We start from the raw sequence: 55,099 nt of genomic DNA on the forward strand, positions 1-55,099 counted from the left end.
TCCGGCATGACGATGGTCGTCGTCACCCACGAGATGGGCTTCGCCCGCGAGGTGGGCGACAGCCTGGTCTTCATGGACGAGGGCGTCGTGGTCGAATCGGGTCACCCCAAGGACGTCCTGACGAACCCGCAGCACGAGCGGACGCAGTCGTTCCTGTCCAAGGTGCTGTGACGCCGGTGCTGTGACGCCGGTGCTGTGGAGCGGCAAGGTGACGCGGGCGCGGTGACATCACCGTGTCCGCGTCACCGCCACCGCCGCGACCCCGCGTGCCAGATCACCGCCCGAGTGGTGGCCGACGGCCAGCAGTTCCCGCAGCGCGGGTTCCAGCGGGGCGTCGCCGTTCAGCGCCCGCACGAGGGCCGCCGCCTGCCCGACGCACTCGCCGCGCGCGGCATGACACAACAGAGCCGCCGAGAGCAGGGGGGTGCGGCAGGGGGCGTCGGCGAGCGCGTCCGTGAGCGGTGCCAGCGGGCCGCCCCAGGCCCGGCTCGCCAGCAACGCCCCGCACAGGACGTCGTCGCCGGACGGGGTGAGCCCGGGGCCGAGGCCCAGCAGGGCGCGCGCGGCACGGCGGATGCGAACCGCGCCGCCGGCGCGCAGAGCCCGCCGCAGCTCCGCAAGACCGGGGACGAGCGCGGGCGGCGGAGGCTGGGCCTCCGCGCCGAGCAGGGTGAGCAGGCGACGGAGGAGCGCGGGGCGTGGCGGGGGCGAGACGCCCTGGACACGGGGCGGTGTCCAGGACACCTCGGTCTGGAAGCGGTACGGCCCGAGAGTGACGCCGCCGGCACCGAAACCGGCTGGTGAGGCAACGTCTCGTAGTGCGTTCAAGGGCCGCTCCGCGGCGGAGCACGGCAGGACCAGTGCGTTCGGCAGCCGGATCGCGTCCCGGGTCACGACGGCCAGCGCCGGGAGGTCCGGGTCACCGGTGGCGAGGTGGAGGGCGTAACGGGTGGCGGCGGCCGGACGTGCCGGACGGCACGGGCCGTTCAGCAGCCCGGCGACGGCCGTGCTGGTCGCGCAGCCGATCCGCTGGACCGGCCCGTGAAAGGGGGCGGGCGCCGGCGCGGCGAGGGCACCGGCCGCCCCGATCCCGTCGGGCGGGCCGCCGCCCGTCACCCGTCGGCCTCCGGGCTCTTTGTGACCCGGCTCTCCTCGAAGGGGATCTCCTCGAACGCCTCCAGCGCGCCCGTGAAGCAGCGCATCGGCGCGTGGGTGAGCCCGGCGCCGATCTGGCCGATACCCGGTTCCCGGTGGGCGATGCCCGTGGTGACGACCGGTTCGAGCCCCGTGTCGACGACCTTGCGGACGTCGATGCCGAGCGGGCTGCCGACGAAGTCCAGCCCGGGGAGCCGGTAGTCGCGGTGCCGGCCGACGGTGAGCGTGGCCATCTCCTGGCTGACGCGCCGGGCCTGCTCCGGCGTACCACCGACGAAGCCGACGATCGCCGGGGCGGCGGCCAGCGCGAACCCGCCCAGGCCGTGCACCTCGGTGATGGCGCTGTCACCGATGTCGGGGTTGGCGTCCTCGGGCCCGTATCCGGCGAAGTAGAGGCCGTCGACGGGCGCGGCGGGTGCCGTGAACCAGGCGTCGCCGAGCCCGCTGACCCGTATGCCGACGTCGACGCCGTTGCGTGCGAAGGCGGTGACGACCGTCGAGTGGGGAACGTCGTGCCCGGCCATGAGGGCCAGCTTGCTGGCGGCCATGGAGAAGTTGAGGAACCAGTAGTTGTTGTCGCGCAGGAAGTCCAGGGCCTCGATGCCGCCGAGGTCCGCGTGCCGGGACAGGGCGGCGGCCAGCTCACGGGTGAGCAGGGCGCTCGCCGCGGTGTTGCGGCTGTGGCACTCGTCGCCCATCTGCAGGGCCTGCGCGGTGACGGAGCGCAGGTTGACCGGTTCCGCGAGGGAGCCGATCGCCGCCCGCAGGGCCGGTCCGAGGCGCTCTGACATCCAGCGCAGCCGGTCCATGACGTCGTCGCCGAGCGCGCCGTATCGCAGGCAACGGCCTTGTCCCTCGTTGAGGTTGGAGTACGCCCGCAAGCCGGTGGCCTGGTCCTCGACCACGATCAGGGGCATGGAGGCGGAGACGATGCCGGCCATCGGGCCGACCGCGTCGTGGTGATGGCAGGGTTCGAAACGGATGGCACCGGAGTCGGCGAGGCGCTCCGCGGCCTGCGGGGTGTCGGCCCAGCCCTCCAGGAGGGCGGCGCCGACGACGGCGGCGCGCATCGGGCCGCACATGCGCTCCCAGGCGATGGGTGGTCCGGCGTGCAACAGCAGCCGTTCCTCGGCCAGTTCGGGAAGGAGTTCGCCCGCGGGCCGGACATCGGTCCACAGGGGTACGACGTTCAGGACCCGCTCCAGGACCTGGGCGTTGGCGGCCTCGACGGCCGGGTGCGCGACCAGGCGGGCGAGTTTCGCGCCGAGTTCGGCGTCGCCGCCCGCCGGGGGACGCCAGTCGACGGTGGTCACCCGCGCTCCGGCGGCGCGCGGCGGCCCGGCGAACGCGTCGACACCGATGTTCACCACGTGCGGCATCGCCGACAGCAGGCCGTGGGCGGGCGCGGCGGCATCAGCGGGAGAAGCGGCATCTGCGGGGACGGCGGCATCGGCGGGGGCAGAGGCATCGGCGGGGGCAGCGGCGGGAGCGGTCATGGGGGTCATGTGGACTCTCCGATCCGGGAGGCGGCGGGTCGGGCCAGCACCCGGTCAAAGCCGCCCCCGCCGGCGAGCAGCTCCGCACACACCTGGGCGGCGGTCGTGCTGCTGTCCACGACGTACGCCCCCGCGTCCCGCAGGATCCGCTGCTGGACGGAGAGCCGTTGCGGATCGTCGTCGGTGCCGACCACGAAGGCGATCACGGGCGGGGCGTCCGGGGGAGCCTCCGCGAGGGTGTCGGCGACGGCCGACGCCGGGTTCTCGGCGGCGCCGTGACCGATGACGACGTCGAGGACGATCGCGGCCGACCGCGGATCGGTGAGCGCGGCGCGCAGATACGCGGTACGGACCGTGGGGTCGATCATCGGGTGCGGGCGCCCGGCGGTGAACGCGTCGTCGCCGAGGTCGAGGACGAGGTGCTGTTCCGGCAGGCGCGGGGGCGTGCCCGGAGTGGGCGGGGGAGCGGTGCGCGTGACGTCCTCCAGCACCGGGCCGAGCAGCCAGGCGGCCTCGTGGGCGAAGGTGCCGCCCGCGTACAGGGCCCGCAGGAGCCGGCGTGGCGCGGCCGGGGCGGGCACCTCCGGCGGCCTCGCGGGGGGCACCGGCCGGCCGAGGGCCAGGGACGCGGCGGACCTCGCCGCCTCGGACAGGGTGGGTGCGAGCACGACGGGGGGCGAGGCGGGGGAGGGCGCCGCCGCGGAGGAGGGGGCGGTTCCGCGGCGGCCCAGGAAGCACGCCACGACGGGCTTGCCCAGTTCTCCGGCGTGCCGCAGCAGCTGCTCGGCGACCTGCGGGGCGGGCGGCTTGGACACCAGGACGATCACCTCGGTGGCGGGGTCCGCGGCCAGGGCGTCGAGCCCGGCCCGCATGGTCACGCCCCCGACCTCCGCGCCCACGTCACGGCTGCCGGTACCGATGAGATGGCTGACGCCCGCGCCCATGGCGTGCAGCAGGCTCGACACCTGCTGAAGTCCTGTGCCGGAGGCGCCCACCAGGCCGACACCGCCGCGCCGCACCTCGTTGGCGAAGCCCAGCGGAACGCCTCCGATGACGGCGGTGCCGCAGTCCGGCCCCATGACGAGCAGCCCGCGGCGGTCGGCCTCCCGCTTCAGGAACACCTCCTGTGCGAGGGGGACGTGATCGCTGAAGACGAAGGCGTGCATCCCCCGGCGCAGGGCCTTGAGGACCTCGGCGGCGGCGTACGGGCCGGGCGTGGAGATGAGGGCGAGGGTCGCGTCGGCCGGCGCGCCCGCCAGGGAGCGCACCGGTGGCCCGGCGTCCGGACCGGTGTCCTGCGCGGACGTCGGCCCCTCGCCCGGCGCGGACAGTGTGTCGACCGCCGCGGCGAGGGCGGCGTCCACGGCGTCGGGGGCGCCGCGGACGGCGACGATCAGGTCGTTGGGACCGGCTTCCCGTCCCTCGACGGTCAGCAGCCCCGTCCGTTCGAGGACGTCGAGGTTGGCGGGTGTGCCCATGACGAGGCTGGCGGTCTCGACACCCGGCGGCTCGGCCAGGCGGGCGGCCACCCTCATCAGAGCGACGGAGTCGGAGTACAGATCCTTGTGCACGGCGTTTCGCAGCACCATGACCGTGACTGTAGGCACCGGCATGGTGCGCGGAGCATGGCTCGAAGTGCCCAACCGGCGGGCGATTTACCGGCACCGGCTGACAATGACGCCCGGCGGCCCGGGCGCCGCCGGGACGGGGCGGGTGCCGGCCGGGGGTTCAGCGGCGGTCGTGGGCGGACAGCAACCGCAGGGCGTGGACGGCCAGTTCGGTCTGGAGGCGAGCCGTCGGCCGGCGTTCCAGGCCGCCGGTGAGACGGTCGATCTGGCGCAGCCGGTAGCGCAAGGTGTTGTAGTGGATGTGCAGCCGGGAGGCGGTGGCCACGCCGTTGCGGTCCTGGAGCAGATAGACGCTCAGGGTCTCGACGAGATTGCCCTCGTGCCGCGCGTCGTGCGCGATCAGGGGGCCGAGCGCGTCGTCCACCAGGCACCGCAACTCCGCGGCGGGCAGCTGTCCGAGCAGCCGGTACACACCCAGGTCGGTGTAGCCGCGCACGAAGTCGGCGCCGTGCAGTTCGCGTCCGAGCGTGAGGGTCTGTACGGCTTCCTCGTAGCTGTGGTGGTAGTCCGTGAAGTCCGCCCGGACGGTGCCGGCCGCGACCGCCACGTCCCAGTCGGGGTGTGCGGCGGTGACGGCGGCGTGCAGCGCCTGGCAGCGAGCGGTGAGGGAGGTGCCGGGCTCCATCAGCAGGACGAGCCCGCTCTGGCTGCCCCAGGCGATCGCGCCGGGTCCGGCCGTCGGCCGCACCAGAGGCAACAGTCGCTCCTCCAGGGCGAGTTCGGTGAAGCCCGCGCTGCGGCCCGGTGCGGTCACCTCGACGAGGACGGCGGCGCGCGGCAGCGTCAGGTTCCAGCCCATCGCCGACGCCCTGCGCACGGTCTCGGCGCGGTCGCGCGGCGGCCGGGACACCAGCTCCATCAGCAGCAGGGTGCGATAGCGCTGCTGACGGCTGGCCAGGGCGCGTTCCTGGGCGGCGATGGTGGCGGCGACGGTCGTGGCATGCTCCAGCGCCATGCGCTGATGCGCGTCGAGCCCGAGCGCTCCAGGCCCGAGCGCTCCAGGCCCGTGCGCTCCCGGGGCGAGGTCCCCGAACCCGCCCGGCGGAAACTCCCCGGGCCCTCCCGATCCGGTCTCCTCGCCCCTGCCCGGCGCGACGCCCTCACCGCCTCCCGGCGTGATCTCGTCGACCGGGTCCGTGTCGCCCCGCCACAGGGCGACGGAGCCGCCGGCGCCCGTGCCGGTCTCGATGGCGCGGCTCGCGGTGGGCGGGCGGTCGGCGGGCGGGGCGCCGGCGGAGGCGAGGATCCAGCCGTGCTCGTCGAGTACGGCGGCCGCGCAGCCGGACAGCTCCAGCAGGACGTTCATGAGCTCCTGGTAGGAGCCCCCGTCCACGGCGACCGCGGTGAGCCGCTCGTGGATGACCCGGGACCGCTCCAGCTCCAGGGCCTGCCGGTTCAGCACCGTGCCGAGCACTTCGGACAGGATGTCGTTGAACATGACCGAACCTGGCAACTCCAGGACGGGGAAACCGAGTTCGTCGGCGGCCGCCAGCATCCGCGGCGGCAGCGCGGGCAGATACGGGCCGACCTTCACACCGAGGGCGGCCAGACCGCGTTCGGCGAGGCCCGGGACCAGGGCGCTCAGCGCCTCGGAGTCGTCACGGACCGCGTAGGCCGTGGTCAGCAGCAGTTCGCCGCCGCGCATCCAGCGGACGATGTCGGGGACTTCCATCACGTTGACGACGCGGATACGGCGGCCGCGGCCGCTCGCCCCGGCGACCAGGCGTGCGCCGCTCAAGCAGGGCAGGGCCAGTGCCTCGGCCACGGTCAGACCAGGGGAGAGGCCGGAGGGGACGGTCTGGGCGGAACCAATACCGATGCCAGTCATGCGAGTTCACTATGCGTCAGCGGAAGGTGACCCGTAATACCCTGTGCGTAACTTCTGTGTTTCCCGCCGGGGCCGCGGCGTCCCTTGTCAGCGGGTGTCAACCGCGGGCCGTCCACGCTGGCGTCCGGTGCCCATGACCGTCTCTCGGCACCGCCCCTACCGTGACCGCATGATTCCCCGAACCGTGTTGCGGACAGCGGTGGTCGCCATCGGCGGCAACGCGCTGCTGCGAGGTGGCGGCCGCGCCACCATCGCCGAACAGGTCGAGGCCGCACGAGCACTGGCGCAGCCGGTCGTCGAGCTGGCCGATGCGGGGTGGCGGGTCGTGGTCACCCACGGCAACGGACCCCAGGTCGGATTCATCAAGCGCCGCGCGGACCTCGCGGCATCTCTGGCCCCCGAACTCCCCACGCCGGACCTCGACATGTGCGTCGCCGACTCGCAAGGCGGCCTCGGCTCCATCCTGGCCACCGCGATCGCGGGCCGGCTGCGCCGCCTCGGCGGGGCGCCGGACCGCATCGCGGCGCTGGTCACCCACACCGTGGTCGACGCGGACGACGAGGCCTTCGCCCGGCCGACCAAGCCCATCGGCGCCTTCTACCCGGCCGCGCGAGCACAGGAGTTGGCCTCCGCGCACGACTGGACGGTGGCGGAGGAGGACGAGCGGGGCTGGCGGCGCGTGGTCCCGTCGCCCCGGCCGCGCCGCGTCCTGGAGACCGACGCGGTACGGGCGCTGTCCACGGCCGGATTCACCGTGATCGCGGGCGGTGGCGGCGGCATCCCGCTGGTGGAGTCCGTGGACGGCGGCTACCGGGGCGTGGAGGCGGTCATCGACAAGGACCTCACCTCGGCACACCTGGCCGCGGCGCTCGACGCGGACCTGCTGGTCATCACCACCGGCGTCGAACGGGTCGCCGTCGACTACGGGCGGCCCACCCAGCGCTTCCTGGACCGGCTGGACCGCGAGGAGGCCGAACGGCTCATGGCCCAGGGCCAGTTCCCCGCGGGCAGCATGGGCCCCAAGATCAGGGCGGCACTGGACTTCCTGGACGGCGCCCCCGGCCGCGCGGTGCTGATCACCTCCCCCGAACGGCTCGGCGCCGCGCTCGACGGACACACCGGCACCTGGTTCGGGCGCGATCCGGTGACCGCCGCCCAAACACCCCTCGACGCCACCGTCACGGCAGGGAGGCAGTGATGATCCTCGAATCGGGACACGGTCCGGTCGACGGCACGCACTATCTGCGGGCCACACCGGAATCCGTCGGCTGGGGACGGCTTCCCTGCCGCACCACGGAGCCGGGAGCGACGATCGAGTCCGGCGACACCGTCACCTTCGACACCATCTCCCACGAGGGCATCCTGGAGGACCAGGGCCGCGACCCGGTGGCCTTCTTCGGGCGGTACGGGATCGCCGCGACCGAGGTGCTGTCCGACGCGCGCCTGCTGGCGAAGACGCCGCCACCGCGGGACCCCGAGGCGGACGGCCCCCACGTCGTCACCGCACCCGTCCGGATCCGGGGCGCCGAACCCGGCGACCTCCTCAAGGCCGAGGTGCTGTCCCTGCACCTGCGGGCCGACTACGGGGTGATCTCCAGCCGGCACGGACGCGGCGCCCTGCCGGACGAGTTCGCCTGCGAGGGACCCGAGTTCACCTTCTGCACCGTGGAGCGCGAGGGAGGCCGCGACGTCGGCGTGATCCCGTACGGCGACGGCCGCTCGGCGCGGTTCCCGCTGCACCCCTTCATGGGCGTCATGGGCGTGGCCACCGACACCGACCACGGCGAGCACACGGTGCCGCCCGGACGGCACGGCGGCAACATCGACATCAAGGACCTCGCGACCGGCTCCGCCCTGTACCTGCCCGTGCAGACGGAGGGCGCCGGGTTCTACACGGGCGATCCGCACTACGCGCAGGGCAACGGCGAAGTCGCCCTCACCGCGATGGAGGCGCCGCTGCGCGCCACCTTCCGGCTCACCGTCCTCAAGGGCTCACGCGCCCGGTCCGCCGCCGCGGTCCTGAAGCAGCCCTTCGGCGAGACCGACCGGTACTGGATCCCCGTCGGGCTGCACGAGGACCTGAACCTCGCGATGCGCGCCGCGGTGCGTGCCGCCGTCGACTTCCTTTTCGACCGCTTCGGCATGGCCCGCACCACGGCCTACGCCTATCTCAGCGCCGCCGCCGACTTCGAGATCTCGCAGGTCGTCGACCAGGTCCAGGGCGTGCACTGCCTCATCCGCAAGGCCGACTTTTGCGCGTGACCGCGCGGTCCGTACCACCCGAACACGCGACCACCCGACCACCCACCATCGGGGAGGCCCTGTGCCACAGCTGATACTGCGTCAGGCCCGTGTCGAGGACGACCGGTCACCCCGCGACGTGGTGATCGACGACGGCAGGGTGAGCGCCGTCGGGGACGCCACCGGCAGGGAGGCGGACGAAGTGATCGAGTGCGACGGCCGGGTCGTCCTGCCCGGCTTCGTCGAACCCCATCTGCACCTCGACAAGGCCCTCCTGGACGGCGTACGCCCCAACCCCGACGGAACCCTGGCCGGCGCGATCGCCGTGACCGGGCAGCTCAAACGCGAGTTCACGCACGCCGGGGTACGGCAGCGGGCGCGCCGCGTCCTGGAGGCGGCCGTGCTCAACGGCACGACCGTGATCCGCGCGCACCCGGACGTCGACCCGATCGGGGGACTGCTCGGCGTCGAGGTGCTGCTGGAACTGCGCGAGGAGTACCGGGACCTGGTCGACCTGCAGATCGTGGCCTTTCCGCAGGAGGGCGTCCTGCGCTCACCCGGGACCGAGAAGCTCCTCGTCGACGCGCTGGCGGCGGGAGCCGACGTGATCGGCGGCTGCACGTACAACGAGGAGACCCTGGAGAACTGCCACCGGCACGTCGAACTCGTCCTCGACCTCGCGGCACAGCACGGCGTACCGGCCGATCTGCACGCCGACTTCGCCGACGACGCCTCCGATCCCCGGTACGCGCTCGCCGAGTTCATCGCCGAGCAGACGGCCCGGCGGGACCTGGGCGGGCGCGTGACACTCGGCCACATGACCTCGCTCGGCGGCAGGGCACCCGCCGACCGGGCGCGGGCGATGGCCGCCCTCGCCGACGCGGGCGTCGCGGTCGTGCCCCTGCCGGCGACCGATCTGCACCTGGGCGGCCGGCGCGACACCCAGGCGGTGCGGCGGGGCGTCGCCCCGGTGCGCGAGCTGTGGAGCAGCGGCGTCCTCGCCGCCTGCTCCTCGAACAACATCCGCAACGCCTTCACCCCGTACGGGCGCGCGGACCCCCTGGACACGGCACAGCTGCTGGCGCAGACCGGCCATCTGTCCGGGCCCGCCGACCTGAGCCGGGTGCTGCGCATGGTCACCCACGACGCGGCCCGGGTCGTGGGTGTCGCCGACGGCTACGGCGTACGGCCCGGCGCCCGCGCCGACCTGGTCGTGCTGGACACCCAGGTCTACGACGACATCGTCCTCGACCGGCCCGAGCGCGCGTACGTCGTCAAGGCCGGGAAGGTCGTGGCCCGCACCCGCAGAACGAGCGAACTCCTCACCCACTGAGGCCCGTTCGGCACCACCCGTCCCCTGACGTCCCCTGTCCGTCCGCCGTCCATCCACCGACCCCGCACCCCCCACCGCCCGCACGGCACCGCGCACCCGTCCCCAGACCTCCAGCCGAGGAGTCCCCATGCGCGAACGCCTCCCTCACGAAATCGTCGCCTCCGTCCTCGCCGGCCTGACGGCGTTCATCGGCGGCAACGCCCTGCACCTGCCTCCCTGGGCGATCTTCATCTCCTGGGCCGGCACCTTCATGCTCGGCGGTCCCAGCTGGGCCAACGCCCGCAGGCTGTGGCTCGCCATGCCCGCGGGCTCCACCTTCGCCCTCCTCATCGTGCTGGTGGAACAGCACGCGGGCGCGGCGCTCGGCGACGGCCAACTGGCCCGCAACGCCATGCAGGCCCTGGTCATCCTGGTCGTGAACAGCGCCCTGATGTACGCGGGACGGCTCAAGGCGCTGGCCCTGATCCCCGGCATGTTCTTCGGCTTCGCGAGCTTCTTCGCCACCTTCTTCGGCGGTTTCGGCTACGACGCCGGCAACCCCTGGGCGGCGTGGATCAGCGTCATCGCGATGAACGCCCTCGGACCCGTCTTCGCCTATCTCTCCAACCGGCTGACGTTCCCGGTCCGCACGACGGAACAGACGTCCGCCCGACCCTCGCCCGCCAAGCCCCCGGCGGCCGACCCGGGCCCCGCGTGAACCGGGACCTCCTACCGCAGTCGACGCCCCGGGGAGGGCACGTGACGAACGACTCGACCAACACGACCGACGCGACCAACGCGACTGACACAGACACGACCGGCGGCGCGAGAGACACCGGCCGGTACGGGCCGGGCGACGGCGACCACGCGGCGCTGGGCCACGAGTACGAACACGAACCGGTGCCCGCCTCGGCACGCCGCGGACTGCTGTCCGTGTCCGCGGTCTGGTTCGGCTTCCCGATGAACCTCGGCAACGCCGTCTTCGGCGGTGTCATCGTCTACAGCGTCTCTGATCAGCTAAGCGAACCTGTGCGAACCGTAAGGTCCAGCGTGCGTTCTGCCCACCTGGGTGGGGAAGCATGGGCGTGGAGATGGAATCCCGCGCCCAGTGCTGCTCCTCGTGGCCGGTGTCGGCGGGTGGTGGGTGTGCTGATCGTCGTCACGCCCTGGTGCCGGTGGGCTGCGCGGGGCAGTTTCGTCCGGCCCGTTGGTGCGTGTCCCTCCGGACGCTTTCCCGCCGGGCCCGAGGGGTCGGCGGGGGAGGGCGCCCTGCGTCGCCTGGGCGCGGGGCGTGGGGTTCTGCGCCGAGTGGCTCCGGTCTTGGACCGGTCTCTCCAGCGGGACTCGGTGCTGGCAGGTTCGACCGCCGCGGTGGCTTCGAGCTGGTCCACCACACTGCGGATGACCATGGCGCCGCTCGTACGGTCCACTACGGTCTTGGTCTGGTGGGCGAGGCCGCGTGCGGCGATGCGCTGCCACGCTCCCGTGTCGCGGTCGCCCTGCCAGCCGCAGTTCGGGTTCGGGCAGATGGCCCATTTCCAGCCGGGTGCGGTGGGCCGGTCGGGGGCTTTGCGGTGCCGCAGCGGGACGAGACAGCGGGGGCAGTGCCGGGAAGTATCTCGGGCTGGGACGGTGACGACTGCGATACCGGCTTCGGTGGCCAGATGCCGCATCCGGTCCACGATCTGTCCGCGGACCTGTTGGGACAGGCGGGTGTTGAGGGTGCGGCCCATGCCCCGAGCCTCCATCGAGCGGAGGTCCTCGACGTAGATCACGCTCGCCGAGGCAGCGATGGCCTGGTCGACGGTCCAGCGAGCGGCAGCCCAGGCCAGGGCGCGGTTGAGGTTTGACCGGCGGGTGCAGACGTGCCGGATCTCCTCGGCCAGGACTTCGAGTTTGCCCGTCAGATGATGTCCGTCGGTGTCACCGATGAGCCGGTCGTAGTGGTCGGTCTTGGCGTGCAGGTACTCGCTCTCGCGGCGCAGCCGGTGCCCTTTCGCGAGCACTCCGGCGGCTCTGAACTGGGCACCGGCTCCGACAGCTGTGAGGGAACCGTTGCCGTGGAGTCGGACGGCACCGGCGCTGAGCAGGGTGTTCAGGCCCCAGTCCACGCCCAGCGCATTGGTGTGCCCACTGCGTCGGGCCGCGGGAACCGCGTGGGTGTAGGCGAGGTCGGCGCGTGCCCGGCCCCGGTGGATGCGCAGGGTGGGCAGGTGTAGCACTGCACCGGGCGGGACGGTCGGCGGGAGTGTGATGGGGCAGGACACCCACGTCCAGTCCTGGTAGGAGCGTGGGTCGGGGCGGGTGGGTAATTGCAGCCGCAGAAGGGCCCGGCCTGGATCGTCGGCGCGCGCGATGGTGGCCTGCTGACTGTCGCACGCGGACAGCGGCAGGATCCGCGCTGTGCGGGGTGCGACTTCCAGTTCGAACACGTCGGTCGGTAGCCTGTCGTGCTTGCGTGCGAAGGCGGCGATCTGCCGGGTTCGGGAGGTGATGACGGTAGCGGGCAGGTATCCGCCCTCGGGGATGGCCTTGCGCACCGCATCCCACTCGTCCGGTGTTCGCTTCGTGGGTTCCGCGGGCCATGTCCCGATGACGCCCGTGGTCACATCCGCCCGCCATATTGTCGACCGCAGCATGCGTCCGGCCTGTTCCTGGGCCATGCGCACGATCCGGTCGTTGACACGGACGTCTTCTGGCGGCCTGATCGTCCAGCCCAGCCGCCTCAGAGCCATCCAGGCGTTCGACGGCAGCCCGCGGCCTGATGCATCCACGCCGGAGGCGAGCGTGTTCACGTCGGCGGCGTTCCAGTGCGCGGCCATTAGCCCGGCGACCATGCAGGACACCAGATCCGCAGCCCAACCCACCCGCTGGGACAGCACCGCGGCCGTCAACACCTCGCCCGTCTTCTCCGTCACACCCGTGCGCAGCAGGCCACGGGCAGAAGCCGTGCGGGCCGTCTCACCCTCACTGAGTGCCAGTCTCCGGCTCACCGGTCCCCCTTCCCGTCCGCGATGCTGTCATCCGATCAACGACACGACGATAGAAAGGTCACGCATTCGGTCCACGCGCGTACGTACGACTCCAGCAGGCGACCCATCGCTACAGGTCCCAAAGGGAAAACGTGAACCTCGGGCTGCTGCGCGGGGCTGCCGCCATCCTGTTCGGCAGCCTCGTCCTTCGCCTACGTCGATGCACTCGGTTGGCTTGCGGGCCGCACCGGAGAGAACTTCTCCCCATCCAGGGCCCCGAACGCATCGACGGCCGCATGGTCTCCCACACCGCCTGGACGGGCTTCACCCTGGCCGCCAACCTCACCGGCCAGCCCTCCGTCAGCGTCCCCGCGGGCTGGACCTCAGACGGCCTGCCCGTCGGCCTGCAGATCACCGGGCGCCATCTCGCCGACGCCGAGGTGCTGCGTGCCGCGGCGGCGTTCGAGCGGGCGGCACCCTGGGCCCACCGGTGGCCCGCCGACCCGCGGCAACCACCGCAACCGCCCACGACCGCGCCCTCGGGACTCTGACGGGACGGCACTCCGGCCGCCCGGCGCCGGGAGATCGCCCCGGGCGGAGCGGGGCGCGCACTCGGCTCCGTAGACTGCGCGTGTGGCTGAGCAGAGGAAGAGTGGCGCGAAGACCGGCGACGACGCGGAGCGGCCGGCACTCCCGGCGACCGGCTGGGCGGTGCTCGGACTGCTCTCCTTCGGTGAGGAGCTGTCCGGTTACGACCTGAAGAAGTGGGCGGACTGGTCGCTGGGCTTCTTCTACTGGAGCCCGTCGTTCAGCCAGATCTACAGCGAGCTCAAGCGCCTGGAGCAGGCCGGGTACGCCACGTCGCGGATGGTCGCGCAGGAGACCGGCAACCGCGACAAGAAGGTCTACCGGATCACCGACGAGGGACTGGAGGCGGTCCGCGCCTGGGCGCGCGAGTCGCCGGTGGAGCCGCCGGTGCTCAAGCACGGCGTCATGCTGCGCCTGTGGCTCGGGCATCTGCTGGAGCCCGAGCAGATGCGCGACGTGCTCGGCCGGCACCGGGAGTACGCCGAGACCATGCGCCGGCGCGCCGCCGCCGACGCGGAGGGCGGTCGCGCCGACGAGGCGTGGGCGTACCCCGTGCTGACACTGAAGTGGGCGGAGCGGTACTACGCCTCGGAGCGGGACCTGGCCGACGCCATGCTGGCCGACCTGGACGAACTGGAGAGCAGGCGCCCGTAGGTCCTGCGGAAGTACAGCAGCGGACCGCTGTCCCAGGTGTGGTCCGCCGTGGTCAGGGCGGTGACCCTGCCCAGCGCGATGGTGTGGTCGCCGCCGGGGAACGTCCCCGCCAGATCGCACTCGATCGTCGCGAGCGCCCCGTCCAGCAGCGGCGCGCCGTTGCGGCCCGGCGTCCAGCCGACCCCGGTGAACTTGTCCCCGCCGGTCACGGCGAACTGCCGGCACAACTCCTGCTGATCGGCCGCGAGGACGTTGACGGCGAACCGTCCGGCCGCGCGGAGCCTCGGCCACGTCGACGAGGTGTTCGCCGGGCAGAAGCACACCAGGGGCGGGTCCAGCGACACGGACGAGAAGGACTGGACGGCCATTCCGGCCGGCCGCCCGTCGGGCTGCGTCGCGGTGATCACCGCGACGCCGGTGCAGAAACTGCTCATCGCCTCCCGGAAGGTGGCGTCGTCGAGCGTGGCGGTCGCCGTGCGGGTGTGCGGAGCGAGGGCGGTCATGCGTCCTCCTGCATTCCTACTGGATGTCTATGCCTACTAGGTATATGCCTAACCGAAACACCTGTGATTGGATACCTCTCGCACCCGCACGTCAAGTGGGCGGAGCCCAGAGGAGCACCACGGAGGCAGCGGCAGATGAGATTCACGGAGGAACAGCGCGAACTGCGGTCGGCCGTAAGGGCGGTGCTCGCCCGCCACCCCGACGCGTCGGCCTGGCGACCCCTCACGGAGCAGATCGGCGTGGCGGCGCTCGCCGTACCCGAGGAGTTCGGCGGAGCGGGCGGTGGAGCGCTCGAAGTCCACGTGGTGATGGAGGAGTTGGGGCGCACCCTCGCCCCGGTCCCGTACCTCGGCTCCGCGGTGCTCGCCACCCAGGCCCTCCTGGCCTCGGGCGGCGACGGCGAGCTGCTGTCCGCGCTGGCGGAGGGCGCCGCGACCGGAGCCCTGGCCTGGGCCGAGGGCGGCTCCTGGGACCCGGCGGACACCCGGACGCGGGCCCGCCGGGGCGCGGACGGAACCTGGCGGCTGACCGGCACCAAGGACCACGTCCTGGACGGGGCCGACGCCGACGTGCTGCTCGTGGCCGCCCGCACGGACGCCGGCGTCTCCCTCTTCCAGGTCGCCGTGGACGGTGACGGCGTACGGCGCGAACGGCTGACGGCCATGGACACGTCCCGGCCCCAGGCCCGCGTGGTTCTGAACGGAGCCGGAGCGCGGCTGATCGGGACGGACGGCGACGGCGTGCGCGTGCTGCGGCACGTGCTCGACCTCGCGTGCACGGCGCTCGCGGCCGAGCAGGTGGGGGCGGCGGAGCGCTGCCTCGAGGTCACGGTGGCGTACGCGAGGGAGCGCGTCCAGTTCGGCCGCCCCATCGGCTCCTTCCAGGCCGTCAAACACCGGCTCGCGGACGCCTACGTGCTGGTGGAGTCGGCCCGCTCGGCGGCCCTCGGGGCGGCGACCGCGGCGGCGCAGGGGGCACCGGAGCTGTCCCGGTACGCCGCGGCGGCCAAGTCCGCCTGTTCGGAAGCCTTCTCGGCGGTGGCCGGGGAGATGATCCAGTTGCACGGCGGGATCGGCATCACCTGGGAACACGACGCCCACCGCTACTTCAAGCGGGCCCACGGCTCGGCCCAGCTCCTCGGCTCCCCGGCGTGGCACCGGGCCCGCCTGGCGGCGGAACTGGGACTGACGGACGACGGCCGCGGAGACGAGGACGCGGCGGCCTGAGCGCGGGTCTCCGAGACGCGCACAGTGGCACGACGGCTCGCCCTCCCGGGCAGGATCTCCGGGAGGGCGAGCCGTCGTGTGTGGGGTCAGACACCCCATGTCGTTTGAGGTCAAGCGGCGAGGACGCGGGCGCGGCACGCCGAGGGTGTGCCCCAGGCGGACCGCAGCGCGCGGGCCTTGCGGATCCACAGGGACAGGTCGAGTTCCTCGGTGTAGCCGAGGGCACCGTGCACCTGAAGGGCCGTGCGGGCGGCGGTGTAGGCGGCCTCGCAGGAGGTGACCTTGGCCGCGGCGATCTCCCGGCCGGCGTCCGTGGCGCCCGCGGTGAGCGCCAGGGCCGCGGCGTGGACCAGGGGCTGGGCGAACTCCAGGGCGATGAGGGTGTCGGCCAGGCGGTGCTTGATCGCCTGGAAGGAGCCGATGGCCACCCCGAACTGGGTGCGCTGGCGCGCGTACTCGACGGTCCGGTCCAGCAGGGCGCGGCCGAGGCCGAGGGCCTGGGCCGCGGTGACCAGCGCGGCGACGTCGGCGGCGTACGCGGCCGCGGCGGACACCGCGGGCCCCTGCGCGAGGACCGTTCCGCCGCCGGGCCGGGCCAGGCGGCGGGCCGGGTCCAGCGAGGACTGGAGGGCGCCGTGCTCCCCGGCCAGGCGTACGGTGTCGCCCTCGACGACGAACACCGCGTCGGCGGCGTCCGCGTCCAGGGCGTACGGGCTCTCGGAGGAGAGCAGGCACAGGGAGGCGACCGTCTTGCCGGAGGCGATGCCGGGCAGCCGGTCGGTGGCCGCGCTCTCGCCGCCCAGGCGGTCGAGAAGAGCCGCCGCGGCCACCGTCTCCACCAGCGGGCCCGGCACCGCGTGACGGCCCAACTCGGTGAAGGCGACGGCCAGTTCGACCGGAAGCATGCCCAGGCCGCCCTGCTCCTCCGGCACCGCGAGGCCGAAGATCCCGGCCTCCGCCAGCCGGCCCCACAGAGCGCGTCCGGGGCCGTGGTCCCCCTTCGCCCAGGCCCGGACGGCCGCGGGAGTCCCGGCCGCCGCGAGCATGCCGTCCAGTGAGCGGGCGAACTCCCGCTGTTCGTCGTCGAGGAGGAACCGCATCACCGGCGTCCCTTCGGCAGGCCGAGCAGCCGCTCGGCGATGATGTCGCGCTGGATCTCGTTGGTGCCCGCGTAGACGGGACCCGCGAGCGAGAACGTGTATCCCTCGGCCCAGCCGCCGTGTGCGGGCGCCTCCCCGGCCTCGTCGGAGAGTTCGCCGTACGGGCCGAGCAGATCGAGCGCCGTCTCGTGCAGGGCGATGTCCAGCTCGGACCAGTAGACCTTGTTGAGGCTCGACTCCGCGCCGATCGACCCTCCGGCCGCGAGGCGCGAGGCGCCCGCGTAGGTGAACAGCTGGTAGGCGCGGGCGCCGATCACCGCGTCGGCGACCCGGTCGCGCAGCGCGGTGTCGGACGGGTCGGCCTGCTCGTGCCACAGCCGGGTCAGCCGGTCGGCGGCCGCGGTGAAACGGCCGGGGGAGCGCAGGGTGAGCCCGCGCTCGTTGCCCGCCGTGCTCATCGCCACCCGCCAGCCCTGGCCCACCTCGCCGATCACGTCCTCGTCGGGTACGAAGACCTCGTCGAGGAACAGCTCGGCGAAGGCCGGCTTGCCGTCGAGGCGCCCGATGGGCCGTACCGTCACGCCCTCGGCGTCCAGCGGGAACATCAGGTAGGTCAGGCCCCGGTGGGGCTTGTCCGCGACGGGGTCGCTGCGGAACAGGCCGAAGGCGCGGTCGGCGAACGCGGCCCGTGACGACCAGGTCTTCTGGCCGCTCAGCAGCCAGCCGCCGTCGGTGCGCCGGGCCGTGGAGCGCAGCGAGGCGAGGTCCGAGCCGGCCTCCGGTTCCGACCAGGCCTGGGCCCAGATCACCTCGCCGCTCGCCATGGACGGCAGGACGCGCGCGCGCTGCTCCGGCGTCCCGTGCTCGAACAGGGTGGGGGCCAGCAGGTTGATGCCGTTCTGGCTGACCCGGCCGGGCGCGCCGGCCGCGAAGTACTCCTCCTCGAAGACGAGCCACTCAAGGACCGAGGCGCCCCGGCCGCCGTACTCCTTCGGCCAGGAGACGACCGACCAGCGGTCGGCGGACAGCGCCCGCTCCCACTCCCGGTGGGCCGCGAAACCCTCCGCCGTCTCCAGCGAGGGCAGCGGGCGATCGGGTACATGGGCGGCGAGCCAGGCGCGGGCCTCGGCCCGGAAGGCGTCCTCGGCGGCGGTGAAGTCGAGATCCATCAGGCTCCCGCCTCCGCCTCGCCGGCCGCCTTCATCGCGCGGACGTCCAGGCCGCCGAGCGAGTCCTTCGCGGTCTCGGCGTTGTGCGCGTGCGCGACATGGTGCAGCCCGAAGACCGAGTCCATGCCGGCGTGCATCCCCTGAAGATCCTCGGCCTGGTTGACGGCGCGCTTGGTCAGGGCCAGGCCCAGGCGCGGCATCTCGGCGACACGGTTCGCCAACTCCATGGTGCGGTCGGTGAGTTCGGCACGCGGGACGACACGGTTGACCATGCCGACCTCGTACGCGCGCTGGGCGCTCATCCGGTCGCCGGTGTAGAGGAACTCCTTGGCGATCCGCGGCGGCATCACCCACGGGTGGGCGAAGTACTCGACGCCGGGGATGCCCATGCGGACCACCGGGTCGGCGAAGAACGCGTCGTCGGAGGCGACGATCAGGTCGCACACCCAGGCGAGCATCAGGCCGCCCGCCACGCACGCGCCCTGCACCGACGCGATCACCGGCTTGGGCAGCTCGCGCCAGCGGCGGCACATGCCCAGGTAGACCTCCGACTCGCGGGCGAAGCGGCTCTCCGCCCCCTGCTTGTCGGAGTGGTCCCACCACAGGCCGGCCCGGCGGTCGAACGGCAGATGCGCGTCGCGTTCCGGAGTGCCGATGTCGTGCCCGGCGGAGAAGTGCTTCCCCGCCCCGGCGAGCACGACGACCTTGACCTCGTCGTCGTCGGCCGCGCGGTAGAAGGCCTGGTCCAGGGCGTAGGTCATCGCGGAGTTCTGGGCGTTGCGGTACTCGGGCCGGTCCATCGTGACCACGGCGACGGGGCCGTGGCGTTCGTAGCGGACGGGCCGCGCGGTCGCGGTGCGGGCAGCGGACATGCACGCCTCCTTTTCTAACAAGTGTTTGGTAGGTTAACGTGCGAGCCGTCAGCCGTCGAGCGTCCGGAGCCGCCCATGAGCACCGTCGAGGAGTTCCGTACCGAGGTCCGCGCCTGGCTGCGCGCCAACCTCACCGGTGAGTTCGCGAGCCTGCGCGGCCGCGGTGGCCCCGGCCGTGAGCACGAGGCGTTCGCCGAACGCCTCGCCTGGGAACGGCACATGGCGGCCGCCGGCTGGACCTGCGTCGGCTGGCCCAAGGAGTACGGCGGCCGGGGCGCGACCCTCGAGGAGCAGGTCGCCTTCCACGAGGAGTACGCCCTCGCGGACGCCCCCGCCCGCGTGGGCCACATCGGCGAGCAGCTGCTCGGACCCACCCTCATCGCCTTCGGCACGCCCGAACAGCGCGCGCGCTTCCTCGCGCCGATCGTCGCCGTCGAGGAACTGTGGTGCCAGGGCTACAGCGAGCCGGACGCCGGCTCCGACCTGGCGAACGTCCGGACCCGGGCCGAACTCGACGGCGGGGAATGGGTGGTGAGCGGACAGAAGATCTGGACGTCACTCGCCCACGAGTCCGACTGGTGCTTCGTCGTCGCCCGCACCGAACCCGGCTCCACCCGCCACGCCGGACTGTCCTACCTGCTGGTCCCACTGGACCAGGCGGGTGTGGAGGTCCGGCCCATCACCCAGCTGACCGGCACCTCCGAGTTCAACGAGGTGTTCTTCGACGGGGCCCGCACCCCCGCCGGGAACATCGTCGGCGCCCCCGGAGAGGGCTGGAAGGTCGCCATGGCCACCCTCGGCTTCGAACGGGGCGTGTCCACTCTCGGCCAACAGGTCGGATTCCGGCGCGAGTTGGAAGCCGTCATCGATCTGGCGAAGCGCAACGGCGCGGCCGGGGACCCGCTGATCCGGGACCGCATCGCCCGCGCCTGGACCGGCCTCGAGACCATCCGGTTCAACGCCCTGCGCATGCTGGAGGGCGTCACGGCCGGGGCACCGGGCCCCGAGGCGTCCATCGGGAAGATCTTCTGGGCCACCTGGCACCGGGAGCTCGGCGAACTCGCCATGGACGTCTGCGGCGCCGACGGCATGCTGGCCGCGGGCGAACCGTACGACCTCACCGACTGGCAGCGGCTGTTCCTCTTCTCCCGCTCCGACACCATCTACGCCGGTTCCAACGAGATCCAGCGGAACATCATCGCCGAACGCGTCCTCGGCCTGCCCAAGGAGGCCCGCCCGTGACCCCGACCACCCAGCCCCCGACCGTGCCCCCGTACGTCCCCGGCCACGACCTCCTGCGGGGCCGCACCGCCGTCATCACCGCCGCCGCCGGCGCCGGCATCGGCGGCGCCACCGCCCGGCGGCTGCTCGAAGAGGGCGCGCGCGTCGTCATCTCGGACGCCCACGCCCGAAGGCTGGGGGAGACCGAGGCCGAGCTGGCGGCGGCCTTCGGCGCGGACCGCGTCGCGGCGCTGCCCTGCGACGTCACCGACGAGACCCAGGTCGCCGCGCTGTTCGACCTCGCCGAGGAACGACACGGCCGTCTGGACATCGTCGTCAACAACGCCGGACTCGGCGGCACCGCCGACCTCGTCGAGATGACCGACGAGCAGTGGGACAAGGTCCTCGACGTCACCCTGGGCGGCACCTTCCGCTGCACCCGCGCCGCGCTGCGCCGGATGAAGGCGGCGGGCGGCGGGGGCGTCGTCGTCAACAACGCCTCCGTGATCGGCTGGCGCGCACAGCGGGGCCAGGCGCACTACGCCGCCGCCAAGGCCGGCGTCATGGCGCTCACCCGCTGCGCCGCCGTCGAGGCCGCCGAGTTCGGGGTACGGGTCAACGCCGTCTCGCCCAGCCTCGCCATGCACCCGCACCTGGTGAAGGTCACGACCCCGGAACTGCTCGAGGAACTGACCTCCCGCGAGGCGTTCGGCCGCTACGCCGAGCCCTGGGAGGTGGCCAACGTCATCGTCTTCCTGGCGTCCGGCTACTCCTCGTACATGACGGGCGAGATCGTGTCGGTCAGCAGCCAGCATGCGTGAGCGGCGCGAGGAACTCCTCGGCACCGCCGCCGAGGTCTTCGCCGAGCAGGGCTACAACGCCACCACCGTCCGCAAGATCGCGGACCGTGCCGGGATGCTCGCGGGCAGCCTCTACTACCACTTCGACTCCAAGGAGTCGATGCTGGAGGAGATCCTGCGGACCTTCCTCGACGAGCTGTGGGGCCGCTACGACGGCGTCCTGGCCGCCGGTCTCGGGCCCACCGAGACGCTGGGGGCGCTCGTCACCGAGTCCTTCCGGGAGATCGACCGGCACCGCGCCGCCGTCGCGATCTACCAGAAGGAGAGCAGACAGCTGCTCGCGCAGGACCGGTTCGCGTTCCTCGCCGAGTCGCAGCGCTCCTTCGAGAAGGCGTGGCTGGCCACGCTGGAACGCGGGGTCGCCGAAGGGGTCTTCCGTACCGACCTCGACGTCCGGCTCACCTACCGCTTCGTGCGCGACACCGTATGGGTCGCCGCGTCCTGGTACCAGCCGGGCGGACAGCACAGCCCGGAGGAGATCGCCCGCCAGTACCTGTCGATGGTGCTGGAGGGCATCGCCCTGCGCCCTGACGTGGCCCAGTAGACACACACAGAGATACAGACATCGAACGAGGAGTGACCATGGCCGAGGCATACATCGTCGAAGCGGTACGCACCCCCGTCGGCAGGCGAGGCGGGGGTCTCGCCGCCGTCCACCCGGCCGACCTCGGCGCCCACGTGCTCAAGGCGCTGATGACGCGCTCGGGCGTCGACCCGGCCGCCGTCGAGGACGTCGTCTTCGGCTGCCTGGACACCGTCGGCCCGCAGGCCGGCGACATAGCCCGGACCTGCTGGCTGGCCGCCGGGCTGCCGGAGGAGGTCCCGGGTGTCACGGTGGACCGGCAGTGCGGTTCCTCGCAGCAGGCCGTGCACTTCGCCGCCCAGGGCGTTCTCTCCGGCACCCAGGACCTGGTGGTGGCGGGCGGCGTGCAGAACATGTCGCAGATCCCCATCGCCTTCGCCAGCCGCCAGGCCGCCGAGCCGCTCGGGCTGACCGACGGCCCGTACATCGGCTCCGAGGGCTGGCGGGCCCGCTACGGCGACCAGCCGGTCAACCAGTTCCACGGCGCCGAACTCATCGCCGCGAAGTGGGACATCTCCCGCCGGGACATGGAGGAGTTCGCGCTGCGCTCCCACCAGCGGGCGGTCCGGGCCATCGACGAGGGCCGCTTCGAGAGGGAGATCGCCGCGTACGGGGACGTGACGACCGACGAGGGTCCGCGCCGCGACACCGGCCTGGAGAAGATGGCGGGCCTCAAGCCGCTGGTCGAGGGCGGCCGGCTGACCGCCGCCGTCTCCTCCCAGGTCTCCGACGGCGCCTCGGCGATGCTGCTGGCGAGCGAACGGGCCGTACGGGAGCACGGCCTGACCCCCCGCGCCCGCATCCACCACCTGTCGGTGCGCGGCGAGGACCCGATCCGGATGCTGTCCGCGCCGATCCCCGCCACGGCGTACGCGCTGAAGAAGGCCGGGATGACGCTCGACGACATCGACCTGGTCGAGATCAACGAGGCGTTCGCGTCCGTGGTGCTCGCGTGGCTGAAGGAGACCGGCGCCGACCCGGAGAAGGTCAACGTCAACGGCGGCGCCATCGCCCTCGGCCACCCTCTGGGCGCCACCGGCACCAAGCTCATGACCACCCTGCTGCACGAACTGGAGCGCACCGGGGGCCGCTACGGCCTGCAGACGATGTGCGAGGGCGGCGGCCAGGCCAACGTCACCATCATCGAGCGGCTCTGAGCGGATCGGGTCCGAAACGCGGGCACCCGTCCGCGGTCCCCGAGAGGGGCCGCGGACGGGTGGTCGTGCGTGCCTCAGGACGAGACGAGCACCGGGCCCCGGCTCCGGCGGAAGACGTGCGCCAGCGCCGGCTCCACGATCCCGCCGCCGGGCACCTCGCCGTCGAACCACCGGTCCACGCAGGTCCAGTGGTAGGGATGGCCCAGGTAGGCCCCGGTCAGATCCGCGACGTCCGCGAACTCCTGCTCCCAGACGTGCGTCCAGCGCGACGGCGTACGGACCTGGTCCACGTGGCTCAGCGCCCAGGACCTGATGGCGGGGATGTGGTCCGGCATGGCGAGGAGGTCCCGCTCCAGACCGGCCACGAGGTCGGCGGGCGTGCCCGGCCGCACGGTCAGCAGCAGCGTCCGCTTCACACGCGGGCCGGACAGCGAGACCGTCCGGCCGCGTACGGGCGCGAGCGCCACCATGTCCGACGGCTGTGGCACACCCAGCTCGGCGGCGATACCGACCGGCGACCGACGCGCCGTCACATCCCAGGTGGCACCCGTCCCACCGAAGCTCCCCGGAAGGTCGGACGCCGCCGAGGACGCCGACACACCGGGGAGCGCGCCCGCCGCGTCGTACGCCTCGGCGCCGTCCGCGGGGAGCATGGCCACCCAGCGGGTCATGCCGTCCCACCCTCCGCGTTCGACTCTTCGTCGAGGTCGACCGGTTCCAGCACCTGGCGATCGCGGTCCAGCGCCATCTCGTCCGTGCGCGACCAGAACGCGGCCACGCCCGGGTCGTTCTTCGCCACGGCGCGCGCGGCGAAGAACGCGGCGCTGTCCGGCAGTGACCACAGGACCCGGACGGCCACCGTGTCCGGCCCCGTCCAGCTGCGCCACACACGCTCCGCGACCATGCCGCGGCCCTGGGCGCCCGGCAGATAGTCGGCGCGCCAGCGGCGCAGCCATGGCCTCACCCGGTCACCCGCGAGCACGACGGTGTCGATGACCTGGACCCCGCTCACGACAGCTTCTCCAGCACCTCGGCGCGGTAGCGGTCGACCTGCTCGCGCAGCGCGGCCAGACCGCGCGGGCCCGTGATCCCGTCCGTGCCCCGGATGCGGGGCGCGATGACGAGGCGGGTCGCACCCGCGTCGGTGAAGCCGCGCACCCACGACGGATCCCCTTCCCGGTCCCGGTCGCGGGAGCCGGGCCACACCGTGATCTCCACGGCGTCCTCGGCCCGTCCCGCCCCGCGCGCGGCGGCCCGCATCAGCTCCGCCTGACGGGCGAAGTCCTCGGGGCCGATCGTGTACGGGAACCAGCCGTCGCCGACGCGGCCCGCCCGCTGGACGGCCGGGTCGCTGTTGCCGCCGAGGACGACCGGTACGGCCCCCGCCCCGGGCTGCGGCAGGGAGCGCAGGGCGGTGAAGGAGACGTGCCGTCCCGCGTACGAGGCGGGGGCGTCCGCCCACAGCGCGCGCATCGCCTCGACGCACTCCTCCAGTCGCCGCCCCCGGTCCCGGTAGGGCACGCCGACGGCCTCGTACTCCTCCTTCTGCCAGCCGATGCCGAGTCCCAGCATCAGCCGGCCGCCGGAGTGCCGGTCGATCGTGGCGGCGCGTTTGGCCAGGACCACCGGGCTGTGCAGCGGGGCGACCATCATGGCGGTGCCGAAGCGCAGGGTGGTGCACGCGCCGGCGAGGAAGGCGATGGTCTCCAAGGGGTCGGGCATGGGGACGGAGCCCGAACTGCCCGGTATCCGGCCGTCGTCGGCGTAGGGGTAGCGGGGTTCGTAGCCGTCGGCGACGGCGACGTGCTCGACGGTCCACAGCGACTCGACGCCGCACTCCTCCAGCGTGCCCGCGAGGTCGCGGAGGAAGCCGCCGGAGGTGATCAGACCGTCGGTGAACGGCGCCATCATTCCCAGTTTCAGCATGCGGGGTGTTTCCTTAACTCAGCATTCGGGCGCGGAGCTTCGCCAGGGTCGGGGTGTCCAGGCCGAGACCGTCCGTCAGGTAGCCGTTCAGGCTGCCGTAGTCGTGCTCGGCCTGGTCCAGGGCCGCCGCGAGATAGTCGTCGCGGACCTCCTGGACCGGGATGAGCAGGTCCGGGTTCCGCATGAGGCCGGCCTGCTCCAGCCCGTCGCGGGTCCTGCGGTCGGCGTCCGCACGGAAGTCGTTCGAGAGCAGGTAGTCCTTCTCCGCGGTCGCGGACGGGACGCCGAGGGCGCGCAGCAGGAGATAACTCATCCAGCCGGTGCGGTCCTTGCCCGAGGTGCAGTGGTAGAGCAGCGGAGACGCCTTGTGGTCCGCGATGTCCCGCAGGGTCTCGGCGAACTGCCGGCGGTTGTCCGCGCCGGTGACGAAGGCGCGGTAGACGGAGCGCATCAGCTGCTCCGCCTTCCCGTCGCCGAGCGCCTCCTGCTGCCGGACCGGGTCCCCGGAGCCGATGACCGCCAGGATCGCGGCGGACAGCCCGAGGTCGTCCACGGGCCGGGAGGTCGTGGTGAGGCCTGCGGGAAGGCGGTCGGCACCGTCGCGGCCGACCTCGCCCGGGACGCGGAAATCCACGACGGTGCGCAGGCGCAGCGTGGCCAGTGCCGCGACGTCCGCGTCGGTCAGCTTGCCGAGGGCGTCGGCGCGGAAGACCCGGCCGTGACGCACCTCGCGGCCCGTGCCGGTGCGGTAGCCGCCGATGTCACGGACGTTGACCGCCCCGGCGAGCACGATGTGGCGGACGGCCGTGACGCCGCTGACAGGCGGCGCGGTGACGGTGGCCGCGGCCGGTGTCCGCAGGGGGTCGGCCGTGGCGTACGCGGGGAGACAGCCGACGACCAGGGTGGCAAGCACCATCGCGGTCGCGCGGCGGGTTCGGGGAGCACGCATGGGATCAACTCCAAGGGTGGGGACGTACGTTCCCTGAGGTGGAGAAGGGTGCGGCTCGTCAGCCGGCGTGGGGCAGGGCACGGAGCGTGGCGTGGGCCTCGGCCATGATCCGGTCGACGAGTTCGGCACAGGACGGCAGATCGTCGATGACCCCCGCGACCTGGCCGGCGGCCATCACACCGAGGTCGGTGCGGCCGTCCACCATCGACGCCTTGAGGAGCATCGGGGTGTTGGCGGCCAGCAGGACCTGACTCCAGGTCAGTTCCTTGCCGTGCTTCATCGCCAGACCGTCACGGACCATCTGCGCCCAGCTCATGCCGCTCTCGCGGCGGAAGGCCGCGGCGTGGCGGACGGCTCGCAGCAACGAGGCGGCCCGGCCCGAGCGTTCCAGCGCGTCGACCAGGTCGGAGCGCAGCATCCGGTGCGGCAGGCCGTCCACCTTGGTGGTGAGGGTGACGTCCTTGACCGACGCGGCCAGGTACCTGGCCTTGACCGCGTCGGGCACGGTGCTGTCGGAGGTGAGCAGGAAGCGGGTGCCCATGGCGATCCCGGCGGCGCCGTAGGCCAGCGCCGCGACCAGGCCGCGCCCGTCGTGGAAGCCGCCGGCCGCGATCACCGGGATGTCCACGGCGTCCACGACCTGGGGGAGCAGGACCGTGGTGGCCACGTTCCCGGTGTGGCCGCCGCCCTCGCCGCCCTGCACCACCACGGCGTCGGCGCCCCACGCGGCGACCTTCTCGGCGTGCCGGCGGGCGCCGATGGACGGGACGACGACCACCCCGGCGTCCTTGAGACGTGCGATCAGGTCCCGGGAGGGCGCGAGCGCGAAAGAGGCGACCTTCACGCCCTCGTCGACGATGATCCGCACACGCTCGGCCGCGTCCCCGGCGTCCGCCCGCAGATTGACGCCGAACGGCGCGTCCGTGCGCGACTTGACCTCGCGGACGGCGGAGCGCAGCTGCTCGACGCTCATGGTGGCGGAGGCGAGGATGCCGAGCGCCCCCGCGTTCGCGGCGGCCGAGACCAGCCGGGGGCCGGCCACCCAGCCCATGCCGGTCTGCACGACCGGGTGCCGGACGCCGACGAGCTTGGTCAGCGGGGTGTCGATGGTGAAGCTCATGCGGGCACCTCGCGCTCGCGCAGCCCCTTCGGGTCGATGACCTCTCGGATCAGCCGCAGCTCCTCGGCGGTGGGCTCGCGGGTGACGGGCACCTCGGCGGGGACGGTGAGCTCGAAGCCGGTGGCCTCGACGACCTGCTCGACGCTCACGCCGGGGTGCAGGGAGCGCAGCCGCATCGTGCGGTCCGGGGTGTCGAAGTCGAGGACGCCGAGGTCGGTGATCACGTCCGCGACGCGGTGGTAGCGGGTCGCGGAGGGGCCGGCCTCGGCGGCACGGTCGTACCCGACCCCGCTGACCATGTCGACGCGCTCGACGAGCACGCGCGGGCTGTGCCTGGGGATCCAGTAACTGGTCGGGTTGTTGAGGGTGTTGACCGGGGCGCCGCGCACGCCGAGCAGTTGCCGGGTGGGCCGGGCCCAGTCGCCGATGCAGGAGATGTTCTGGTTGCCGTGGCGGTCGAGCTGGGCGGCGCCCATCATCACGTGCCGCCGCCCGGTGGCGACCATGGCCAGGTGCTGGCGGTACGGCAGCCAGCCCTCCACCACCTCGGCCCGTGCGCCGATGGCCGGCACGTCGCCGATGAGCATCGCCTCGCCGTCGGTCAGCAGCAGGTCGGGGGAGAAGGTGAGCTTCGCCAGCCGGGCCGCGATCATCGGGACGGTGCCCATCGGGCTGGCCAGCACCTCGCCCGCGTCCCGCCAGGCCTCGGCACAGGCGACCACGCAGTACTCGGCCCGCGTCGCCGTCGTCGTAGGGCTGCTCATGCGGTCTCCTCCTCGTGGAACGCCGCCACGGCGGCCTGGTACGCGTCCTCGTCGCCGGACAGGAACCGTTCGGTGAAGGCCCGCCAGGTCTCGGGGTCCTTGGCGGCGCGGGCGTAGGCGCGCTGGAACGCCTCGTCGCGGTCGTGGTCCGGGGCGCAGGAGGTGAAGTGCGCGCCGTTCGGGGTCTCGACGACGCCGTCGACGAACGCGCGCTTGACCAGCAGGGTCTGCGGCCCGCCCTCCTTCAGCAGGTCCGCGCTGTCCACGATCCGCTCGCAGGAGACGTACGCGGTGTCGGCGGCCTCGCAGAACAGGTCGTCGAAGTACGGGTCGGGGCCGAGGTACTGGCCGTTGCCGTGCCGGTCCGCCCGGTTGAGGTGGACGAGCGCGGCGTCCAGCCGCAGGGCGGGGGCGGCGACGAGCTCCTCGCCGTCCTCGTACGGCGATCGCACCGTGCGCAGCCGCGGATTGACGCGCAGCACGTCCGAGGCGAGACCGGCCCGGATCGGCATGAACGGCAGCCGGTGCACGGCGGCGGTCAGGCCCCACATGAGCATGGCCTCGTCCAGCTCCATCAGCTCCAGCGCGCCCCGCTGCCGGGCCGCGGCGAAGTGCGGCTCCAGGGGGATGGAGTCCAGGGTGGCGAAGGCCGCCACCAGCTTGCGGATCTTCCCGGCGGCGGCCAGGAGCCCGACGTCGGGGCCGCCGTAGGAGACGACGGTCAGGTCGGTGACGTCGGAGCGCAGCAGCGCGCGCACCAGCGCCATCGGCTTGCGCCGCGAACCCCAGCCGCCGATGCCGATCGTCATGCCGCTGCTGAGTTGTCCGACGACCTCGTCGGCGGTCATGGTCTTGTCCCTGCTCATGCCTGCTGCTCCTTCGGTTCCTGCTCCTTCGGCTCAGGCCGCTTCTCCGTGCCGAAGGTGTCCCGGACGCGGTCGGCGACGCCGCTGAGGTTCGCCTCGAAGGTGAAGCCCTGCTCGAAGCGGTAGCTGCGGCGGACGTCCACCGGGTCGATGCCGTTGATCGCGGCCTTGGCGAGACGGATCAGGGTGCCGTCCTTGGCGGCGATCTCCCGGGCCAGCTCCAGTGCGCTCGCCAGCAGTCGCTCGCGGGGGACGACCCGCCACACGGAGCCGTGCTGATGCAGCTCCTGCGCGGTGGCGGTGCGCGAGGTGTAGTACAGGGCCCGCATCAGGTGCTGGGGCACCAGCCGGGCGAGATGCGTGGCCGCGCCGAGCGCGCCCCGGTCCAGTTCGGGCAGACCGAAGGTCGCGTCGTCGGAGGCGACGATGGCGTCGGCGTTGCCGACCAGGCCGATGCCGCCGCCCAGACAGAAGCCGTGCACGGCGGCGACGACGGGCACCTCGCAGTCGTAGACCGCCGCGAACGCCTCGTAGCAGCCGCGGTTGGCACCGATGAGGGCATCGTGCCCGGCCGTGCGCTGCATCTCCTTGATGTCGACGCCGGCGTTGAAACCGCGGCCGGCGGCGGTGAGCACGACGCAGCGCACCTTCGGGTCGGCCCCCGCGGCGCGCACGGCGGCGGCCAGGTCGTACCAGCCCCGCACGGGCAGGGCGTTCACCGGAGGGAAGTCCACGGTGACGACGGCGATGCCCTCTTCGGGGGCAGAGGTGGAGACACCCATGGGCAGATCAGCTACCTTTCCACCAAACGTTTGTTAGGCGGAAGATAGCAGTGGTCCGCTCTTTGCGGGAGGTGTCCATTGGCAGCGGTACTCGACTTGTCCGGATCCGTCGCCGTCGTCACCGGCGGCAGCCGGGGTGTCGGGGCGGGGATCACCCGTGCGTTCCTTGAGGCCGGCGCGCAGGTCGTGACCTGCGCGCGCAGGCCCCCGGACACGCCCGTCGAGGCGGGCGGGCGCACCGCCCGCTTCCTCCCCGTCGACCTGCGCGACCCGGAGGCGGTCGACGGTTTCTTCACCCGGGTGCACAGCGAGTACGGGCGGCTCGACACCCTGGTCAACAACGCCGGGGGCACGCCCTTCCGGCCGCTCGGCGAGGGCGGGGCCCAGCGGCACGCCCGGGTCGTCGAGCTGAACCTGCTCGCACCCCTGACCGCGTCCCTCGCCGCGTACGAGGTGATGCGCGCTCAGGACGGCGGCGGGTCGATCGTGATGATCGGCAGTGTGAGCGGGACCCGGCCCTCACCGGGCACCGCCGCGTACGGCGCCGCCAAGGCCGGCCTGGACAACCTCGCCCGCTCCATGGCCGTGGAATGGGCGCCCGAGGTGCGGGTCAACACGGTCGTCCTCGGCATGGTCCGCACCGAACTGTCGCCCCTGCACTACGGCGACGAGGAGGGGATCGCCGCCGTCGGCCGCACCGTGCCGCTCGGCCGGCTCGCCGATCCCGCGGACGTCGGTGACGCCTGCGTCTTCCTCGCCTCCGACCGCGCCGCGTACATCAGCGGCGCCAGCCTGCACGTCCACGGCGGAGGGGAGCGCCCGGCCTTCCTCGACGCCGCCACCGTCAACAAGTGATCACACCGTCGAAAAGTGACCAACTCCGGTGAGGTGCGGGGCCGTTCCCGCCGAGACCTCGACTCGCTCACCGAACCGTCGGAACCGTAGGAACCGTAGGAAAGGACACCATCCATGACCGGACTGTGCACCGGACGCGTCGCCGTCGTCACCGGCGCGGGCCGCGGGCTCGGCCGCGCCCACGCCCTCGCCTTCGCCGCCGAGGGGGCGAGGGTCGTCGTCAACGACCTCGGCGTCGGCCTCGACGGCACGGGCGCGGCCTCCGGACCGGCCCAGCAGGTCGTCGACGAGATCCGCGCACTCGGCGGCGAGGCGGTGGCCCACGGCGGCGACATCGCCACCCCCGAGGGCGCCGCCTCGCTCGTCGCCACGGCCCTGGACACCTTCGGCCGCCTCGACACCCTCGTCAACAACGCCGGGTTCCTGCGCGACCGCATGCTCGTCAACCTCGACGAGGACGACTGGGACGCCGTCATGCGCGTCCACCTCAAGGGCCACTTCCTGCCCCTCAAGCACGCCTGTGCGCACTGGCGCGCCGAGGCGAAGGCCGGGCGCACGCCCGAGGCCCGCGTGATCAACACCAGCTCCGGTGCCGGACTGCTGGGCAGCGTCGGCCAGGGCAACTACTCCGCGGCCAAGGCCGGCATCGTCGGCCTGACCCTGGTGGCCGCCGCCGAGACGGCCCGCTACGGCGTCCAGGTCAACGCCATAGCCCCGGCCGCCCGCACCAGGATGACCGAGCAGACCTTCGCCGACACCATGGCCGCCCCCGAGGGCGGTGCCTTCGACGCCATGGCCCCGGAGAACGTCTCCCCGCTCGTCGTCTGGCTGGGGTCCGCCGCGAGCGCCGGGGTCACCGGGCGGGTCTTCGAGGCCGAGGCCGGCCGGATCACCGTCATGGAGGGCTGGCGGCCCGGCCCGACCGCCGACAAGGGCGCCCGCTGGACGCCCGCGGAGGCCGGCGAGGCGACGCTGAAGCTGCTCGCCGAGGCCGAGACCCCGCAGCCCGTGTACGGGGCGCAGTAGACCGGGTCACGACAGCGGCGCGCGGGACGAACGGCCCCGGAGGCACAGGCCTCCGGGGCCGTTCGCCGTCGTCCCTCCGAGGCCGTTCGCAGCCCTCCCTGGGGCAGTTCAGCGCCTTCGCGGAGCGCCTTTCCCGGTCAGCGGGAAATCCCGCTCCCCGCCCCCGGCCCCTCCTGCTTAGCCTCCCGGAACAGCCCAACGCCCCGCAGAGGACCCCCATGCTCACGGACTTCCAGAGGCACCAGGCGGCGGAGATACTGCGCCGCGCCGAGCTCGGCCGTACCCCGGTCGTCCCGCTGACCGAGACCTTCCCGGCGATCGACACCGAGGACGCGTACGAGATCCAGCTGCTCAACATCCGGCAGCGGACCGACGCAGGCGCCGAGGTGCGCGGTCACAAGGTCGGCCTGTCCTCCCCGGTCATGCAGCAGATGATGGGCGTGGACGAGCCGGACTACGGCCACCTGCTCGACGACATGGAACTGAGCGCCGGCGGCCTGGTGCCCGCCGCCCGCTACTGCTACCCGCGCGTCGAGGTCGAGGTCGGCTTCGTCCTCGGCGACGACCTGCCGGGGGAGGACTGCACGCCGGCGGACGTCCTCGCCGCCACCGAGCGCGTCGTCCCCGCGCTGGAGTTGATCGACAGCAGGATCCGCGACTGGCGGATCTCCATCGCCGACACCATCGCGGACAACGCGTCCTCCGCCGGATACGTCATCGGCGAGGGCCGGGAGGTGCGCGGGCTGGACCTGAAGGCGATCGACGCCCGGCTGACCAGCGGCGGCGAACTGCTGGCCGAGGGCCGCAGCGACGCCGTGCTCGGCGACCCGGCCGTCTCCGTCGCCTGGCTCGCCCGGACCGTGGCCCGCTTCGGCGTGCCCCTGAAGAAGGGCCATGTGGTGCTGCCCGGCTCCTGCACCCGGGCCGTCGACGTGGCGGCGGGAGCGACCTTCACCGCGGAGTTCACCGGGCTGGGCTCGGTCTCCCTCTCGTTCAGCTGAGGTGATTCAAGGAAATGACGTCCACCAAGACCAAGGCGAGCGCCGCGATCGTCGGATCCGGCAACATCGGCACCGACCTGCTGTACAAGCTGCAGCGCTCCGAACTCGTGGAACCACGCTGGATGATCGGCGTCGACCCCGACAGCGAGGGCCTCGCCCGCGCCCGCGGAGCCGGTCTGGAGGCCAGCCACGAAGGGGTCGACTGGCTGCTCGGCCAGGCCGAACTCCCCGACATCGTCTTCGAGGCCACCTCCGCGTACGTCCACCGGGCCAACGCCCCCCGCTACGCGGAACTCGGCATCAAGGCGGTCGACCTGACCCCGGCCGCCGTCGGCCCCGCCGTCGTGCCGCCCGCCAACCTGCGCGAACACCTCGACAAGCCCAACGTCAACATGATCACCTGCGGCGGCCAGGCCACCATCCCCATGGTGTACGCGGTCTCCCGCGTCGTCCCGGTGGCCTACGCGGAGATCGTCGCCTCGGTGGCATCCGTCTCCGCGGGACCCGGAACCCGGGCGAACATCGACGAGTTCACCCGCACCACCTCCCGCGGCATCGAGACCATCGGCGGCGCCGAACGCGGCAAGGCGATCATCATCCTCAACCCCGCCGACCCGCCCGTCATCATGCGCGACACCGTCTTCTGCGCGATCCCCGAGGACGCCGACCGCGCCGCGATCACCCAGTCGATCAAGGAGATCGCCGAACAGGTCGCCACCTACGTGCCCGGCTACCGGCTGCGCAGCGAGCCGCAGTACGACGAACCGCGCACCGAGAACGGCGGCATGGCGCGCGTCGCGATCTTCCTGGAGGTCGAGGGCGCCGGCGACTACCTGCCGCCGTACGCCGGAAACCTCGACATCATGACCGCCGCCGCCACCAAGGTCGGCGAGGAGTTCGCAAAGGGGATCATCGCGTGACGTACTCCGAAACCCTCGACATCCGAGTCACCGACTCCTCCCTGCGCGACGGCTCGCACGCCAAGCGCCACCAGTTCACAGGCGAGGACGTCCGCAGCGTCGTCGCCGCGCTGGACGGCGCCGGCGTGCCCGTCATCGAGGTGACACACGGCGACGGCCTCGGCGGCTCGTCCTTCAACTACGGCTTCTCCAAGACGCCCGAGCAGGAGCTGATCAAGATCGCGGTGGACACCGCGACCCGGGCGAAGATCGCCTTCCTCATGCTCCCGGGACTCGGCGTCAAGGACGACATCCGCGCCGCGCACGGCAACGGCGCAAGCATCTGCCGCATCGCCACGCACTGCACCGAGGCCGACATCGCCGTCCAGCACTTCGGACTCGCCCGCGAGATGGGCCTGGAGACCGTGGGCTTCCTGATGATGGCCCATTCCACGACCCCCGAGAAGCTCGCCGCGCAGGGCCGCATCATGGCCGACGCGGGCTGCCAGTGCGTGTACGTGGTCGACTCGGCGGGCGCCATGGTCATGGACGACGTCACCGACCGCGTCGAGGCCCTGGTCGCCGAACTCGGCGGCGACGCCCAGGTCGGCTTCCACGGACACGAGAACCTGGCCCTCGGCACGGGCAACTCGATCGCCGCCGTCAAGGCGGGCGCCCTGCAGATCGACGGCTCCACCCGCCGCCTCGGCGCGGGCGCCGGCAACACCGCCGTCGAGGCGCTGGTCGCCGTCTGCGCCAAGATGGGCATCCGCACCGGCATCGACGTCCTGAAGATCATCGACGCGGCGGAGGACGTGGTCCGCCCGGTGATGGAGGACGAGTGCCGACTCGACCGGCTCGCCCTGCTGATGGGCCACGCCGGCGTCTACTCCAGCTTCCTGAAGCACGCCTACCGGCAGGCCGAACGCTACGGCGTCTCCGGCGCCGAGATCCTGCTGCGCGCGGGCGAGCGCCGCCTGGTCGGCGGTCAGGAGGACCAGCTCATCGACATCGCCGTGGAACTCGCCGCCCAGCGGTGAGCCGCATCCCTCAAAGAGCCGCACTGCACAGGAGGAACTGATGACCGCACTCAACGAAGAGGTCCGGGTCATCGAGGCGGGCAAGCCGCCGGCGCGCTTCGCCCGGGGCTGGCACTGCCTGGGCCTGGCCGACAGCTTCAAGGACGGACAGCCGCACGAGATCGAGGCCTTCGGCACCAAGCTGGTGGTCTTCCAGGGCGAGGACGACGGGCAGTTGCACGTCCTGAACGCCTACTGCCCGCACATGGGCGGCAACCTCGCCCACGGCAGCGTCAAGGGCGACAGCGTCGCCTGCCCGTTCCACGACTGGCGCTGGGCGGGCAACGGCCGCTGCTCCGGCATCCCGTACGCGCGCCGCGTCCCCCCGCGCGCCCGCACTCGCGCGTGGACCACGCTGGAGGAGAACGGGCAGCTGTTCGTCTGGAACGACCCCCAGGGCAACCCCCCGCCGGCGGACGTCACCATCCCGCGGATCGAGGGCGCCCACAGCGACGAGTGGAGCGACTGGACCTGGAAGACCCTGCGGGTCGAGGGCTCCAACTGCCGCGAGATCGTCGACAACGTCGTGGACATGGCGCACTTCTACTACGTCCACTACTCCTTCCCGACGTACTTCAAGAACGTCTTCGAGGGGCACGTCGCCACCCAGTACATGGAGAGCGACCCGCGCCCGGACGTGAACCTGGGCACCCTCAGCACCTCGCTGCGCTCCGACGCCTCGTACTTCGGCCCCTCGTACATGATCGACTACCTCTACTCGCCGGTGGCCGAGGGCGTCGAGATGGAGATGGTGCTGATCAACTGCCACTACCCGATCGACGAGAACAGCTTCGTGCTCCAGTACGGCGCCATCGTCAAGAAGCTGCCCGGGATGACGGACGAGCAGGCCGCCGAGGCCGCCCGCCTCACCGCCGAGGGCCTGGAGACCGGCTTCGAGCAGGACGTGGAGATCTGGAAGAACAAGACCCGGATCGACAACCCGCTGCTGACCGAGGAGGACGGTCCTGTCTACCAACTGAGGCGCTGGTACGAGCAGTTCTACGTGGACGCCGAGGACGTGAAGGACGAGATGACACGCCGCTTCGAGTTCGAGCTGGACACCAGCCGGGCCAATGAGTCCTGGAAGGCCGAGGTCGCTCAGAACCTCGACCGTCTGAGGGCCGAGCGGTCGGCGGCGACGGAGACCGGAGCCTGACATGCAGCCGGTGGAGTGCGCGACCTGCGGCAACCAGGTCCTGTGCGAGAAGTTCAGCATGGCCCACACCTCCGTGCAGTGGACCGCGGACGCGGCCGTCGTCTGCGCGGAGTTCCGCGACCGGGTGGCCCAGGGCGGCAACACCGCCCGCATCCGGACCTGCCGGGGGCTGCGCGACAGCATCGACCGCGCGGTCGAGGAGGGCAAGCTGGAGGTCTCCGATGCCTGAGCCGACGCCCGGTCCTGCCTCCGGGCCGACGTCCGGGTCGCGTACCCGCCGGCTGCGTGTGACCGAGGTGATCGCGGAGACGGCCGACGCGTACTCCCTGGTGCTCCGGGCACCGGAGGAGACCGCGGACCGCTTCGACTACCGTCCCGGGCAGTTCCTCACCCTGAAACTGCCCGGGACGGACGGCGGCGCCGTCGCCCGCTGCTACTCGCTCGCCAGCTCACCGCACACCGGTGAGCCGATGAAGGTCACCGTCAAACGGGTGGCCGGCGGGTACGGCTCCAACTGGGTGTGCGACCACCTGACAGCGGGGGACGAGGTGGAGGTGCTGCCCCCCGCGGGCACCTTCACCCCGCAGTCCCTCGACCGCGACCTACTGCTCGTCGCGGGGGGCAGCGGCATCACGCCGGTGCTGTCGATCGCGAAGTCGGCCCTGGTGACGGGGCAGGGCCGGCTCACCCTCCTGTACGCCAACCGCGACGAGTCCTCGGTCATCTTCCGCGACGAACTGCGGGAGCTGGCCAGGGACTTCCCGGACCGGCTGGTGGTGATCCACTGGCTGGAGTCGCTCCAGGGACTGCCCCTCGCGGACCGGCTGACCGCCGCGCTCGCGCCGTACGCCGACCGTGAGGCCTTCGTCTGCGGCCCGCAGCCGATGATGGACGCCGTCGAGCAGACACTGCGCGCGCTCGGCGCACCGGGCGACCGGATCCACCGCGAGCGGTTCTTCTCCCTCGGCGCGGACGTCTTCGACACACCGTCCGCGGTGGAGATCGCGGACGGGGAGGACGGCAGCACGGCGCGCGTGGAACTCGACGGCGAGACCCACACGGTCCGCTGGCCGTCGCGGACACCACTGCTCGACGTCCTCCTGGCCGCGGGCGTGGACGCCCCGTACTCCTGCCGGGAGGGCGCCTGCAGCGCCTGCACCTGCCGGGTCGTGACCGGCGAGGTGAAGATGCTCCGCAACGACGTCCTGGACGAACAGGACATCGCCGAGCGCTACGTCCTGGCCTGCCAGTCCGTGCCCCTCACCGACGAGGTCGAGATCACCTACTCCTGAGGCGGACGACGAACACCGTCACGCCCTCACCCAAGGACCGTCAGGCCCTCACCCGAGGACCGTCACGCCGTCACCGAAGGAACGGATCATGTTCCGTACATACCTGATCACCGGAGCGGCCTCCGGCATCGGAAAGGCCACCGCCGACTTCCTGCGAGCGCAGGGACACATCGTCATCGGGGCCGACCTCAAGGACAGCGACATCTGCGCCGACCTGGCGACCGCCGAAGGCCGGGCCGAACTCGTCACGCGGGCCCGTGAGGTCTCCGGCGGCCGCCTCGACGCCGTCGTCGCCTGCGCGGGCATCGCGCTCCCCGACCCGCTGACCGTCAGGGTCAACTACTTCGGCGCGGTCGCCACCCTCGAGGGCCTGCGCCCGCTGCTGGCCGCCGGCACCGACCCGCGGGCCCTGGTCATCGGCTCGATCGACGCCGTGCACCCGACCGACCCCGCGATCGTGGACGCCGCGCTCGCCGGCGACGAGGAGGCGGCGGTGGCCGCCTCCCGGCTGGTCGTCGAGCGGGGCGAGGGGCACCTCGTCTACTCGTCCTCCAAGGCGGCGGTCTCGCGCTGGATCCGCCGCGCGGCGATCACCGACGCCTGGGCCGGGGCCGGCATCCCGCTCAACGCCGTCGGCCCCGGCGTCATCCTGACGCCCATGACCCTGCCTCTGCTGGACGACCCCGAGATGCGCGGGCTCGTCGAACAGGCCGTGCCGATGCCGCTGCACGGCCACGCCCGCCCCGAGCAGCTCGCCCCGCTCGTCGCGTGGCTGACCTCGGCCGAGAACACCCACGTGACCGGCCAGGTCGTCTTCGCCGACGGCGGCGCGGACGCCGTCCTGCGCGGCGACCGCATCTGACCACCCCGCACACCGGCGTGCGAGCGTGCCCCCTCACGGGGCGTGCTCACACGCCGGTGACCGCTTTTCCCCCCGTGCCCGGCAGCCGTCCGCCGACGTCCTCACATCCACTGACTGAAGCGCAGCCAGGACACCATGTTGTCCATCACGGGCTGCGGAACACCGGGCGCGGGCACCGCCTCGGCCGCCGGTGCCTTGGGGGCGGGCGCCTTCGTGTGCCGTCCAGGGCCGAACATCGACTGCCACACCGACCGCGTACAGGCGAGCACGGCGGGGGCGATCCGCTCCAGCTCCCGGTGGGTGCCGTTGCCGCACACCGAGATCGAGGCGACGGCCCGGCCCGCGCCGCGCAGCGGGGCGGCCACGCAGGACACCCCCCGGTACACCTCCTCGCGGTCGAAGGCGACCCCGCGCTCCCGCACCATCGCCAACTCCCCGCGGAACGACTCGGGATGCGTGATGGTGCGCGGCGTGCGCGGGCGCAGCCCGTGCCGGATCACCTGCTCCACCACCGCGTGGTCGCTGAACGCCAGGATCGCCTTGCCCGCCGCCGTGCAGTGCGCCGGCTGCCGCCCGCCCACCCGTGACGGCACGCCCGAGTCGTCCGCCCCGCCGATCCGCTCCAGGTAGACCACCTCGGCGCCGTCGAGCACCGTGAGATGCACCAGGTGGCCGGTGGACTCGTGCAGCGCGTACAGATGGGGCAGCGCCGCCCGCCGCAGCCGGTTGTGGTGCGCGGCCAGCGCCCCCAGCTCCAGCATGCCCATGCCCAGCCGGTAGTCGCGGCCCTCGCGCTCCAGCCAGCGCAGCTGCACGAGCTGGTCCAGGATGCGGTGCGCGGAGGAGCGGGCGAGACCCGAACGCTCCACGACCTCGGTCAGGGTGAGCCGGGGCTGGGCGCTCTGGAACGCGACCAGCACCTTCGCGGCCTTCTCCAGCAGCGACAGCGGCGGATACCCGGCCTCGACAGTCTGCGTCGTCAAGGCGCCTCACCTCCTACTCGGACAGCCGACGAACCCCGGGCCGCGGCCGTACATCCGGTGTTGCGGGGAGGTTGCCAGCGGATCCCGTCTGCTGGGAAGGGGTATTCCTTTTCGAAACAGTAACGCGTAGGTTCCGATGCGTCACCCACGACGACCCGAGCACCTGAGAGGGATGCGCATGCGTGACGACGACGTGCTCGCGGCGGTCCGCGACCTCGCACCCGCCCTGCGTGAGCGTGCTGCCGAGACCGAGGAGCTGCGCCGCCTGCCCGACGACACCGTGAAGGAGCTCGCCGAGAGCGGCTTCTTCCGGCTGCTGCAGCCCCGGGCGTTCGGCGGCCTCGCCGCCGATCCGGCCGTCTTCTACACGGCCCTCGAGGAGATCGCCACGGCGTGCGGCTCCACCGGCTGGGTCGCCTCGGTGATGGGCGTCCACCCCTGGCACGTGGCCCTGTTCGACCCGCGGGCGCAGCAGGAGGTGTGGGGCGCGGATCCCGGTACCCGTATCGCCTCCTCCTACGCCCCGACCGGGGAGGTCACCACCGTGGACGGCGGCTTCCGGCTCTCCGGCCGCTGGCGCTTCTCCGCCGGCTGCGACCACGCCGGGTGGACCCTGCTCGGCGGCCTCGTCACGGACGGCGAGGGCCGGCCCGTGGACATGCGGACCTTCCTCGTCCCCCGCCGCGACTACCGCGTCGACGACGTGTGGGACACCGTCGGGCTGCGCGGCACCGGCAGCAACGACATCGTCGTCGACGACGTCTTCGTCCCCGGGCACCGCACCCTCGGCTACGGCCCCATGGCCGCGCTGGAGTGCCCGGGCCACGCGACCAACACCGAGCCGCTCTACCGGATGCCGTACGCCGCGGTGTTCACCACCTCCATCTCGACCGCGATCGTCGCCGTCGCCGAGGGCGGCTACGCGTCCTACCTCGAGACCACCCGCGAGCGGTTCCGCGTCTCGTACGGGCAGAAGGCCGCCGAGGACCCGTTCGCGCAGGTGCGCATCGCCCGCGCCGCCAGTGACATCGACGCCGGCCGGCTCCAGCTGACGCGCAACGTCGCGGACCTGTTCGCCGTGGCCCGGCGGGGCGAGGAGATCCCCATGTCCCTGCGGGCCCGGGCGCGCAGGGACCAGGTGCTCGCCACCGAGCGCGCGATCAACGCCGTGGACCTGCTGATGGAGAACGCCGGCGGCAGCCCGATGCGCAGGGACGGCAGCGTCCTCCAGCGTGCCTGGCGGGACGTGCACGCCGGCCGTGGTCAGGCGGCCAACGACGTGGAGCGGGCGCTGGCCTTCTTCGGCAAGGACGCGCTCGGCATCGACATCCAGGACCCCATGCTGTGACCGTCCGCCCACCGGGTACCCGTGCCGTGCGCACCCGGTGGACCGGGCGCGGCCACTCGCCGACGGCGGGACGGCGCTTTGCGCCGTCTCCCCAGGGACGGCGGGCGACATCCACGACGGCGGGTGGTGGGCAGCGGACCGGAAGGCGGGCGGCGGACCGGGTGGCGGGCGGTGGACCGGGTGGCGGGCGGTGGACCGGGCGGCGCCCGACGCGTTCCCGCCCGCCGCCCGACCTCCGGCACACCGCGCCGCCCACCCGGCGCCTCTCACCCAGCCGCCCCCGATCATGCTGCCCCTCGATCCCGCAGTCACTTCCGATCCCCAGGCTCCCTCGATCCTCCAGTTCCCTCGATCCCCAAGCTCGCTCGATCCCCCAGCTCCCTCGATCCCGCAGTCACTTCTGCTCACGCAGCCACCTCCGACCAAGGAGCGGACAGACTCATGACCACCGTGTTCAACGACCAGGCGGGTGCGCAGGCCCCGGCCCCCGCCGGCCTCGCGCAGCTCGCCGACTACGCCGCGCAGGCGTACGGCCCGCAGGAGGCTCTCGTCGACGGTGAGGTCCGCTGGACCTTCTCCCGGCTGCGCGACGAGGTGCACGCGGCCGCGCGAGCCGCCCTCGCGCAGGGCGTGGGTCCCGGTGACCGGGTGGCCGTCTGGGCGCCCAACACCCGGTACTGGATCGTCGCCGTGCTCGGCGCCGTGTCCGTCGGAGCCGTCCTCGTCCCCCTCAACACCCGGTACAAGGCCGCCGAGGCCGCCGACCTCATCCGGCGCAGCGGCGCCCGGCTGCTGTTCACCGAGCGCGGCTTCCTCGGCATCGACTACGTGGAGATGCTCCGCGACTCGGGCGAGGACCTCGGGAAGCTGACCGGCACCGTGGTGCTGCGCGGCGAGGCCGCGGAGGGGACGCTGAGCTGGGCGGACTACCTGGAGGCCGGCGAGTGCGTGCCGGAGTCCGAACGGGCCGCCCGCGCCGCCGCGGTCCGCCCCGACGACCTCGCGGACATCCTCTTCACCTCGGGCACCACCGGGCGCTCCAAGGGCGTGATGACCACGCACGGCCAGACCATGGACGTCTACCGGGAGTGGTCCCGCGTGGTCACCCTGCGCTCCGGGGACCGCTATCTGCTGGTCAACCCCTTCTTCCACGTCTTCGGCTACAAGGCCGGCGTCGTCGCCTGCCTGCTGCGGGGCGTCACGATGCTCCCCGAGCAGGTCTTCGACCTGGAGCGGATCCTGCCCCTGCTGGCGAAGGAGCGGGTGAGCGTGCTGATGGCCACGCCCACCGTGTTCCACGGCCTGCTGGACCATCCGCGGCGCGCCGAGTACGACCTCTCGGGGCTGCGCCTCGCCGGCGCGGGAGGCAGCGGCGTCGACACGAGGATGATCGAGCGGCTCCGCGAGGAGATGGGCATAGCCGACGTGTTCAGCGCCTACGGCCTCACCGAGTCGACGGGCGTGGCCTCCGTCTGCCCGCCCGACGCGGACGCCAGGTCCGTGGCGACCACCGCGGGTCCGGCGCTGCCCGGCACCGAGATCCGGGTGGCCGGCGCCGACGGCGCCCCCCTGCCGCCCGGCGAACGGGGCGAGGTCCTCGTCCGCGGCTACAACGTGATGCGCGGCTACCTCGACGATCCCGACGCGACCGAGCGGACCGTCGACGCGGATGCCTGGCTGCACACCGGAGACATCGGCGTGCTCGACGAGCGCGGCTACCTGACCATCACCGACCGGCTCAAGGACATGTACATCGTCGGCGGCTTCAACGCCTATCCGGCGGAGGTGGAGCACGTCCTGCTCGGCCACGAGCAGATCGCCGACGTCGCGGTCGTCGGCGCCCCCGACGAGCGCCTCGGTGAGGTCGGCGTCGCCTTCTACACCCCCGCGCCCGGAACGGACCCCGACCCGGCGGAGCTGACCGCCTGGGCCCGCGAACGACTGGCCAACTTCAAGGTCCCGCGCCGCTTCCACGCCGTACCGGCGCTGCCGCGCAACGCCGGCGGAAAGATCCTCAAGGGAGAGCTGCGGCGCGCCGCCCGGGACGGGCGAACGACCTGACGGGCCCGGCCGGGGCAAGAGATCACCGACCGCGGCGGGGGGAATCCCACTCATCGGGAGGCGGCGATGGCCGCCGTCCCCCCGCCGCACGAATACTTCCAGCGCTCCTGACGGTGCATGACCCATCCGCACTCCACCACTTTTGAGGTTGAGATGGCGAACACGCGAGACAGCTGGGACCAGACGTGCGACGTGCTGGTCGTGGGATCCGGTGGCGGCGCACTCACCGGCGCGTACGGCGCGGCGGCCCGTGGCCTGGACACCCTGGTCATCGAGAAGACCCGGTACTTCGGCGGCACCACCGCCTACGCCGGCGCCGCCCTGTGGCTGCCCGGCAACCCCGCCCAGGAACGCGGCGGGCTGACGGACTCCGCCGAACTCGGCCGCGCCTACTTCCGCGCGGTCGTCGGCGACACCACCCCGCACGAGCTGCAGGACGCCTACATCGACAACGCGGGGGAGACCGTCGCGTATCTCGAGGAGAACCCGCACCTCTGCTTCGAGTACCGGCCCTTCCCCGACTACTACGCCGCCCCCGGCCGGTTCGACGCCGGACGAGCCGTCTTCCCCGTGGACCTGCCCGCCCCCGAACAGGCGCATCCGCTGCTGGCCGCGGTCCGTCCCCCGGCCTGGGCCGAGCGACTTCAGCTGCCTGTTCCCGAGGGGCCGTTGACGGACGGCCGCGCCCTGATCGGCCGGCTGCTCCTCGCTCTGGAGTCCACCGGGAACGGCCGCACCCTCCGCGACACCGCGCTGACCCGGCTGATCACCGAGGACGGCCGGGTCGTCGGCGCCGAGGCCGAGCACGAGGGCCGCGTCCTGCGGATCCGCGCCCGCCGCGGCGTCCTGCTTGCGGCCGGCGGCTTCGAGGCCAACGCCGAACTGCGCCGCGAGTGGCAGGGCCTCGACGGCGCCGACTGGACGATGGGCGCGCCCGGCGGCAACACCGGCCAGGCGCTGCTCGCCGCCGTCGAGGCCGGAGCCGGCACCGCGCTGCTCGACCAGGCCTGGTGGTGCCCCTCGCTGCGCTTCCCGGACGGCTCGGCCGCGTTCACGCTCGGCCTGCACGGCGGCATCTTCGTCGACGGCTCCGGCCGCCGGTTCGCCAACGAGTCGCTGCCGTACGACCAGATGGGCCGCCAGATGCTCGCCGCGAAGGCGGGCACCACCCCCGACGCGCCGGTCTGGTGGATCTTCGACGGCCGTTTCGGCGACGAACTGCCCGGCATCACCGTCGTCCCCGCCGACCGCGAGAGCTTCACCGAGGCGGGCGCGTGGCACACCGCCGACACTCTGGACGGCCTCGCCGAGCGCATCGGCGTCGACGCCGCGGCACTGTGCGAGACCGTGCGGACGTTCAACGGCTACGCGGCCGACGGCGTGGACGCCGACTTCCATCGCGGCGAGGACCCGTACGACCTCTTCTTCGCCCAGTCGGAGGGCCCCAACCCCTGCCTGGTGCCGATCGAGCAGGGCCCGTTCCACGCCGTGCAGATCGTCCTCGGCGACCTGGGCACCAAGGGCGGCGTGCGGATCGACCCCCGGGCCCGGGTGCTGCGCGAGGACGGCACGCCGATCCCCGGCCTGTACGCGGCGGGCAACACCAGCGCGTCGGCCTCCGGCCCCACCTACCCGGGCCCGGGCGCGCCGATCGGCTCGGCCATGGTCTTCGGCCACCTCGCCGCCGCCGACCTCGCCGCCCAGGAGTGACGAGCGGTCACTGAACAGACCCGGGCCCGCCCCGTCCCGCGCTCAGCGGGTCCGGGGTGGGCCGGGCCTCTCGGGTCTGTGCTCAGTGGTCCCGCGCTCAATGGTCCCGCGCTCAGCGGCTCCGTGCGGCCGCGCGGCCCGCTCTGCGGCCGTAGAAGCTGCCGTCGCCCAGCGAGATGCCGCTCGCGTAGCCCCAGGCGGCGATGCCCGCGGTGGCGCGGCCGGCCGCGTAGAGGCCGGGGACCGGGTCCCCGTCGACGTGCAGCACCTCGGCGTTCGCGCCGGTGGTGAGGCCGCCGAGGGCGAAGCCCGAGGTCATGCCCCGCAGGTCCACCGCGCCCAGCGGGCCGCGCAGCGGGCGCACCCAGCGGGCGGCCTTGCGCAGCAGCGGGTCCCGGCCGTCCTCGGCGTGCCGGTTGTAGACGTCGAGCGTCGACTCCAGGGCACCGGGCGGCAGCCCCATCGCCGCCCCCAGCTCGGCCGCCGTCTCGCACACCCAGGCCGGACGCATCTGCATGAACTCGGGAGCGGCGGAGACCCGCCGGGCCTCCTCGAAGCCCTCCTCGTCGAGGACGAGGAACGCCTGGTTGTCCTGCTGGAAGAGGGCGGCGTGGCCGAGCCGGCCGGGATAGGTGTCCTCGTTGATGAACCGCTGGCCGCGGCCGTTGACCAGGATCCCGCGGATCGAGTACTGCGGGTCCATGGGCAGGGCCACCTCGCAGGCGTCCATGTGCGCGACGCCCGCGCCGAGCGCCTGCGCCAGCTTGACCGCGATGCCGTCGTGCTCCTCCACGGCCGCGCCCGGACGGCCCGACAGCAGCGGGGCGTGGGCCGCCAGCATCTCGTCGTTGTACGTGAAGCTGCCGGTGGCGAGCACCACGCCGCGCCGGGCCCGCACCGTGACCTGCTCCCCGTAGCTGCGCGCGACCACACCGCGGACCGTGCCGTCCCGCTCGACGACCAGCCGCTCGATCCGCATGCCGTAGTGGGCCTTGACGCCGAGCCGTTCGGCGGTGTCCACCAGGGGCTTCATGAGCATGTATCCGCCGCCGCGCTCACCGGTGCGCTTGTTCTCCATCCGCGGCAGGTGGCCGCGGGGCGCGGGCGCGGCGATCTCGTCGAACGGGGCGGCGTTCTCGCCGCCCGAGTACATCAGGCCCTCGTCGCCGGCGGGTTCCCAGGCGGGATCGCCGTAGAAGACCGGCTTGAACGGCACGCCGCACTCGACCAGCCAGTCGAAGTGGGCGACGCTGCCCTCGCAGTAGTCGGTGACCTTGGCCGCGTCGGCCCCCGGCCCCATCGCCGCCATCAGGAACGCGGCCATCGCCTCCGGTGAGTCCTCGAACCCGCAGGCGCGCTGCAGGGCGGTGCCGCCGCCCAGGTACACGAAGCCGCCTGCCAGGGCGGCCGCGCCGCCCCAGCCGCCGGCCCGCTCCAGTACCAGCACCTCGGCCCCGGCCCGCGCCGCCTCCACGGCGGCCGCGGCTCCGGCTACCCCGTACCCGGCGATCACCACGTCCGCGGTGAGGTCCCAGGTGTCGATGTCCGCTGCTGCGTACGGTCTCACTCCGCCGTCCCCTCTTCGCGCGTCTTGTCGCGTCTTCTCGCGGGAATGCCGGCAGGAGCGTAGGGCGGCCGCAGCGCGTGCCACACGCCACGGCTCCCGGTGACCGGGAAAACGCCGCGCCGCCGTCGCTTCCCGCTCAGTGGGAGCCACGTATTTCGTTCCGGAACACCGCAGCGTACGGTCCTGCCACTTCCGCCACCACGACCACCCGAAAGGGGATGTTCATGGCCGAAGACGTGCTGGCAGCGGTCCGTGACCTCGTCCCAGCCCTGCGCGAGCGCGCGGCCGAGACCGAGACGCTGCGCCGCGTGCCCGAGACCTCCATCAAGGAACTGGAGGACACCGGCTTCTTCCAACTTCTGCAGCCCAAGGCCTTCGGCGGCCAGGCGGTCGACCCGCTGGTCTTCTACTCGGCCGTCAAGGAGATCGCCAAGGCGTGCGGCTCCACCGGCTGGGTCGCCTCCGTGGTCGGCGTCCACCCGTGGCACGTCGCCCTGTTCGACCCGCGGGCGCAGCAGGAGGTGTGGGGCCAGGACCCCAAGACCCGCATCGCCTCCTCCTACGCCCCGACCGGCAAGGTCACCGCCGTCGACGGCGGCTTCAAGATCTCCGGCCGCTGGCACTTCTCCTCCGGCTGCGACCACGCGAGCTGGGTCCTGCTCGGCGCTCTCGTCACCGACGACGAGGGCCGCCCGGTGGACATGCGGACGTTCCTGATCCCGCGCTCCGAGTACCGCATCGACGACGTGTGGGACACCGTCGGCCTGCGCGGCACCGGCAGCAACGACGTCGTCGTCGAGGACGTCTTCGTCCCCGACCACCGCGCCCTGAGCTTCGGTCCCGTCACCGCCCTCGACGTGCCCGGCCACGAGATCAACGCCGAGCCGCTGTACCGGCTGCCGTACGCCGGCGTGTTCACCACCACCATCTCCAGCCCGATCGTCGGCATCGCCGAGGGCGCCCTGGAGTCCTACGTCGAGACCACCCGCGAGCGCTTCCGCGTCTCCTACGGGCAGAAGGTCGTCGAGGACCCGTTCGCCCAGGTGCGCATCGCCCGCGCCGCCAGCGACATCGACGCGAGCTGGCTCCAGCTGACCCGCAACATCGGTGCGATGTACGAACTCGCCCAGCGAGGCGAGGAGTTGCCGATGGCCCTGCGCACCCGTACCCGCCGGGACCAGGTGCTCGCCACCGAACGGGCGGTCGGCGCGCTCGACCTGCTGATGGAGAACGCGGGCGGCAACGCGATGCGCACCGGCCCGAACCCCGTCCAGCGCGCCTGGCGCGACGTCCACACGGGCCGCGGCCACGCCGCCAACGACCCGGAGCGGGCGCTGGTGATGTTCGGCCAGTGTGTGCTCGGTATGGACATCCAAGACTCCATGGCCTGAGAGGCGGCGCCAGATGACAGAGCTCTCCTACGCATCGACCTCCCGCACCGCGAAGGCGGCGGGGCTCACCCTGCACTACCACGAGGCGGGCCCCGCGGACGCCCCGGTCGTGATCATGCTGCACGGTGGCGGCCCCGGCGCCTCCGCCTGGTCCAACTTCGGCCGCAACCTGCCCGTCTTCGCCGGGCACTTCCGCACCCTGCTGGTGGACCAGCCCTGCTTCGGCCGCTCCGACAAGCCGGAGCTCGACAGGGACTACTTCAGCTACAGCGCGAACGCCGTCGCCGCCCTGATGGACGAACTCGGCATCGAGCGGGCCCACTTCCTCGGCAACTCGCTCGGCGGCGGAACCGCCGTCCGCATGGCCCTGAACCACCCGGACAAGGTCGCCAAGCTCCTGCTGATGGGCCCCGGCGGGGTCTCCGTCAACCTGTTCGCGCCGGACCCGACCGAGGGCATCAAGCGGCTCCTCGAGTTCAACACCTCGCCCGAGCCGACGAAGGAGCAACTGCGCGCCTTCCTCGGCGTGATGGCCTACGACCAGTCCATCGTCACCGACGAACTGGTCGAGGACCGCTGGGCGTCGGCCACAGACCCCGAGAACCGCATGGGCAGCGCCCGCATGGGCGCCTCCTTCGCCAACCCCGCCTGGGCCGAGGACACGATGCTCTGGCGCGAGGCGCACCGCATCACCCAGCCGGTGCTGCTCACCTGGGGCCGCGAGGACCGCGTCAACCCGCTCGACGGCGCGCTGGTCGCCCTCAAGACCATCCCGAACGCCCGTCTGCACGTGTTCCCGCACTGCGGCCACTGGGCCCAGACCGAGCAGGCGGACGAGTTCAACCGCCTCGCCCTGGACTTCTTCTCCCACTGACCACCCCGGCCGACCCGACCCCGTCGGCCGACCACCCCCCAGACGAAAGAGGTGTTCCGCCATGGACATCCGTGCTCTCGGTTATCTGCGCCTGGAGACCACCAAGCTCGCCGAGTGGCGTACCTACACCCTCGACGTCCTCGGCATGGTGGAGGCCTCCGGCACCACCGAGGACACCCTCTGCCTGCGCATCGACGACCGCGCGTACCGCCTCGTCATCCAGGCGGGCTCGTCGGACCGGCTGCTGGCGGCCGGCTGGGAGGTGGCCAACGCCGCAGCGCTGGCGCAGGCCACCGAGGAGCTGGAGGCGGCCGGTGTCGCCGTCAAGCCGGCCGACGCCGCCGAACTCGCCGAGCGCCGTGTGCAGGGCCTGATCCACGTCAGCGACCCGGCGGGCAACCCGCTGGAGATCTACTGGGGCCAGGCGATGGACCACACCCCGCTCGGCACGCCGTACGGCAACCGGTTCGTCACCGGCGACCTGGGCCTCGGCCACGTCGTGCTGCCGGTGCCGGGCATCGAGGCCGCGCTGGACTTCTACGAGAACCTGCTCGGCTTCCAGCTGCGCGACTCGATGAAGCTGCCCCCGCAGGCCGTCCCGACCGCCACCGAGCAGCGGGACTTCCACTGGATGCACTTCCTCAGCCCCAACGGCCGCCACCACAGCCTGGGTCTGTACCCCGGCGCGCTGCCCCCCGGCATCGTGCACTTCATGGTGGAGCTGGAGACCCTCGACGACGTCGGCCGCGGCCTGGACCGCATGAACGCCGCCGGCATCCCGATCGCCTCCAGCCTCGGCCGGCACACCAACGACCACATGGTGTCGTTCTACGCCCAGGCCCCCGGCGGATTCCAGGTCGAGTACGGCTGGGACGGACTGGTCGTCGACCCGGCCAAGTGGGTGGCCAAGGAGATCACCGCCGACAGCTTCTGGGGCCACCAGTGGAACGGCTGACCGGCCCCCGTATCGAAGCGGCCGACTTCCGGGACGTCCTCGGCCGCTTCGCCAGCGGCATCACGGTGGTGGCTGCTCTCGACGGGGGCGAGCCGGTCGGGTTCGCCTGCCAGTCCTTCGCCTCGCTCTCCCTCGATCCGCCGCTGGTCATGCTCGCCGTCGGCAAGTCGTCGACCAGCTGGCCGAGGATCGAGCGGGCCGGCCGCTTCTCCGTGACCATCCTCGCCGAGGACCAGCGGGAGATCTGCGCGGCACTGGGCCGCAGCGGCCCGGAGAAGTTCACGGGCGTGCCCTGGAGCGTCGGCGAGAACGGCACGGCGCGCATCGACGGCGCCCTGGCCGTCGTGGAGTGCGACCTGCACGCCGTGCACGAGGCCGGTGACCACTACATCGTCACCGGCCGGGTGATCGGCCTCGACGCCCGCGAGGACGGACGCCCGCTGCTGTACTTCCGCAGCTCCTACGCCGCGGGAGCCTTCTGATGCCGATCGACGTCGACAAGGCGACCTCCGCGCCGCCGGTCCGCGCCGACGTCGCCTGGGACGACCGCGACGTGCGCCTGTACCACCTGGCGCTCGGCGCGGGCGCCCCGGAGACCGACCCGGCCGAACTGCGGTACGTGTACGAGCGGCACGCGCAGGGGCTCCAGGTGCTGCCCACCTTCGGGGTGGTGGCCGGCGGCACCGGGGGAGTGGGCTTCCAGGTCTTCGACCTGCCCGGCGTGGACATCGACCTGGCCTCCGTGCTGCACGGGGGCCAGGAGATCACCGTGCACCGCCCGCTCCCGGCCGCCGCCCGGGGGACGACCGTCACCCGGGTCCCGGCCGTGTACGACAAGGGAAAGGCCGCCGTCATCGTCCAGGAGTCCACCCTCCTCGGCGAGGACGGCGAGCCGCTGATCACCCAGCGCAACCACATCTTCGTCCGCGGCGAGGGCGGCTTCGGCGGGGACCGCGGTCCCTCCGACCGCCTCCCCGCCCCGGACCGGGAGCCCGACCTGCTGCTGGAGATTCCCACGCTCCGCCAGCAGGCGCTGCTCTACCGGCTCACCGGGGACTTCAACCCGCTGCACGCCGACCCCGCCACCGCCCGCGAGGCCGGCTACGACCGCCCGATCCTGCACGGACTGTGCACCTTCGGAATCGCGGTCAAGGCCGTCACCGACCACCTGCTCGGCGGGGACGCCGCCCGCGTCACGCAGCTGCGCACCCGGTTCTCGGGGGTGTTCTTCCCCGGCGAGACCCTGCGGCTGCGCGTCTGGGACACCGGCGACGGTCACCGGCTGACGGCGACGTCCGCGGACCGCGACGACGCGCCGGTCCTCACCGACGTCCGCGTCACCGCATCCTGAGCCCCGCCCGCCCCCCTGAACCCGGCTCGCACCGCGAGACCTGCCCCACCCCTCGATCGGAGAGGACCGCACAACCGCATGAGCACCGACTGGGACCACACGTACGACGTGGTGGTGGTCGGTTCCGGCGCCGCCGGGATGGCCGCGGCCATCACCGCCCGGCTGCGCGGACTGACCGCCCTCGTGGTGGAGAAGACCGACCGCTACGGCGGAGCGACCGCCCTGTCCGGCGGCGCGATCTGGGTGCCGAACAACTTCCACCTGGACGCCGCCGGACTCGGCGACACCCCCGAGAAGGCCCGCGCCTACCTCGACGCCACCGTCGGCGACCGGGTCCCCGAGGCCCGCAAGGACGCCTACGTCAAGCACGGGCCGCGGATGGTACGGGAGTTCCACGACCACACGGCCGTGAAGTTCGTCTACACCCCCGGCTACTCCGACTACTACCCCGAGCGGCTCGGCGGCTACCCGCAGGGCCGGTCAGTCGAACCGCAGATCTTCGACTTCAACCAGCTCCCGCCCGAGCAGCGACAGACCATGCGCCGGGCCGGGCTGCCCACCTTCGGACTCACCATCACCTCCAAGGACTTCCGCCAGCTCAACATGGTCGGACGCACCTGGGGCGGCAAGCGGACCTCGATGAAGGTCGGCGCCCGCGCGGTGGGCGCCCTGCTCACCCGGCGCAAGCTCCTCTCCCTCGGCGAGGCGCTGATCGCCCGGATGCGGCAGTCGCTGGACCGCCTCGGCGGTGAGCTGTGGCTGTCCGCTCCGCTGACCGGCCTGGTCGAGGAGGACGGACGGGTCGCCGGCATCCGGATCACCCTCCCCCAGTCTCGACTTCGCTCGACCGGGGGGACCCCCACCGGCCGCGACCTCGCGATCCGGGCGACCGGCGGCGTGGTCATCGCCTCGGGCGGCTTCTCGCGCAACCAGCAACTGCGCGAGAAGTACCTGCCGTCGCCGACCTCCACGGAGTGGACCAACACCCCCGAGGGCCAGATGGGCGACGCCCTGGAACCCGCCCTCGCGCTCGGTGCCGGCCTCGACCTGATGGACCGCGTGTGGGGCGCGCCGTCCGTGGTGCCGCCCGACGGCAGGCCGTTCTTCCTCGTCGCCGACCGCGGCATCCCCGGCATGGTGATCGTCAACCAGGCGGGCGAGCGCTACGCCAACGAGGCCGCGCCGTACCACGAGTTCGTCGACGCGATGTACGCGGCCGACCGGCCCGACGCCTCCGCGGTGCCGTCCTGGCTGATCCTCGACGCCACCTCCAAGGCGCGCTACCTGTTCCTCGGCCTGTTCCCGGGACAGCCGTTCCCCAAGCCGTGGCTGGAGAGCGGGTTCGTCAAGAAGGCCGCCACCGTCGAGGACCTCGCCGAGCAGACCGGCATGCCCGCGGCAGGGCTGCGCGCCACCCTCGACCGCTTCAACGGCTTCGCCCGCGTCGGCCACGACGAGGACTTCCGGCGCGGCGAGAGCGTCTACGACCGCTATTACGGCGACCCGACGCTGCGCAATCCCAACCTGGCGCCACTCGAAAAGGCCCCGTTCTACGCCATCCCGGTCCACCCCGGCGACATCGGCACCAAGGGCGGCCTGGTCACCGACGACACCGCGCGGGTGCTGCGGGAGGACGGCACGGTGATCGAGGGCCTGTACGCCTCCGGCAACGTCTCGGCCGCGGTGATGGGCGAGACGTACCCGGGACCCGGCGCGACCATCGGCCCCGCCATGACCTTCAGCTGGCTCGCCGTCAACCACATCGCGGGAGCGTGAGCGGCACACACGCCGACACCGCACGCGCGTGACCCCCGTGACGCGCGTGCCCCCCGTGACGCACAACGCCCGCCGCGGCGGCCTCCTCCCGTGTTCCACGGGATCGGGTCCGCCGCGGCGGGCGTTCGTTCACGACGGTTCGACGCGCGATCCGAGGGCGTCGCGCAGCGCGTGCGCCGCCTCGGTGAGCGCCTGTTCGGCCTCCGGCAGCAACCCGCGCAGACCCAGGAAGCCGTGGAACATGCCGGGCCACACCCGCACCTGGGGCGCGGCGCCGGCCGCCTCCAGGCGCTGTGCGTAGGCCAGCGCGTCGTCGCGCAGCGGATCGCACTCGGGCAGCAGGACGACCGCCGGAGGCAGGCCGGCCAGGTCGGCGGCGAGACCGGGGGAGGCGTACGGATGCGCGCCGTCCCCCGCGGCGCCCAGGTACTGCTCCCAGTACCAGCGCATGTGGGCCGTCGTGTGGAAGAAGCCCCGCTCGTACGTCGTGTACGAGCCGGTCTCCATCCGGTGGTCCAGGACCGGGTACGCCAGCAGCTGCGCCGCGATGTCCGGTCCGCCGCGGTCCCGTGCCATCAGGGTCACGGCCGCCGCGAGGTTGCCCCCGCTGCTGTCGCCCGCGACGGCCAGCCGGCCGGCGTCCCAGCCCAGCCGGGACGCGTGCGCGGACACCCAGGCGGTGACCGCGTACGCGTCCTCGGCGGCCGACGGGAAGCGGTGCTCGGGAGCGAGGCGGTAGTCCACCGAGACCACCACCGCGCCGGTCAGGAAGGCCAGTTCGCGGCAGAGGTCGTCGTGGGTGTCGAGAGAGCACAGGACCCAGCCGCCGCCGTGGAGGAAGACCACCACGGGCGGCGCCGCATCCGGGTCCGCCACCGGTTCGTAGATCCGTACCGGCACGTCGGGCGCGCCCGACGGACCGGGCACGGACCGGTCGTGCACGCGGGGCAGCTCGCGCTGCGGCCGCGCCCCCGCACCGGCCGCGGCGGCCTTGCGGATCACGGCCGGCTCGACCGGACCGAGGGCGGGATCGGGGAAGCCCGCCGACATGGCGTCGGCGAGCTCTCGGGCACGTGGGGTGAGGGGGTCGTTCACTGGGCGGTCAGCCCGCCGTCGATGGCGAACTCGGCTCCGGTGACGTACGACGACGCGTCCGACACCAGATAGAGCACGAGCTCCGCGACCTCCTCGGGACGCCCCGCCCGGTGCAGCGGCACGTTCGGCCACTCGCGCTCCCCGACGTCCCCGCCGAGCGCGCCCGCGATCATCGGGGTGTCGACCATGCCGGGGTGCACGGAGTTGACCCGGATGCGGTGCCGGGCCAGGTCCAGGGCCGCGGACTTGGTGAGTCCGCGCAGACCGAACTTGGTGGCTCCGTAGGAGGCGTGGCCGACGATGCCGACCAGGCCGGCGGTGGAGGAGATGTTGACGATCGACCCGCCGTCGCCGCCCGCGCGCATGGCCGGGACGACGGCCTGGATGCCGAGGAACGGGCCCACGAGGTTCACCTGCAACAGCCGCTGCAGGTTGTCCTCGGTCTCCTCCTCGATCGGCGCGGTACGCCACAGCGCCGCGTTGTTGACCAGAGCGTCGATCCGGCCGAAGGCGTCGAGCCCGGCCTGGACCACCTGCTGCCAGCCGGCCGCGTCCGTCACGTCGTGCGTGACGAACAGGCCCTGGTCGCCGAGCTCCTCGGCGACCGAACGGCCCTCCTCCTCCCGTACGTCCGTGAGGACCACGCGCGCGCCGTGCTCCGCGAACAGCCGTGCCTCGGCGGCTCCTTGGCCGCGTCCCGCACCGGTGACGACGACGGTCCTGCCGTCGAGTCGCCCGGTCATCACGCCGACTCGTTCTCGAGCGCGCGGAAGTGCGGGATGACCGTCTCGCCCCACTGGCGGATGGTCTCCATGCACGCCTCCTGCGGCACGGTGCCCATCTGGATCAGGCACATGACCTCGTCGACGCCTATCTGACGCAGCTGTTCGACGTAGGCGATGGCGGTCTCGGCCGAGCCGTAGGCGTGCTTGGCGTTGAACTGGCCGGTGTCGGCGGGCCGGACGGGGACCTTCGCCTCGTGCAGCTTGGCGACCAGCGCCTCGCGGTCCTGCTCCATCGCGGCGACGTGATCCTCGTTCTCGTCGTAGCCGGTGGGTGCCGGGCCGTTGCCGTACCAGTGCGCGATGGACTCGGCGAAGAACCGCTGCCCACGGGTGCCGATCCGGTACGCCGCGTCGGCGTCGTCCAGCACGATCGTCGGGCACAGCGCGGAGAAGTGGTCGTTGACCTCGGTGGAGACGAGGCGGTCACCGGTGCGGGTGGCGATGGCCTCGTCGTAGATCTTGCGCATCTCGCGCACGTCGTCGGCGCCGGCGAAGCCCAGCACCAGCGCGCCGATGCCCAGTTCGGCGGCGAGCTTGAGGGTGTCGTGCTTGCTGCAGGCCATGAACAGAGGCGGGTGCGGGTCCTGGACGGGACGGGGCAGGATGGCGCCGGGGCCGATGTCGATCGACCCGTGCCACTCGAACCGCTCCTCGCGCCAGGCGTTGCTGAAGATCCGCAGCGCCTCCTCCATCTGCGGGTAGGTGTCCTCGGGGTTCACCCCGTACATGGACATCTCCTGCCTGGTCGCGCCTCGGCCGGCGCCGATGTCGACGCGGCCGCCGGAGAGCACGTCGAGCATGGCGGCGCGCTCGGCGACCCGCACCGGGTGCTGGTAGCCGAACGGCATGGTGACCACGCCGTGGCCGATGCGGATGCGCTCCGTACGCGCCGCCACCCAGGTGAGGAAGATCTCGGACGCGCTCATGTGCGCGTACTGCGTCAGTGCGTGGTGCTCGACCGCCCAGACCCGGTCGAAGCCCATCTGATCGGCAAGGACGGCCTGTTCGACGCAGTCATGGAAGAGCCGGCGCTCTCGCTCGGGGGTGGGGTCGGCGATCTGCGCCTCGAAGATCATCGAAAACTTCACGGCGGACTCCTCTGGTATTTCGGATCGAAATACTTCTAGCAGGAATACCGAGTCGAGGGAAGGACGACAGGAGGAGTCGAGGGCAGGACGACGGGTGGAAGGGGCGGGCCGGTGCTCGGGTGTCTCCCACCGCTCCCGCTCAGCGGGAGAACCCGGTTCAGTTCCCGGGCAGGGGAACGTACGGTCCTCGCACCGCCGCACGCTGCACCGCGAGGAGAGGACTGCGATGACGGATCTTCGGGGCAAGACGGTGCTCGTCACCGGGGGAGCGCGCGGGCTCGGCGCGGAGGCCGGCCGGCTGGCCGTCGAGGCCGGCGCCCGGGTGGTGCTCACCGACCTGCTCGACGACGAGGGCCGCACCACCGCCGAGAAGCTCGGGGACGCCGCCCGGTTCGTCCGGCACGACGTCACCTCCGAGGAGGACTGGCGGCGCGTGGCCGCCTACGCGGTCGAGGAGTTCGGCGGCGTCGACGGCCTCGTCAACAACGCGGGCATCTCCGGCGGTTCACACCTGCTTCAGGAGCAGACGGTCGAGGACTTCCGGCGGGTGATCGACATCAACCTCACCGGTGTCTTCCTCGGCATGCGCACCGTGATCCCGCTGATGAGGGAGCGCGGCGGCGGCTCGATCGTCAACATCTCCTCGGCGGCGGGCCTGATGGGCCTCGCGAAGACCGCCGGCTACGGCGCCGCCAAGTGGGGGGTGCGCGGGCTCACCAAGCTCGGCGCGGTGGAGCTCGGCGCCGAGAGGATCCGCGTCAACTCCGTGCACCCCGGGATGATCTACACCCCGATGACCGCCCACGTCGGCATCGAGCAGGGCGAGGGCAAGTACCCGAACACGCCCATGGGCCGGGTCGGCGAACCTCCGGAGATCGCGGAGGCCGTCGCCTTCCTGCTCTCCGACGCCGCCTCCTACGTCACCGGCGCGGAACTGGCCGTCGACGGCGGATGGACCGTGGGGCCGACGCT

At 72.7% G+C, this 55,099-nt stretch carries 52 protein-coding genes and 1 pseudogene (1 of these 53 cut by a window edge); 31 read left to right on the top strand and 22 right to left on the bottom strand.

Annotation, left to right across the window (positions count from 1 at the left end):
• Positions 1-171: pseudogene (locus tag ACWD5D_RS29245) on the top strand (ectoine/hydroxyectoine ABC transporter ATP-binding protein EhuA); the annotation flags it as partial.
• A gap of 57 nt (positions 172-228) precedes the next feature.
• Here the strand turns inward: ACWD5D_RS29245 and ACWD5D_RS29250 are convergent.
• The 4 genes from ACWD5D_RS29250 to ACWD5D_RS29265 all read right to left on the bottom strand — a co-directional run bounded on the left by ACWD5D_RS29250 (position 229) and on the right by ACWD5D_RS29265 (position 6,107).
• On the bottom strand, positions 229-1,116 hold the full coding sequence (locus ACWD5D_RS29250) for a DUF2877 domain-containing protein (protein WP_451375753.1): 888 nt from the start codon (positions 1,114-1,116) through the stop codon (positions 229-231).
• Positions 1,113-2,660 (bottom strand): oxamate carbamoyltransferase subunit AllG family protein, encoded by a 1,548-nt coding sequence (locus ACWD5D_RS29255; protein ID WP_451375754.1) that lies wholly within the window; start codon positions 2,658-2,660, stop codon positions 1,113-1,115. Before ACWD5D_RS29255 ends, ACWD5D_RS29250 begins: the two co-directional genes overlap by 4 nt.
• Positions 2,657-4,240, bottom strand: coding sequence for an acyl-CoA synthetase FdrA (locus tag ACWD5D_RS29260; protein ID WP_451375755.1), 1,584 nt, complete (start codon positions 4,238-4,240; stop codon positions 2,657-2,659). Before ACWD5D_RS29260 ends, ACWD5D_RS29255 begins: the two co-directional genes overlap by 4 nt.
• 139 nt (positions 4,241-4,379) lie before the next feature.
• Positions 4,380-6,107 (bottom strand): PucR family transcriptional regulator, encoded by a 1,728-nt coding sequence (locus ACWD5D_RS29265; protein WP_451375756.1) that lies wholly within the window; start codon positions 6,105-6,107, stop codon positions 4,380-4,382.
• A 169-nt stretch (positions 6,108-6,276) separates the two neighbouring features.
• On the opposite strand from ACWD5D_RS29265, the gene ACWD5D_RS29270 reads away from it, so the two are divergent.
• The 4 genes from ACWD5D_RS29270 to ACWD5D_RS29285 all read left to right on the top strand — a co-directional run bounded on the left by ACWD5D_RS29270 (position 6,277) and on the right by ACWD5D_RS29285 (position 10,378).
• Complete coding sequence (locus tag ACWD5D_RS29270; RefSeq protein ID WP_451375757.1) at positions 6,277-7,305, top strand: carbamate kinase; 1,029 nt, start codon at positions 6,277-6,279, stop codon at positions 7,303-7,305.
• A complete protein-coding gene (locus ACWD5D_RS29275) occupies positions 7,305-8,369 on the top strand; it encodes an acetamidase/formamidase family protein (RefSeq protein WP_451375758.1) in 1,065 nt (354 codons plus the stop codon). The genes ACWD5D_RS29270 and ACWD5D_RS29275 overlap by 1 nt, the downstream gene beginning before the upstream one ends.
• Positions 8,370-8,430: 61 nt before the next feature.
• On the top strand, positions 8,431-9,681 hold the full coding sequence (locus tag ACWD5D_RS29280; protein WP_451375759.1) for an amidohydrolase family protein: 1,251 nt from the start codon (positions 8,431-8,433) through the stop codon (positions 9,679-9,681).
• 127 nt (positions 9,682-9,808) lie between these two features.
• Positions 9,809-10,378 (top strand): DUF1097 domain-containing protein, encoded by a 570-nt coding sequence (locus ACWD5D_RS29285; protein WP_451375760.1) that lies wholly within the window; start codon positions 9,809-9,811, stop codon positions 10,376-10,378.
• 295 nt (positions 10,379-10,673) lie between these two features.
• Here the strand turns inward: ACWD5D_RS29285 and ACWD5D_RS29290 are convergent, their stop codons facing one another.
• Entirely contained in the window at positions 10,674-12,653 is a 1,980-nt protein-coding gene (locus ACWD5D_RS29290) for a zinc ribbon domain-containing protein (protein WP_451375761.1), read from the bottom strand.
• A 275-nt stretch (positions 12,654-12,928) separates the two neighbouring features.
• Between ACWD5D_RS29290 and ACWD5D_RS29295 the strand changes: the two genes are divergently transcribed.
• Positions 12,929-13,183, top strand: coding sequence for an amidase family protein (locus tag ACWD5D_RS29295; RefSeq protein ID WP_451375762.1), 255 nt, complete (start codon positions 12,929-12,931; stop codon positions 13,181-13,183).
• Positions 13,184-13,265: 82 nt separating this feature from the next.
• Positions 13,266-13,874, top strand: a complete 609-nt coding sequence (locus ACWD5D_RS29300; RefSeq protein WP_451375763.1) for a PadR family transcriptional regulator — start codon at positions 13,266-13,268, stop codon at positions 13,872-13,874.
• Here ACWD5D_RS29300 and ACWD5D_RS29305 read toward each other — a convergent pair.
• Positions 13,802-14,377, bottom strand: coding sequence for a flavin reductase family protein (locus ACWD5D_RS29305; protein WP_451375764.1), 576 nt, complete (start codon positions 14,375-14,377; stop codon positions 13,802-13,804). The genes ACWD5D_RS29300 and ACWD5D_RS29305 overlap by 73 nt on opposite strands.
• Before the next feature lie 135 nt (positions 14,378-14,512).
• On the opposite strand from ACWD5D_RS29305, the gene ACWD5D_RS29310 reads away from it, so the two are divergent.
• On the top strand, positions 14,513-15,604 hold the full coding sequence (locus ACWD5D_RS29310; protein WP_451375765.1) for an acyl-CoA dehydrogenase family protein: 1,092 nt from the start codon (positions 14,513-14,515) through the stop codon (positions 15,602-15,604).
• Between the two features lie 110 nt (positions 15,605-15,714).
• Here the strand turns inward: ACWD5D_RS29310 and ACWD5D_RS29315 are convergent, their stop codons facing one another.
• Genes ACWD5D_RS29315 through ACWD5D_RS29325 form a run of 3 tightly spaced genes read right to left on the bottom strand, consistent with a single transcriptional unit; the run spans position 15,715 to position 18,745 of the window.
• Positions 15,715-16,704 (bottom strand): acyl-CoA dehydrogenase family protein, encoded by a 990-nt coding sequence (locus ACWD5D_RS29315; protein ID WP_451375766.1) that lies wholly within the window; start codon positions 16,702-16,704, stop codon positions 15,715-15,717.
• Positions 16,704-17,873, bottom strand: coding sequence for an acyl-CoA dehydrogenase family protein (locus ACWD5D_RS29320; RefSeq protein WP_451375767.1), 1,170 nt, complete (start codon positions 17,871-17,873; stop codon positions 16,704-16,706). The genes ACWD5D_RS29315 and ACWD5D_RS29320 overlap by 1 nt, the downstream gene beginning before the upstream one ends.
• Positions 17,873-18,745, bottom strand: a complete 873-nt coding sequence (locus tag ACWD5D_RS29325; protein WP_451375768.1) for an enoyl-CoA hydratase — start codon at positions 18,743-18,745, stop codon at positions 17,873-17,875. Before ACWD5D_RS29325 ends, ACWD5D_RS29320 begins: the two co-directional genes overlap by 1 nt.
• A 75-nt stretch (positions 18,746-18,820) precedes the next feature.
• Between ACWD5D_RS29325 and ACWD5D_RS29330 the strand changes: the two genes are divergently transcribed.
• Genes ACWD5D_RS29330 through ACWD5D_RS29345 form a run of 4 tightly spaced genes read left to right on the top strand, consistent with a single transcriptional unit; the run spans position 18,821 to position 22,566 of the window.
• Positions 18,821-19,987, top strand: a complete 1,167-nt coding sequence (locus ACWD5D_RS29330; protein WP_451375769.1) for an acyl-CoA dehydrogenase family protein — start codon at positions 18,821-18,823, stop codon at positions 19,985-19,987.
• A complete protein-coding gene (locus ACWD5D_RS29335) occupies positions 19,984-20,787 on the top strand; it encodes an SDR family oxidoreductase (RefSeq protein WP_451375770.1) in 804 nt (267 codons plus the stop codon). The genes ACWD5D_RS29330 and ACWD5D_RS29335 overlap by 4 nt, the downstream gene beginning before the upstream one ends.
• On the top strand, positions 20,780-21,370 hold the full coding sequence (locus ACWD5D_RS29340; RefSeq protein WP_451375771.1) for a TetR/AcrR family transcriptional regulator: 591 nt from the start codon (positions 20,780-20,782) through the stop codon (positions 21,368-21,370). Before ACWD5D_RS29335 ends, ACWD5D_RS29340 begins: the two co-directional genes overlap by 8 nt.
• A 38-nt stretch (positions 21,371-21,408) precedes the next feature.
• Complete coding sequence (locus tag ACWD5D_RS29345; RefSeq protein ID WP_451375772.1) at positions 21,409-22,566, top strand: acetyl-CoA C-acetyltransferase; 1,158 nt, start codon at positions 21,409-21,411, stop codon at positions 22,564-22,566.
• 74 nt (positions 22,567-22,640) lie between these two features.
• Here the strand turns inward: ACWD5D_RS29345 and ACWD5D_RS29350 are convergent, their stop codons facing one another.
• The 8 genes from ACWD5D_RS29350 to ACWD5D_RS29385 are packed head-to-tail and all read right to left on the bottom strand — an operon-like array spanning position 22,641 to position 28,973.
• The gene (locus ACWD5D_RS29350; protein WP_451375773.1) at positions 22,641-23,237 is read right to left on the bottom strand and encodes a Dabb family protein; all 597 of its coding nucleotides are present in this window, start codon (positions 23,235-23,237) and stop codon (positions 22,641-22,643) included.
• The gene (locus ACWD5D_RS29355) at positions 23,234-23,578 is read right to left on the bottom strand and encodes an NIPSNAP family protein (RefSeq protein WP_451375774.1); all 345 of its coding nucleotides are present in this window, start codon (positions 23,576-23,578) and stop codon (positions 23,234-23,236) included. Before ACWD5D_RS29355 ends, ACWD5D_RS29350 begins: the two co-directional genes overlap by 4 nt.
• The gene (locus tag ACWD5D_RS29360) at positions 23,575-24,492 is read right to left on the bottom strand and encodes an LLM class F420-dependent oxidoreductase (protein ID WP_451375775.1); all 918 of its coding nucleotides are present in this window, start codon (positions 24,490-24,492) and stop codon (positions 23,575-23,577) included. Before ACWD5D_RS29360 ends, ACWD5D_RS29355 begins: the two co-directional genes overlap by 4 nt.
• Before the next feature lie 13 nt (positions 24,493-24,505).
• The gene (locus ACWD5D_RS29365; RefSeq protein WP_451375776.1) at positions 24,506-25,441 is read right to left on the bottom strand and encodes a tyrosine-protein phosphatase; all 936 of its coding nucleotides are present in this window, start codon (positions 25,439-25,441) and stop codon (positions 24,506-24,508) included.
• 58 nt (positions 25,442-25,499) lie between these two features.
• Positions 25,500-26,561, bottom strand: a complete 1,062-nt coding sequence (locus tag ACWD5D_RS29370; protein ID WP_451375777.1) for an NAD(P)H-dependent flavin oxidoreductase — start codon at positions 26,559-26,561, stop codon at positions 25,500-25,502.
• Positions 26,558-27,325 carry a CoA-transferase subunit beta gene (locus ACWD5D_RS29375; RefSeq protein ID WP_451375778.1) on the bottom strand — a complete coding sequence of 256 codons (768 nt, stop codon included), beginning with the start codon at positions 27,323-27,325 and terminating at the stop codon, positions 26,558-26,560. The genes ACWD5D_RS29370 and ACWD5D_RS29375 overlap by 4 nt, the downstream gene beginning before the upstream one ends.
• On the bottom strand, positions 27,322-28,191 hold the full coding sequence (locus ACWD5D_RS29380; RefSeq protein ID WP_451375779.1) for a CoA transferase subunit A: 870 nt from the start codon (positions 28,189-28,191) through the stop codon (positions 27,322-27,324). Before ACWD5D_RS29380 ends, ACWD5D_RS29375 begins: the two co-directional genes overlap by 4 nt.
• Positions 28,188-28,973 (bottom strand): enoyl-CoA hydratase family protein, encoded by a 786-nt coding sequence (locus ACWD5D_RS29385; RefSeq protein WP_451375780.1) that lies wholly within the window; start codon positions 28,971-28,973, stop codon positions 28,188-28,190. Before ACWD5D_RS29385 ends, ACWD5D_RS29380 begins: the two co-directional genes overlap by 4 nt.
• A 78-nt stretch (positions 28,974-29,051) precedes the next feature.
• Between ACWD5D_RS29385 and ACWD5D_RS29390 the strand changes: the two genes are divergently transcribed.
• The 9 genes from ACWD5D_RS29390 (at position 29,052) to ACWD5D_RS29430 (ending at position 37,143) form a co-directional block, all read left to right on the top strand.
• Positions 29,052-29,828: an SDR family oxidoreductase gene (locus ACWD5D_RS29390; protein ID WP_451375781.1), complete on the top strand. Its 777-nt coding sequence runs from the start codon at positions 29,052-29,054 to the stop codon at positions 29,826-29,828.
• A gap of 114 nt (positions 29,829-29,942) precedes the next feature.
• Positions 29,943-30,854 carry an SDR family oxidoreductase gene (locus ACWD5D_RS29395; protein ID WP_451375782.1) on the top strand — a complete coding sequence of 304 codons (912 nt, stop codon included), beginning with the start codon at positions 29,943-29,945 and terminating at the stop codon, positions 30,852-30,854.
• Between the two features lie 218 nt (positions 30,855-31,072).
• Positions 31,073-31,855, top strand: a complete 783-nt coding sequence (locus ACWD5D_RS29400) for a 2-keto-4-pentenoate hydratase (protein WP_451375783.1) — start codon at positions 31,073-31,075, stop codon at positions 31,853-31,855.
• A gap of 14 nt (positions 31,856-31,869) precedes the next feature.
• The gene (locus tag ACWD5D_RS29405; protein WP_451375784.1) at positions 31,870-32,775 is read left to right on the top strand and encodes an acetaldehyde dehydrogenase (acetylating); all 906 of its coding nucleotides are present in this window, start codon (positions 31,870-31,872) and stop codon (positions 32,773-32,775) included.
• Complete coding sequence (gene dmpG / locus ACWD5D_RS29410) at positions 32,772-33,794, top strand: 4-hydroxy-2-oxovalerate aldolase (RefSeq protein WP_451375785.1); 1,023 nt, start codon at positions 32,772-32,774, stop codon at positions 33,792-33,794. The genes ACWD5D_RS29405 and dmpG overlap by 4 nt, the downstream gene beginning before the upstream one ends.
• A 40-nt stretch (positions 33,795-33,834) precedes the next feature.
• Positions 33,835-34,989, top strand: coding sequence for a Rieske 2Fe-2S domain-containing protein (locus ACWD5D_RS29415; RefSeq protein ID WP_451375786.1), 1,155 nt, complete (start codon positions 33,835-33,837; stop codon positions 34,987-34,989).
• A 1-nt stretch (position 34,990) separates the two neighbouring features.
• Positions 34,991-35,218, top strand: a complete 228-nt coding sequence (locus ACWD5D_RS29420) for a hypothetical protein (protein WP_451375787.1) — start codon at positions 34,991-34,993, stop codon at positions 35,216-35,218.
• Positions 35,211-36,281, top strand: coding sequence for a 2Fe-2S iron-sulfur cluster-binding protein (locus ACWD5D_RS29425; protein WP_451375788.1), 1,071 nt, complete (start codon positions 35,211-35,213; stop codon positions 36,279-36,281). Before ACWD5D_RS29420 ends, ACWD5D_RS29425 begins: the two co-directional genes overlap by 8 nt.
• Before the next feature lie 88 nt (positions 36,282-36,369).
• Complete coding sequence (locus ACWD5D_RS29430; RefSeq protein ID WP_451375789.1) at positions 36,370-37,143, top strand: SDR family oxidoreductase; 774 nt, start codon at positions 36,370-36,372, stop codon at positions 37,141-37,143.
• Positions 37,144-37,244: 101 nt separating this feature from the next.
• Here the strand turns inward: ACWD5D_RS29430 and ACWD5D_RS29435 are convergent, their stop codons facing one another.
• Entirely contained in the window at positions 37,245-38,126 is an 882-nt protein-coding gene (locus tag ACWD5D_RS29435) for an IclR family transcriptional regulator (RefSeq protein WP_451375790.1), read from the bottom strand.
• Positions 38,127-38,304: 178 nt separating this feature from the next.
• On the opposite strand from ACWD5D_RS29435, the gene hsaA (ACWD5D_RS29440) reads away from it, so the two are divergent.
• From hsaA (ACWD5D_RS29440) to ACWD5D_RS29450, 3 genes are all read left to right on the top strand, one after another.
• On the top strand, positions 38,305-39,474 hold the full coding sequence (hsaA, locus tag ACWD5D_RS29440; protein ID WP_451375791.1) for a 3-hydroxy-9,10-secoandrosta-1,3,5(10)-triene-9,17-dione monooxygenase oxygenase subunit: 1,170 nt from the start codon (positions 38,305-38,307) through the stop codon (positions 39,472-39,474).
• A 441-nt stretch (positions 39,475-39,915) separates the two neighbouring features.
• Positions 39,916-41,535 (top strand): FadD3 family acyl-CoA ligase, encoded by a 1,620-nt coding sequence (locus tag ACWD5D_RS29445; RefSeq protein WP_451375792.1) that lies wholly within the window; start codon positions 39,916-39,918, stop codon positions 41,533-41,535.
• A gap of 153 nt (positions 41,536-41,688) precedes the next feature.
• Positions 41,689-43,245 carry an FAD-dependent oxidoreductase gene (locus ACWD5D_RS29450; protein ID WP_451375793.1) on the top strand — a complete coding sequence of 519 codons (1,557 nt, stop codon included), beginning with the start codon at positions 41,689-41,691 and terminating at the stop codon, positions 43,243-43,245.
• A gap of 112 nt (positions 43,246-43,357) precedes the next feature.
• On the opposite strand, the gene ACWD5D_RS29455 is transcribed toward ACWD5D_RS29450, so the two are convergent.
• Positions 43,358-44,812, bottom strand: a complete 1,455-nt coding sequence (locus tag ACWD5D_RS29455; RefSeq protein WP_451375794.1) for an FAD-dependent oxidoreductase — start codon at positions 44,810-44,812, stop codon at positions 43,358-43,360.
• Positions 44,813-45,036: 224 nt separating this feature from the next.
• Between ACWD5D_RS29455 and hsaA (ACWD5D_RS29460) the strand changes: the two genes are divergently transcribed.
• From hsaA (ACWD5D_RS29460) to ACWD5D_RS29485, 6 genes are all read left to right on the top strand, one after another.
• On the top strand, positions 45,037-46,203 hold the full coding sequence (hsaA, locus tag ACWD5D_RS29460) for a 3-hydroxy-9,10-secoandrosta-1,3,5(10)-triene-9,17-dione monooxygenase oxygenase subunit (RefSeq protein ID WP_451375795.1): 1,167 nt from the start codon (positions 45,037-45,039) through the stop codon (positions 46,201-46,203).
• Between the two features lie 13 nt (positions 46,204-46,216).
• Positions 46,217-47,077 (top strand): 4,5:9,10-diseco-3-hydroxy-5,9,17-trioxoandrosta-1(10),2-diene-4-oate hydrolase, encoded by an 861-nt coding sequence (gene hsaD, locus ACWD5D_RS29465; protein ID WP_451375796.1) that lies wholly within the window; start codon positions 46,217-46,219, stop codon positions 47,075-47,077.
• A gap of 61 nt (positions 47,078-47,138) precedes the next feature.
• On the top strand, positions 47,139-48,032 hold the full coding sequence (locus ACWD5D_RS29470) for a VOC family protein (RefSeq protein WP_451375797.1): 894 nt from the start codon (positions 47,139-47,141) through the stop codon (positions 48,030-48,032).
• Positions 48,020-48,514, top strand: coding sequence for a flavin reductase family protein (locus ACWD5D_RS29475; protein WP_451375798.1), 495 nt, complete (start codon positions 48,020-48,022; stop codon positions 48,512-48,514). The genes ACWD5D_RS29470 and ACWD5D_RS29475 overlap by 13 nt, the downstream gene beginning before the upstream one ends.
• Positions 48,514-49,383: a MaoC/PaaZ C-terminal domain-containing protein gene (locus ACWD5D_RS29480; RefSeq protein WP_451375799.1), complete on the top strand. Its 870-nt coding sequence runs from the start codon at positions 48,514-48,516 to the stop codon at positions 49,381-49,383. Before ACWD5D_RS29475 ends, ACWD5D_RS29480 begins: the two co-directional genes overlap by 1 nt.
• 78 nt (positions 49,384-49,461) lie before the next feature.
• Complete coding sequence (locus ACWD5D_RS29485; RefSeq protein WP_451375800.1) at positions 49,462-51,159, top strand: FAD-dependent oxidoreductase; 1,698 nt, start codon at positions 49,462-49,464, stop codon at positions 51,157-51,159.
• Between the two features lie 129 nt (positions 51,160-51,288).
• Here ACWD5D_RS29485 and ACWD5D_RS29490 read toward each other — a convergent pair whose 3' ends face one another.
• From ACWD5D_RS29490 to ACWD5D_RS29500, 3 genes are read right to left on the bottom strand one after another with little or no spacing between them, the layout of a single operon-like run.
• The gene (locus ACWD5D_RS29490) at positions 51,289-52,254 is read right to left on the bottom strand and encodes an alpha/beta hydrolase (RefSeq protein ID WP_451375801.1); all 966 of its coding nucleotides are present in this window, start codon (positions 52,252-52,254) and stop codon (positions 51,289-51,291) included.
• Positions 52,251-52,997, bottom strand: a complete 747-nt coding sequence (locus ACWD5D_RS29495; RefSeq protein WP_451375802.1) for a glucose 1-dehydrogenase — start codon at positions 52,995-52,997, stop codon at positions 52,251-52,253. Before ACWD5D_RS29495 ends, ACWD5D_RS29490 begins: the two co-directional genes overlap by 4 nt.
• The gene (locus tag ACWD5D_RS29500) at positions 52,997-54,127 is read right to left on the bottom strand and encodes an LLM class flavin-dependent oxidoreductase (protein WP_451375803.1); all 1,131 of its coding nucleotides are present in this window, start codon (positions 54,125-54,127) and stop codon (positions 52,997-52,999) included. Before ACWD5D_RS29500 ends, ACWD5D_RS29495 begins: the two co-directional genes overlap by 1 nt.
• Positions 54,128-54,353: 226 nt before the next feature.
• On the opposite strand from ACWD5D_RS29500, the gene ACWD5D_RS29505 reads away from it, so the two are divergent.
• Positions 54,354-55,099: the 5' portion of a glucose 1-dehydrogenase gene (locus ACWD5D_RS29505; protein WP_451375804.1), read on the top strand. Its footprint extends 22 nt past the window's final position; 746 of the gene's 768 nt are visible here — the first part of the coding sequence; the start codon lies at positions 54,354-54,356; the stop codon falls past the right edge of the window.

This window comes from Streptomyces sp. NPDC002520 (genome assembly GCF_053595235.1).

What these genes read in the sequence shown, in the direction of transcription:
- hsaA (WP_451375791.1), top strand. Translation starts at nt 38,305, where the DNA reads ATGCGTGACGACGACGTGCTCGCGGCGGTCCGCGACCTCGCACCCGCC.
- ACWD5D_RS29430 (WP_451375789.1), top strand. Translation starts at nt 36,370, where the DNA reads ATGTTCCGTACATACCTGATCACCGGAGCGGCCTCCGGCATCGGAAAG.
- ACWD5D_RS29420 (WP_451375787.1), top strand. Translation starts at nt 34,991, where the DNA reads ATGCAGCCGGTGGAGTGCGCGACCTGCGGCAACCAGGTCCTGTGCGAG.
- hsaD (WP_451375796.1), top strand. Translation starts at nt 46,217, where the DNA reads ATGACAGAGCTCTCCTACGCATCGACCTCCCGCACCGCGAAGGCGGCG.
- ACWD5D_RS29270 (WP_451375757.1), top strand. Translation starts at nt 6,277, where the DNA reads ATGATTCCCCGAACCGTGTTGCGGACAGCGGTGGTCGCCATCGGCGGC.
- ACWD5D_RS29295 (WP_451375762.1), top strand. Translation starts at nt 12,929, where the DNA reads ATGGTCTCCCACACCGCCTGGACGGGCTTCACCCTGGCCGCCAACCTC.
- ACWD5D_RS29365 (WP_451375776.1), bottom strand. Translation starts at nt 25,441, where the DNA reads ATGCGTGCTCCCCGAACCCGCCGCGCGACCGCGATGGTGCTTGCCACC.
- ACWD5D_RS29380 (WP_451375779.1), bottom strand. Translation starts at nt 28,191, where the DNA reads ATGAGCAGGGACAAGACCATGACCGCCGACGAGGTCGTCGGACAACTC.
- ACWD5D_RS29315 (WP_451375766.1), bottom strand. Translation starts at nt 16,704, where the DNA reads ATGCGGTTCCTCCTCGACGACGAACAGCGGGAGTTCGCCCGCTCACTG.
- ACWD5D_RS29260 (WP_451375755.1), bottom strand. Translation starts at nt 4,240, where the DNA reads ATGGTGCTGCGAAACGCCGTGCACAAGGATCTGTACTCCGACTCCGTC.
- ACWD5D_RS29445 (WP_451375792.1), top strand. Translation starts at nt 39,916, where the DNA reads ATGACCACCGTGTTCAACGACCAGGCGGGTGCGCAGGCCCCGGCCCCC.
- ACWD5D_RS29330 (WP_451375769.1), top strand. Translation starts at nt 18,821, where the DNA reads ATGAGCACCGTCGAGGAGTTCCGTACCGAGGTCCGCGCCTGGCTGCGC.
- ACWD5D_RS29255 (WP_451375754.1), bottom strand. Translation starts at nt 2,660, where the DNA reads ATGACCCCCATGACCGCTCCCGCCGCTGCCCCCGCCGATGCCTCTGCC.
- ACWD5D_RS29370 (WP_451375777.1), bottom strand. Translation starts at nt 26,561, where the DNA reads ATGAGCTTCACCATCGACACCCCGCTGACCAAGCTCGTCGGCGTCCGG.
- ACWD5D_RS29395 (WP_451375782.1), top strand. Translation starts at nt 29,943, where the DNA reads ATGACCGGACTGTGCACCGGACGCGTCGCCGTCGTCACCGGCGCGGGC.
- ACWD5D_RS29405 (WP_451375784.1), top strand. Translation starts at nt 31,870, where the DNA reads ATGACGTCCACCAAGACCAAGGCGAGCGCCGCGATCGTCGGATCCGGC.
- ACWD5D_RS29480 (WP_451375799.1), top strand. Translation starts at nt 48,514, where the DNA reads ATGCCGATCGACGTCGACAAGGCGACCTCCGCGCCGCCGGTCCGCGCC.
- ACWD5D_RS29415 (WP_451375786.1), top strand. Translation starts at nt 33,835, where the DNA reads ATGACCGCACTCAACGAAGAGGTCCGGGTCATCGAGGCGGGCAAGCCG.
- ACWD5D_RS29265 (WP_451375756.1), bottom strand. Translation starts at nt 6,107, where the DNA reads ATGACTGGCATCGGTATTGGTTCCGCCCAGACCGTCCCCTCCGGCCTC.
- ACWD5D_RS29310 (WP_451375765.1), top strand. Translation starts at nt 14,513, where the DNA reads ATGAGATTCACGGAGGAACAGCGCGAACTGCGGTCGGCCGTAAGGGCG.
- ACWD5D_RS29375 (WP_451375778.1), bottom strand. Translation starts at nt 27,325, where the DNA reads ATGAGCAGCCCTACGACGACGGCGACGCGGGCCGAGTACTGCGTGGTC.
- hsaA (WP_451375795.1), top strand. Translation starts at nt 45,037, where the DNA reads ATGGCCGAAGACGTGCTGGCAGCGGTCCGTGACCTCGTCCCAGCCCTG.
- ACWD5D_RS29320 (WP_451375767.1), bottom strand. Translation starts at nt 17,873, where the DNA reads ATGGATCTCGACTTCACCGCCGCCGAGGACGCCTTCCGGGCCGAGGCC.
- ACWD5D_RS29485 (WP_451375800.1), top strand. Translation starts at nt 49,462, where the DNA reads ATGAGCACCGACTGGGACCACACGTACGACGTGGTGGTGGTCGGTTCC.
- ACWD5D_RS29425 (WP_451375788.1), top strand. Translation starts at nt 35,211, where the DNA reads ATGCCTGAGCCGACGCCCGGTCCTGCCTCCGGGCCGACGTCCGGGTCG.
- ACWD5D_RS29470 (WP_451375797.1), top strand. Translation starts at nt 47,139, where the DNA reads ATGGACATCCGTGCTCTCGGTTATCTGCGCCTGGAGACCACCAAGCTC.
- ACWD5D_RS29345 (WP_451375772.1), top strand. Translation starts at nt 21,409, where the DNA reads ATGGCCGAGGCATACATCGTCGAAGCGGTACGCACCCCCGTCGGCAGG.
- ACWD5D_RS29495 (WP_451375802.1), bottom strand. Translation starts at nt 52,997, where the DNA reads ATGACCGGGCGACTCGACGGCAGGACCGTCGTCGTCACCGGTGCGGGA.
- ACWD5D_RS29385 (WP_451375780.1), bottom strand. Translation starts at nt 28,973, where the DNA reads ATGGGTGTCTCCACCTCTGCCCCCGAAGAGGGCATCGCCGTCGTCACC.
- ACWD5D_RS29360 (WP_451375775.1), bottom strand. Translation starts at nt 24,492, where the DNA reads ATGCTGAAACTGGGAATGATGGCGCCGTTCACCGACGGTCTGATCACC.
- ACWD5D_RS29275 (WP_451375758.1), top strand. Translation starts at nt 7,305, where the DNA reads ATGATCCTCGAATCGGGACACGGTCCGGTCGACGGCACGCACTATCTG.
- ACWD5D_RS29400 (WP_451375783.1), top strand. Translation starts at nt 31,073, where the DNA reads ATGCTCACGGACTTCCAGAGGCACCAGGCGGCGGAGATACTGCGCCGC.
- ACWD5D_RS29325 (WP_451375768.1), bottom strand. Translation starts at nt 18,745, where the DNA reads ATGTCCGCTGCCCGCACCGCGACCGCGCGGCCCGTCCGCTACGAACGC.
- ACWD5D_RS29350 (WP_451375773.1), bottom strand. Translation starts at nt 23,237, where the DNA reads ATGACCCGCTGGGTGGCCATGCTCCCCGCGGACGGCGCCGAGGCGTAC.
- ACWD5D_RS29450 (WP_451375793.1), top strand. Translation starts at nt 41,689, where the DNA reads ATGGCGAACACGCGAGACAGCTGGGACCAGACGTGCGACGTGCTGGTC.
- ACWD5D_RS29285 (WP_451375760.1), top strand. Translation starts at nt 9,809, where the DNA reads ATGCGCGAACGCCTCCCTCACGAAATCGTCGCCTCCGTCCTCGCCGGC.
- ACWD5D_RS29340 (WP_451375771.1), top strand. Translation starts at nt 20,780, where the DNA reads ATGCGTGAGCGGCGCGAGGAACTCCTCGGCACCGCCGCCGAGGTCTTC.
- ACWD5D_RS29305 (WP_451375764.1), bottom strand. Translation starts at nt 14,377, where the DNA reads ATGACCGCCCTCGCTCCGCACACCCGCACGGCGACCGCCACGCTCGAC.